At 67.6% G+C, this 55,434-nt stretch carries 53 protein-coding genes, 1 tRNA gene and 1 pseudogene (1 of these 55 only partly in view); 31 read left to right on the top strand and 24 right to left on the bottom strand.

The window, feature by feature from the left end; translation table 11 throughout:
* From ACS5NL_RS19260 to ACS5NL_RS19230, 7 genes and pseudogenes are all read right to left on the bottom strand, one after another.
* A protein-coding gene (locus ACS5NL_RS19260) for an MMPL family transporter (RefSeq protein ID WP_439355593.1) crosses the window boundary here: on the bottom strand, positions 1-1,865 show its 5' portion. 499 nt of this gene lie to the left of the window's left edge; the window shows 1,865 of its 2,364 coding nt (coding positions 1-1,865); it begins with the start codon at positions 1,863-1,865; the stop codon falls past the left edge of the window.
* A 58-nt stretch (positions 1,866-1,923) separates the two neighbouring features.
* Positions 1,924-2,490, bottom strand: a complete 567-nt coding sequence (locus ACS5NL_RS19255) for a LolA-related protein (protein ID WP_439355592.1) — start codon at positions 2,488-2,490, stop codon at positions 1,924-1,926.
* Entirely contained in the window at positions 2,490-3,410 is a 921-nt protein-coding gene (locus tag ACS5NL_RS19250; protein WP_439355591.1) for a lysophospholipid acyltransferase family protein, read from the bottom strand. The genes ACS5NL_RS19255 and ACS5NL_RS19250 overlap by 1 nt, the downstream gene beginning before the upstream one ends.
* Positions 3,407-5,051 (bottom strand): annotated as a pseudogene (locus ACS5NL_RS19245) (AMP-binding protein). Before ACS5NL_RS19245 ends, ACS5NL_RS19250 begins: the two are co-directional and overlap by 4 nt.
* A complete protein-coding gene (locus ACS5NL_RS19240) occupies positions 5,048-5,329 on the bottom strand; it encodes a phosphopantetheine-binding protein (RefSeq protein ID WP_439355590.1) in 282 nt (93 codons plus the stop codon). The pseudogene ACS5NL_RS19245 and the gene ACS5NL_RS19240 overlap by 4 nt, the downstream one beginning before the upstream one ends.
* Before the next feature lie 16 nt (positions 5,330-5,345).
* Positions 5,346-6,605: a beta-ketoacyl-[acyl-carrier-protein] synthase family protein gene (locus ACS5NL_RS19235; RefSeq protein WP_439355589.1), complete on the bottom strand. Its 1,260-nt coding sequence runs from the start codon at positions 6,603-6,605 to the stop codon at positions 5,346-5,348.
* Entirely contained in the window at positions 6,602-6,847 is a 246-nt protein-coding gene (locus tag ACS5NL_RS19230) for an acyl carrier protein (protein WP_439355588.1), read from the bottom strand. The genes ACS5NL_RS19235 and ACS5NL_RS19230 overlap by 4 nt, the downstream gene beginning before the upstream one ends.
* A gap of 170 nt (positions 6,848-7,017) precedes the next feature.
* On the opposite strand from ACS5NL_RS19230, the gene ACS5NL_RS19225 reads away from it, so the two are divergent.
* Positions 7,018-7,746, top strand: coding sequence for a phosphatase PAP2 family protein (locus tag ACS5NL_RS19225; protein WP_439355587.1), 729 nt, complete (start codon positions 7,018-7,020; stop codon positions 7,744-7,746).
* A 93-nt stretch (positions 7,747-7,839) separates the two neighbouring features.
* Here the strand turns inward: ACS5NL_RS19225 and ACS5NL_RS19220 are convergent, their stop codons facing one another.
* From ACS5NL_RS19220 to ACS5NL_RS19210, 3 genes are all read right to left on the bottom strand, one after another.
* Positions 7,840-8,535: a DUF599 domain-containing protein gene (locus tag ACS5NL_RS19220; protein WP_439355586.1), complete on the bottom strand. Its 696-nt coding sequence runs from the start codon at positions 8,533-8,535 to the stop codon at positions 7,840-7,842.
* A 37-nt stretch (positions 8,536-8,572) separates the two neighbouring features.
* The gene (locus tag ACS5NL_RS19215; RefSeq protein WP_439355585.1) at positions 8,573-9,127 is read right to left on the bottom strand and encodes a flavodoxin family protein; all 555 of its coding nucleotides are present in this window, start codon (positions 9,125-9,127) and stop codon (positions 8,573-8,575) included.
* 77 nt (positions 9,128-9,204) lie between these two features.
* On the bottom strand, positions 9,205-9,906 hold the full coding sequence (locus tag ACS5NL_RS19210; protein ID WP_439355584.1) for a pirin family protein: 702 nt from the start codon (positions 9,904-9,906) through the stop codon (positions 9,205-9,207).
* 150 nt (positions 9,907-10,056) lie between these two features.
* On the opposite strand from ACS5NL_RS19210, the gene ACS5NL_RS19205 reads away from it, so the two are divergent.
* The 3 genes from ACS5NL_RS19205 (at position 10,057) to gluQRS (ending at position 13,104) form a co-directional block, all read left to right on the top strand.
* On the top strand, positions 10,057-11,004 hold the full coding sequence (locus ACS5NL_RS19205; protein WP_439355583.1) for a LysR family transcriptional regulator: 948 nt from the start codon (positions 10,057-10,059) through the stop codon (positions 11,002-11,004).
* Positions 11,005-11,072: 68 nt separating this feature from the next.
* Complete coding sequence (locus ACS5NL_RS19200) at positions 11,073-12,206, top strand: NAD(P)/FAD-dependent oxidoreductase (RefSeq protein ID WP_439355582.1); 1,134 nt, start codon at positions 11,073-11,075, stop codon at positions 12,204-12,206.
* A 7-nt stretch (positions 12,207-12,213) separates the two neighbouring features.
* The gene (gene gluQRS, locus ACS5NL_RS19195; protein ID WP_439355581.1) at positions 12,214-13,104 is read left to right on the top strand and encodes a tRNA glutamyl-Q(34) synthetase GluQRS; all 891 of its coding nucleotides are present in this window, start codon (positions 12,214-12,216) and stop codon (positions 13,102-13,104) included.
* Positions 13,105-13,111: 7 nt separating this feature from the next.
* On the opposite strand, the gene ACS5NL_RS19190 is transcribed toward gluQRS, so the two are convergent.
* Complete coding sequence (locus ACS5NL_RS19190) at positions 13,112-14,263, bottom strand: ABC transporter substrate-binding protein (protein ID WP_439355580.1); 1,152 nt, start codon at positions 14,261-14,263, stop codon at positions 13,112-13,114.
* Positions 14,264-14,441: 178 nt separating this feature from the next.
* On the opposite strand from ACS5NL_RS19190, the gene trmB reads away from it, so the two are divergent.
* Positions 14,442-15,185 carry a tRNA (guanosine(46)-N7)-methyltransferase TrmB gene (trmB, locus tag ACS5NL_RS19185; RefSeq protein WP_439355579.1) on the top strand — a complete coding sequence of 248 codons (744 nt, stop codon included), beginning with the start codon at positions 14,442-14,444 and terminating at the stop codon, positions 15,183-15,185.
* Between the two features lie 14 nt (positions 15,186-15,199).
* The gene (locus tag ACS5NL_RS19180; protein WP_439355578.1) at positions 15,200-15,682 is read left to right on the top strand and encodes a hypothetical protein; all 483 of its coding nucleotides are present in this window, start codon (positions 15,200-15,202) and stop codon (positions 15,680-15,682) included.
* A gap of 23 nt (positions 15,683-15,705) precedes the next feature.
* Here ACS5NL_RS19180 and ACS5NL_RS19175 read toward each other — a convergent pair whose 3' ends face one another.
* A complete protein-coding gene (locus ACS5NL_RS19175) occupies positions 15,706-15,960 on the bottom strand; it encodes a hypothetical protein (RefSeq protein ID WP_439355577.1) in 255 nt (84 codons plus the stop codon).
* An 81-nt stretch (positions 15,961-16,041) separates the two neighbouring features.
* Here ACS5NL_RS19175 and ACS5NL_RS19170 point away from each other — a divergent pair, with 81 nt between their 5' ends.
* Positions 16,042-16,974 carry a pseudouridine synthase gene (locus ACS5NL_RS19170; protein ID WP_439355576.1) on the top strand — a complete coding sequence of 311 codons (933 nt, stop codon included), beginning with the start codon at positions 16,042-16,044 and terminating at the stop codon, positions 16,972-16,974.
* Here the strand turns inward: ACS5NL_RS19170 and ACS5NL_RS19165 are convergent, their stop codons facing one another.
* From ACS5NL_RS19165 to ACS5NL_RS19150, 4 genes are all read right to left on the bottom strand, one after another.
* Positions 16,975-18,123 carry a transglutaminase-like domain-containing protein gene (locus ACS5NL_RS19165; protein WP_439355575.1) on the bottom strand — a complete coding sequence of 383 codons (1,149 nt, stop codon included), beginning with the start codon at positions 18,121-18,123 and terminating at the stop codon, positions 16,975-16,977.
* A gap of 94 nt (positions 18,124-18,217) precedes the next feature.
* Positions 18,218-18,781: a TlpA family protein disulfide reductase gene (locus tag ACS5NL_RS19160; protein WP_439355574.1), complete on the bottom strand. Its 564-nt coding sequence runs from the start codon at positions 18,779-18,781 to the stop codon at positions 18,218-18,220.
* The gene (alaS, locus tag ACS5NL_RS19155; protein WP_439355573.1) at positions 18,778-21,426 is read right to left on the bottom strand and encodes an alanine--tRNA ligase; all 2,649 of its coding nucleotides are present in this window, start codon (positions 21,424-21,426) and stop codon (positions 18,778-18,780) included. The genes ACS5NL_RS19160 and alaS overlap by 4 nt, the downstream gene beginning before the upstream one ends.
* An 89-nt stretch (positions 21,427-21,515) precedes the next feature.
* Entirely contained in the window at positions 21,516-22,445 is a 930-nt protein-coding gene (locus ACS5NL_RS19150; RefSeq protein ID WP_439355572.1) for a LysR substrate-binding domain-containing protein, read from the bottom strand.
* Between the two features lie 230 nt (positions 22,446-22,675).
* On the opposite strand from ACS5NL_RS19150, the gene ACS5NL_RS19145 reads away from it, so the two are divergent.
* From ACS5NL_RS19145 to ACS5NL_RS19125, 5 genes are all read left to right on the top strand, one after another.
* Positions 22,676-23,824: an ABC transporter substrate-binding protein gene (locus tag ACS5NL_RS19145; RefSeq protein WP_439355571.1), complete on the top strand. Its 1,149-nt coding sequence runs from the start codon at positions 22,676-22,678 to the stop codon at positions 23,822-23,824.
* A 183-nt stretch (positions 23,825-24,007) separates the two neighbouring features.
* Entirely contained in the window at positions 24,008-25,033 is a 1,026-nt protein-coding gene (locus ACS5NL_RS19140) for an ABC transporter ATP-binding protein (RefSeq protein ID WP_439355570.1), read from the top strand.
* A gap of 10 nt (positions 25,034-25,043) precedes the next feature.
* Positions 25,044-25,946 carry an ABC transporter permease gene (locus ACS5NL_RS19135; protein WP_439355569.1) on the top strand — a complete coding sequence of 301 codons (903 nt, stop codon included), beginning with the start codon at positions 25,044-25,046 and terminating at the stop codon, positions 25,944-25,946.
* A complete protein-coding gene (locus ACS5NL_RS19130; RefSeq protein WP_439355568.1) occupies positions 25,936-26,733 on the top strand; it encodes an ABC transporter permease in 798 nt (265 codons plus the stop codon). The genes ACS5NL_RS19135 and ACS5NL_RS19130 overlap by 11 nt, the downstream gene beginning before the upstream one ends.
* A gap of 48 nt (positions 26,734-26,781) precedes the next feature.
* Complete coding sequence (locus ACS5NL_RS19125; RefSeq protein WP_439355567.1) at positions 26,782-28,221, top strand: gamma-aminobutyraldehyde dehydrogenase; 1,440 nt, start codon at positions 26,782-26,784, stop codon at positions 28,219-28,221.
* A gap of 108 nt (positions 28,222-28,329) precedes the next feature.
* Here the strand turns inward: ACS5NL_RS19125 and ACS5NL_RS19120 are convergent, their stop codons facing one another.
* Positions 28,330-29,733 (bottom strand): aminotransferase-like domain-containing protein, encoded by a 1,404-nt coding sequence (locus ACS5NL_RS19120; RefSeq protein WP_439355566.1) that lies wholly within the window; start codon positions 29,731-29,733, stop codon positions 28,330-28,332.
* A gap of 144 nt (positions 29,734-29,877) precedes the next feature.
* On the opposite strand from ACS5NL_RS19120, the gene gabT reads away from it, so the two are divergent.
* The 16 genes from gabT (at position 29,878) to ACS5NL_RS19040 (ending at position 46,642) form a co-directional block, all read left to right on the top strand.
* On the top strand, positions 29,878-31,173 hold the full coding sequence (gabT, locus tag ACS5NL_RS19115; RefSeq protein ID WP_439355565.1) for a 4-aminobutyrate--2-oxoglutarate transaminase: 1,296 nt from the start codon (positions 29,878-29,880) through the stop codon (positions 31,171-31,173).
* Positions 31,170-32,330: a CaiB/BaiF CoA transferase family protein gene (locus ACS5NL_RS19110; RefSeq protein ID WP_439355564.1), complete on the top strand. Its 1,161-nt coding sequence runs from the start codon at positions 31,170-31,172 to the stop codon at positions 32,328-32,330. Before gabT ends, ACS5NL_RS19110 begins: the two co-directional genes overlap by 4 nt.
* 40 nt (positions 32,331-32,370) lie before the next feature.
* Positions 32,371-33,453: an ABC transporter ATP-binding protein gene (locus ACS5NL_RS19105; RefSeq protein ID WP_439355563.1), complete on the top strand. Its 1,083-nt coding sequence runs from the start codon at positions 32,371-32,373 to the stop codon at positions 33,451-33,453.
* Between the two features lie 47 nt (positions 33,454-33,500).
* Positions 33,501-34,526 (top strand): ABC transporter substrate-binding protein, encoded by a 1,026-nt coding sequence (locus ACS5NL_RS19100; protein WP_439355562.1) that lies wholly within the window; start codon positions 33,501-33,503, stop codon positions 34,524-34,526.
* Positions 34,526-35,767 (top strand): ABC transporter permease, encoded by a 1,242-nt coding sequence (locus tag ACS5NL_RS19095; protein ID WP_439355669.1) that lies wholly within the window; start codon positions 34,526-34,528, stop codon positions 35,765-35,767. The genes ACS5NL_RS19100 and ACS5NL_RS19095 overlap by 1 nt, the downstream gene beginning before the upstream one ends.
* Positions 35,768-35,780: 13 nt before the next feature.
* Positions 35,781-36,599: an ABC transporter permease gene (locus ACS5NL_RS19090; RefSeq protein WP_439355561.1), complete on the top strand. Its 819-nt coding sequence runs from the start codon at positions 35,781-35,783 to the stop codon at positions 36,597-36,599.
* Positions 36,600-36,624: 25 nt separating this feature from the next.
* The gene (locus tag ACS5NL_RS19085; protein ID WP_439355560.1) at positions 36,625-37,230 is read left to right on the top strand and encodes a GNAT family N-acetyltransferase; all 606 of its coding nucleotides are present in this window, start codon (positions 36,625-36,627) and stop codon (positions 37,228-37,230) included.
* A 4-nt stretch (positions 37,231-37,234) separates the two neighbouring features.
* Entirely contained in the window at positions 37,235-38,194 is a 960-nt protein-coding gene (speB, locus tag ACS5NL_RS19080) for an agmatinase (protein ID WP_439355559.1), read from the top strand.
* A 16-nt stretch (positions 38,195-38,210) separates the two neighbouring features.
* Positions 38,211-38,495, top strand: coding sequence for a cupin domain-containing protein (locus tag ACS5NL_RS19075; protein WP_439355558.1), 285 nt, complete (start codon positions 38,211-38,213; stop codon positions 38,493-38,495).
* A gap of 94 nt (positions 38,496-38,589) precedes the next feature.
* Complete coding sequence (locus tag ACS5NL_RS19070; RefSeq protein ID WP_439355557.1) at positions 38,590-39,666, top strand: ABC transporter substrate-binding protein; 1,077 nt, start codon at positions 38,590-38,592, stop codon at positions 39,664-39,666.
* A 104-nt stretch (positions 39,667-39,770) separates the two neighbouring features.
* On the top strand, positions 39,771-41,249 hold the full coding sequence (locus ACS5NL_RS19065) for an NAD-dependent succinate-semialdehyde dehydrogenase (protein ID WP_439355556.1): 1,479 nt from the start codon (positions 39,771-39,773) through the stop codon (positions 41,247-41,249).
* A gap of 13 nt (positions 41,250-41,262) precedes the next feature.
* Positions 41,263-41,336: transfer RNA gene (locus ACS5NL_RS19060), tRNA-Gly, on the top strand.
* Between the two features lie 118 nt (positions 41,337-41,454).
* Positions 41,455-42,738: an HlyD family secretion protein gene (locus ACS5NL_RS19055; protein ID WP_439355555.1), complete on the top strand. Its 1,284-nt coding sequence runs from the start codon at positions 41,455-41,457 to the stop codon at positions 42,736-42,738.
* Positions 42,735-44,942, top strand: coding sequence for a peptidase domain-containing ABC transporter (locus ACS5NL_RS19050; protein ID WP_439355554.1), 2,208 nt, complete (start codon positions 42,735-42,737; stop codon positions 44,940-44,942). The genes ACS5NL_RS19055 and ACS5NL_RS19050 overlap by 4 nt, the downstream gene beginning before the upstream one ends.
* A 7-nt stretch (positions 44,943-44,949) precedes the next feature.
* Complete coding sequence (locus tag ACS5NL_RS19045) at positions 44,950-46,395, top strand: TolC family protein (RefSeq protein ID WP_439355553.1); 1,446 nt, start codon at positions 44,950-44,952, stop codon at positions 46,393-46,395.
* Between the two features lie 73 nt (positions 46,396-46,468).
* Positions 46,469-46,642: a hypothetical protein gene (locus ACS5NL_RS19040; RefSeq protein ID WP_439355552.1), complete on the top strand. Its 174-nt coding sequence runs from the start codon at positions 46,469-46,471 to the stop codon at positions 46,640-46,642.
* Between the two features lie 201 nt (positions 46,643-46,843).
* Here the strand turns inward: ACS5NL_RS19040 and ACS5NL_RS19035 are convergent, their stop codons facing one another.
* Both ACS5NL_RS19035 and ACS5NL_RS19030 read right to left on the bottom strand, forming a co-directional pair.
* A complete protein-coding gene (locus ACS5NL_RS19035) occupies positions 46,844-47,482 on the bottom strand; it encodes a 3-oxoacid CoA-transferase subunit B (protein ID WP_439355551.1) in 639 nt (212 codons plus the stop codon).
* A gap of 10 nt (positions 47,483-47,492) precedes the next feature.
* Complete coding sequence (locus ACS5NL_RS19030) at positions 47,493-48,194, bottom strand: CoA transferase subunit A (RefSeq protein WP_439355550.1); 702 nt, start codon at positions 48,192-48,194, stop codon at positions 47,493-47,495.
* A gap of 89 nt (positions 48,195-48,283) precedes the next feature.
* Between ACS5NL_RS19030 and ACS5NL_RS19025 the strand changes: the two genes are divergently transcribed.
* Positions 48,284-48,874 (top strand): LuxR C-terminal-related transcriptional regulator, encoded by a 591-nt coding sequence (locus ACS5NL_RS19025; RefSeq protein ID WP_439355549.1) that lies wholly within the window; start codon positions 48,284-48,286, stop codon positions 48,872-48,874.
* A 70-nt stretch (positions 48,875-48,944) separates the two neighbouring features.
* Here the strand turns inward: ACS5NL_RS19025 and ACS5NL_RS19020 are convergent, their stop codons facing one another.
* Together ACS5NL_RS19020 and pcaC are read right to left on the bottom strand one after the other, a co-directional pair.
* Positions 48,945-49,883 (bottom strand): Bug family tripartite tricarboxylate transporter substrate binding protein, encoded by a 939-nt coding sequence (locus ACS5NL_RS19020; RefSeq protein ID WP_439355668.1) that lies wholly within the window; start codon positions 49,881-49,883, stop codon positions 48,945-48,947.
* Between the two features lie 131 nt (positions 49,884-50,014).
* Positions 50,015-50,392: a 4-carboxymuconolactone decarboxylase gene (gene pcaC / locus ACS5NL_RS19015; protein WP_439355548.1), complete on the bottom strand. Its 378-nt coding sequence runs from the start codon at positions 50,390-50,392 to the stop codon at positions 50,015-50,017.
* Positions 50,393-50,472: 80 nt separating this feature from the next.
* Here pcaC and ACS5NL_RS19010 point away from each other — a divergent pair, with 80 nt between their 5' ends.
* A complete protein-coding gene (locus ACS5NL_RS19010) occupies positions 50,473-51,060 on the top strand; it encodes a peroxidase-related enzyme (protein ID WP_439355547.1) in 588 nt (195 codons plus the stop codon).
* A gap of 6 nt (positions 51,061-51,066) precedes the next feature.
* Here ACS5NL_RS19010 and ACS5NL_RS19005 read toward each other — a convergent pair whose 3' ends face one another.
* From ACS5NL_RS19005 to ACS5NL_RS18995, 3 genes are all read right to left on the bottom strand, one after another.
* Positions 51,067-51,516, bottom strand: coding sequence for an acyl-CoA thioesterase (locus ACS5NL_RS19005; RefSeq protein ID WP_439355546.1), 450 nt, complete (start codon positions 51,514-51,516; stop codon positions 51,067-51,069).
* A 91-nt stretch (positions 51,517-51,607) separates the two neighbouring features.
* Positions 51,608-52,558, bottom strand: a complete 951-nt coding sequence (locus ACS5NL_RS19000) for a DMT family transporter (RefSeq protein ID WP_439355545.1) — start codon at positions 52,556-52,558, stop codon at positions 51,608-51,610.
* Complete coding sequence (locus ACS5NL_RS18995; RefSeq protein ID WP_439355544.1) at positions 52,551-53,333, bottom strand: SDR family oxidoreductase; 783 nt, start codon at positions 53,331-53,333, stop codon at positions 52,551-52,553. Before ACS5NL_RS18995 ends, ACS5NL_RS19000 begins: the two co-directional genes overlap by 8 nt.
* Before the next feature lie 149 nt (positions 53,334-53,482).
* Between ACS5NL_RS18995 and ACS5NL_RS18990 the strand changes: the two genes are divergently transcribed.
* Positions 53,483-55,165, top strand: a complete 1,683-nt coding sequence (locus tag ACS5NL_RS18990) for an electron transfer flavoprotein-ubiquinone oxidoreductase (RefSeq protein WP_439355543.1) — start codon at positions 53,483-53,485, stop codon at positions 55,163-55,165.
* The last annotated feature ends 269 nt before the right edge of the window (positions 55,166-55,434 follow it).

Genomic DNA, 55,434 nt, shown 5'->3' with positions numbered 1-55,434 from the left:
AGCGCACCGCTGCCCGCCAGCGCCTGTTCGAGTTGCGGCGCCGGAATCGAGGCCTCGTGCGCATCGGCCGCCGGGCGCAGCGGCAGCATGACCGTCCAGCCGCCGTCCTTGCCATGCAACAGCATCGAGTCGACCGCCAGCGCCAGCGCGCTGCCTTCGAGGTCGCTGCGGCGCATCACGCCCGCGCTGCGCGCGGCCTGCACATCGGCGATGAAGGGTTCGAGCTTGGCGGCCGACAGCGGTGCGTCGACCAGTGCCTTCTGCAGCCGGGCACGCAATTCGTCGGCCGCGGGCAGGCTGTCCAGCCGCTGCTGCTGCTGCTTCGCACTCGGCAGGAAGCGGGCCGGCGAGTCGTAGCCACCAATCACGCCCTGCTCCACCAGCGCATCCAGGCGCGCGCCAGCGCGTTCGGCCGCCTGCAGCGCACCTTCGGCGTCGGGCGCGGTGACCGTGACCAGATAGCGCGCATCGGGCGCGGCCAGGTCCGAGCGCATGCGCATGTCGGCGGCAGCCTCGGCCGGCGTGACCGACGACAGCGCCGACAGGTTGGCGTCCCACAGGCCGTCGCGCTCCTTCCAGAGATAGGCCGACACCGCCACCGCGACCGCCACCGCGGCCCAGCGGGCGCGGTGCGCCTGTCCGAGCAGCGCCACGAAACCCTTCACCCAGCGACCGTGCTCGGGCACCTTCAGGCCGGGGCCGGTCAGCGACGGCAGCACGAAGCGCGTGACCATGGCCGCCGTCACCACACCGGTGAGCGCGTACAGGCCCAGCTGCGCCAGGCCCGGGAAGCCGGAGAACAGCAGCGCGCCGAAGCCGATGGCGGTGGTCATCACGCCCAGGCGGATCGTGGGCCAGAACACCCGGCGCCACTGGTCCACCCCCTGGTGGCCCGCCTGCACGAAATAGTAGATCGCATAGTCGACCGCCTCCCCGATCAGCGCGGAGCCGAAACCGACCGTGACCCCGAACACCGTGCCGTGCACCAGACTGACCATCACGATGCCGGCCAGCGTGCCGCTGAGCACCGGGATCAGGCCGAGCGCCAGCAGCTTGAACGACCGGTAGATCCAGAACAGCACCAGCCAGATCGCGATCGAGCTGATCATCGACAGCCGCTTGGCTTCGCGCGCGATCGTCTCGCGCGACTGCACCGCGAACTGGCCGGGGCCGGAGAGTTCCATGGTCACGGCCGTGTGGCCGCTGGCCTTGGTCGCCTGCGAGAACGCCGCATGCACCTTGTCGATCGCCAGGGCCTGGCCGTCGGTGTCGGAGCCGAGCACCCGGGTCTGCAGCAGCAGCATGGCGCGCTCGCCGTCGCGCGAGGCCCAGACGCCACCGCGCACCTGCGGCTGCACGCCCGGGTTGAGCTGGCCGATGATGGCCATCACCTCGCCGGTCGGGTCGCGCGCCAGAAACGGCTTGAGCAGCATGCCGGCCGGCGACGACAGCAGGTCGATGGTGTCGGTCACGGCGGAACGCAGCCCGTCTTCGGTGAAACGCTCCGGGTTCACGGCCGGGCTGAGCGCATAGCGGTGCGCCAGCAGCCGGTCGCGCTCGCCTTCCAGACCACCAGCTTCCCCGTTCTGCACCGAAAGAAAATCGCCGTCGGCCGCGAGCTGCTTGCGCATCTCGCGCGAGACGGCGGCACGCTGCGCCACATCACCACCGCCCACCGACACCATCAGCAGGCGCGACACGGTGCCGTCCTGCAGCTGGCCCACCAGCGCACGCTGCTCGGCGCTCGGGTGGGTCGGCAGGAAGAACGACATGTCGGCGGTGAACCGGCTGTGGCGGACCACAGCCAGGCCGGCCAGCATCAGCGCCAGCCAGATCAGGAAGACACGGACAGCGGACGATCTCATTCAAAAACCTCCGTCCGGCGGACTGCGGTGCGAGCCCCTTCGGGCAGCCGTGCGTGGCTCATTGAACTTCGATCGGCTCGATGGTGATCTCCGAGCGGTCGCCGTCGACCTGCAGGTACTCGATGCGGCGCACCTGGCTCTTGCTGCCGCTGACCGTGATGCGCTTGAGCAGGCCGGAAATGGTCGGATCGCTGGGCACCAGGGTCAGCACCCAGCGCGCGGCCTCGCCTTCGAGCTTGAGCGAATAGTCCTGCTCCAGCACCTTGCGGTTGCCCGCCAGCGTGCTGCGGATGCTCTCGACAAAAGCCTGCGCCTCGGGGCGGTTGGCCAGGTTGATGGTGAACTTGCGCTTGTCGCGCTCCAGGCTGAGCATGTCCTTGTCCAGCACCATGGTCTCGGGCTTGGGCAGCAGGGTGCGTTTTTCCAGCCGGTCGGGCGGGCTGTAGATCATCTCGCCGCTGGCCTGCAGCGGCTTGTCCAGCAGCGCCACGTGGCGCGTCTCGACGAACTTCGCCCGGCCGCCCTTCTGTGCCGCCAGGTCGGTCATCAGCTGATCGATGTCGTAGGCGGCCAGCGCACTGGTCATCCATCCCAGACCCAGCAGGGCCAGCACAAAGCGTCGCATCATTTTTTCTGCCAGAAATCGAAGAAGTTGAACCAGTTGTACGGAGCTTGGTGGCACAGGGCGGCCAGGCTGTCGGCATAAGTCTGCACCGCCTGCCGGATCGCGGCGTCGCGGCCGCCGCGTTCGACCTGGGAAAAATCGGTCAGCGGCACGAAATGCAGTTCGTAGCGGTTGCCGCCGAGATACAGCCCCGCCATCAGGTAGACCGGGCGCCGCAGCATCGCCGCCATGCGCCACGGCCCCAGAGGGAAAGACGCCGGTGTGCCCAGGAAGTTCACCTCGATGGTCGCGTCGTCGCTGAGCGAGCGGTCGGCCAGCATGCCCACCAGATAGCCCTCGTCGAGCTTGTCGCGGGCCTCCAGCATGGACTCCATCTGGCCGAGCGAAATGATATCTTGCATCGCCTTGGGGTTGATGGCCGCCAGCGTCGCGTTGAGTTTGCGGGCGTTCTGCTCGTACATCATCATCGCGACCTTCAGCCCGGCCTTGCCCCGGCCCATCGCGCGCAGCACCTCGAAACTGCCCAGGTGGGCACCCATGAGCAGTGCCCCGGGTTGCGTCCTGGCCGCCTCGATCATCTGTTCGCCACCGTGCACCTCGATGTCGAACACATCGAAGCGGTCGTTGAGCAGGTAGATGCGGTCGTGGATGGTGCTGGCGAAACTCAGCACATGCCGGTAGCCGTCGCGCCAGCCGGCCCAGCGGCCCAGCACCCGGTGCAGGTAGTCGCGGCTGGCACGCCGCGCGGCCGGTGCGAACAGCACGAAATAGGCGGCGATGCCGTGCAGCACGATGCGCCCGACCTGGCGGCCGAAGGACAGCGAGATCCAGACCATGAGGCGCAGGATCGCGAGGTTGCTGCGCTCCTGACGCCGCATCCACTCGGGCTGGGCGTCGGGCGTTGGACGTTCGGTGCTCATGGGGAAGGAGGCAGCAGGCTGCCGGTGGCGACTTCGCGCTCGCCGCATTGCACCGAGAAGGCCAGGCCACCACGCGCGCCGTCGCGCAGCGAGAACCGCAGTTCGTCGTGCGGGCCGCAGGGGCTGAGAAACTTGGCCTGCGTCACCTGCCAGCCGCTGGCGGGCGCGCCGGACCACTCGACCGCCAGCTGCATCACCCGGTCCAGCAGCACGACACCCGGCACGATCGGATGGCCCGGAAAATGGCCGGCGAACGCCGGATGTTCTGCCGGTACGCGCCAGTCGCGCTCAAACGTCGCCATGCACGCCTCCGTCGATGACGTGCTGGCGGTACAACTCTTGTAGCGTCGCGCGCATCAGCTTGCCGGTGCTGTTGCGCGGCAAGGCATCGACAAACACCAGCGGGCGCGGCAGGAACACGCGGTCGATGCGCTGGCGCAGCGCCGACAGCAGCTCTTTCGAGGCCACGCCCGGCGCCACCACGAAGGCCGTCAGCCGCGTGATGCCGTCGCTGTCGTCGTCGGCACCATCGGGCAGGAAGAATGCGCCATCGCGCACGCCGTCGATGGCGCAGAGCTGGTGGTTGAGGTAAGCCAGCGAGCTGCGCTTGCCGGCAATGTTCACCAGATCGGCGTGGCGCCCGTGCAGCAGGAAGCGGCCGCCGTCCTGCAGTTCGATGATGTCCGACAGCGCCACGCGGCCTTCGACATGGCCTTCGCTGGCGTAGGTCGTGTCGTTCTCCTGGCTCAGGACCACGCCCGGCAGCAGTTGCCAGGCCGGGCCGTCGGTGGTGCGCCGGCAGGCCAGCTGGCCCGACTCGGTCGAGCCGTAGATCTCGTGCACCGGCGCGCCGCCGTGCTGTTCGACACGCGCGGCCAGCTCGGCGCCCAGCGGCGCCGTCGCCGACAGGCAGATGTCCAGCGCCGGCCAGTCCAGCCCGGAGCCCAGCAGCGCCGACAGGTGGTACGGCGTCGTCACCAGCATGCGCGGGCGCGGCACCGCGGCCAGCGCTTCGACCACATCCTGCGGATAGAAGGGCTTGCCGCTCCAGAAGCTGCAGCCGCCATGCAGTGCGAGCAGGAAAGTCGATTCGAAGCCGTAGCTGTGCTGCACCGGCACCGTGCCGACCAGCACATGCGGCTGGCGGTCCAGCCCCAGCCCCGCGGCTTCCGCGCGGCCGTTCTGCACCAGCCGGCCCCAGGTCTTGGCCTGCGCCTGCGGCAGGCCGGTCGAGCCGGAAGTGAACAGGATCGCGACCACGCGCTGCTCGTCGATCTCCGGCACCGCATCGACCGACGGGCGGGCCAGCGTGGACAGGTCGGGGAACGCGTGGCTGGGCAGGCCAGCCACATCCAGCGCGCTGTCGACCACGGCAAAACAGCCCGGGTGGTCGATCGCCAGGCGCTGCAGCGTCTCGGCCGATTGCGACGAGGGCTGCAGGCTGACCTTGCCGGTCAGCAGGCAGGCCGCGAACAGCACCGCAAAGTGGTAGCGGTCCTCACACAGGTTGAGCACGTCGCCACCGGCCGGCAGCGTCGCGGCCAGCGCATGGGCATCGGCGAGGAATTCGCGCACCCGCACCGGGCCGGTGGGGCGCCAGGCCAGGACGTCGTCGAGTCCGTGGCCGCTGATCAGCTTCATTTGGTGCGCTGGCTGGCGATGTGCTCCGACAGCGAACGCAGGGAGGCGAAGATCTTGACGTTGTTTTCGTTGTCCGACTTCAGCTGGAAGCCATAGTGCTTGGAGATCACGAGAGAGATCTCCAGCATGTCGATCGAGTCCAGGCCCAGGCCTTCGCCGTACAGCGGATCGTCGGCCCGAATCTCTTCGGGTTTGACGTCGAGGTTCAGGGCTTCGACGATCAGCGCGGCGACCTCGCCCATCAGGGTATCGAGGGAAGTTTGCGGTGCTTGGGACATGGTCGGTCTCTCGGAATCAGTGGGTGGGTGCAGCACGGAACGCCAGCACGGCGTTGCTGCCCCCGAAGGCGAACGAATTGGACACGGCGGCCTTGAGCGGCACGCCGTCACGGCCTTCGAACACATGGTCGACACCCGCGCAGGCCGGGTCGAGCCGGCCCTGCAGGTGCGCGGTCGGCGGAATCGCCTGTTCGCGCAGGGCCAGCACGGTGGCCAGCGCCTCGATCGCGCCGGCAGCACCCAGCAGGTGGCCGTGCATGGACTTGGTCGCGCTCACGGCCAGGCCGGCGGCCTGGTCGCCGAACACCTGACGCAGGGCCGACACTTCGACCGGGTCGCCTTCGACCGTCGCGGTGCCATGGGCATTCACATAACCGACCTCGGCCGTGTCCATGCGCGCATCGGCCAGCGCCGCGCGCAGAGCGCGGGCCTGGCCATCGGCCTCGGGCCGCACCAGGTGGCTGCGGTCGCAGCTGGCGCCATAACCGACGATCTCGGCGTGGATGCGGGCGCCGCGCGCCACCGCGTGGTCCCAGTCTTCCAGCACCATGGCCGCTCCGCCCTCGCCCAGCACCAGACCCGCGCGGTCGGCGGAAAACGGGCGGCAGGCCATGTAGGCGGTCTCGGTGTTGCCGGGCGCGACCAGCCTCATCGCTTCCCAGGCCTTGGCCACGCCATAGGCCTGCGTGGCGTCGGAGCCGCCGGTGATCGCCACCGTGGCCTCGCCGTCGCGCACACGGCGGAAGGCTTCGCCGATCGCGACCGTGGAAGAAGCACAGGCCACGGTGTGGCTCATGCTGATGCCGCCCAGACCCAGCTGGATCGACAGATGGGCATTGACCGCGTTGTTCATGCCGAAGATCACCGACAGCGGCGACAGGCGCTCCCGGCCGTTCTGCCACATGTCGCGGTAACCCTTCTCGAACGCCAGGATGCCGCCCAGCGCGGTGCCCCAGATGCAGGCCCAGTCGTTGCGCAGCGCGGGGTCGGCGGCCTGTCGTTCCAGCCCGGCGTCCAGCCAGGCGTCGAACGCGGCCGACACGCCCAGGTGGGCGAAACGCTCCATCATGCCGGCCAGGGGCTTGCCCAGCGCGGCATTGGCATCGAATTCGTGGCAGTTGACGAAGGGCATCGCCAGCGGACGCGGCTTGTCTTCGGTCTGCAGAAAGCGCACCGCCGAACGGCCGGCCAGCAGATGACCGAAGAAGGCGTCAACACCGCCTCCGTACGGGCTCACGATGCCGAGGCCCGTGATGGCGACCCGGCGGCTGCTCATGAGCGCGCGGCTTTGGCGGCCTGCAGCGAATCGATCAGCGCGACCATGTCGCCCACGGTCTTGGGCACGGTGACGTTGGAGCCGATCGAGATGCCCAGCCGGTCTTCGGCCTCGAACATCAGCTCGGCCAGCATCAGGGAGTCGACCCCCAGATCGGCCAGCACGGCCTCATGCACCACCTGTGCCGGATCGGCACCGAGGCGCTCCTGGAGAAATTGGCGGATCAGTTCGGTCGATTGCATGGCATACATTTCATGGCTGGCAGCTTGCCGGACCCTGGCACCGAAAAAACGGAGCCTCCCGATGGACCCAAGGCCTGCACGAAGCCCGGCGCAGACCGCCGAACGTCACTTTTTGAAAGCTTTTGATTGTACAACCCGCACCTCGGGGAACCCGGTTCCCGACCCGCACCATGAGCCCTGCGCCGAGCAATCCGTCCACCGGGCAGGGTAGCCTCGCTCCCGGGCTGCGGACCCCTCCCGGCGCGGGCGCCCCGGCCGCGAACTGGAGGAGCCGGGTCTGGCAGCGCATCCTGTACCGGACGCTGCTCAAGACGGTGGGCACCAGCCTGTTCATGTTCGTGTTCTTCCGGGCCTACTTCGCCCTGCTGGAGAACCCGCGCGGCACGCCGACGGTCATGCCCGAGATCTGGCTGGACCACTGGGTGGCGTTCACGCCGGCGGCCTTTCCGATCTACCTGTCGCTCTGGGTCTATGTGTCGCTGGCGCCCGGGCTGATGGGCAACCTGCGGGCACTGATCTGGTTCGGCGTCTGGGTGGGTGCCATGTGCCTGGTGGGTCTGGGCATCTTCTGGTGGTGGCCGACCCAGACCCCCACCTTCGCCATCGACTGGGCACAACACCCGGGCCTGTCGCTGATCAAGGGCGTGGACGCGGCGGGCAACGCCTTCCCGTCGCTGCACGTGGCCTCGGCGGTGTTCAGTGCCTGCTGGCTGCACCGGGTCCTGCGCCAGATGCAGTCGCCGCGCGTGACGCTGTGGCTGTCCGCGGCCCTGTGCGTGGGCATCGCCTGGTCGACCATGGCCACGCGCCAGCATGTGGCGCTGGATGTGCTCAGCGGCGCGGTGCTCGGCCTGGTGTTCGCCGCGGCCTCCCTCTGGCACATCCGCCGCACCGACTGAGCGCGGGGGCTCAATCGGTCCGGCGCCGGGCCGCCCCAAGCCGGACCCGCCCCTCGGAGGGCAGCGACCCGCGCAGCGGCGGAGCGCGGGGGCTCAATCCCGCAGGACGCGCAGCACGTCGGAGTGGAATTCGCGGCCGTAGAGGATGGCGACCACCACCACCGTGCCGGCCACCATCACCAGCGGCGAGATGAACCAGGCCAGCGCGGCAAACGAGAAGTAGTAGGCGCGCAGCCCGTCGTTGAAGGTTTCGGCCGCGGCGCCGACCATGGCGGCCGCGCGGTCGGCGTACTGCACCGGGTCGAACTTGCCCGAGCGGAACTCGTCGGGTGGTGGCATCGCGCCGATCACCAGTGCCACGAATGTGTACTGCCGCATGCACCACGAGAAGCGGAAGAACGAGTACACGAAGATGCTCACCAGCACCAGGATCTTGAACTCGAAGACGATCAGGGGCGTGGCCTGCGCGAACGGGATCTCGCTCATCAGCTCGGTCGCCTTGTCGGTCGTGCCCAGCAGCGCAAAGAGACCACCGATGATCAGGATCGAGGTCGACGAAAAGAACGCCGGCGTGTTGGACAGCGTCTGCGTGATCAGGCCGTCGAGCATGCGCGGATCGCGCATCGCGGCCTGCTTCATCCAGTAGCTGCGGTAGCGGTTGGTGGTCACCAGCAGCGAGGAGCGGCGCTGCCCCAGCACCTTGGCGAACCAGGCGTAGCCGATCCAGAGCGAAAAAAAGCAGACCAGCGCCAGCCAGTCTGCCCAGGGGAGGATCGAGAAGATCTTCATGGACCGGATGTTAAACATCCGGCCCGGAGAATCCCGTTCAGCCCTTGAATTTCGCCGCCAGGGAGGCCACGCGCTCGCCGAACTTCTGTGCCGTGTCGATGTCGCCTTGCGGGATCTTGTCGGCACCGGCGTCCGAAGGCGCCTGCACCAGCAGACCCACCGAGCCGCCGAGGTTGTTCACGTCGTTGCGGGTGGAGGCCAGCGCGTTGGCGGGCGGGAAGCCCAGGCTGATCCACAGGCCGCCGTGCTGCGAGGCCAGCGTGTTCAGGTAGGCCAGGGTCTGGCCCTTGTCGCCGTTGAGGCTGGCGCTGCACGAGAAACCGGCGAAGAACTTGTCCTGCCAGGCGCGGGTGAACCAGGCCTTGGACGAGGCGTCGGCGAACTTCTTGAACTGCCAGCTCGGGCCGCCCATGTAGGTCGGCGTGCCGAAGATGATCGCGTCGGCCGCGCCCAGGGCAGCCCAGTCGGCTTCCGACAGGTTGCCATCCGCATCGATGGGCAGCAGGTCGGCGCCAGCGCCTTGCGCAACCACCTGGGCGATGCGCTGGGTGTGACCGTAACCCGAGTGATAGACCACAACTACTTTTGCCATTTTTCGGACTCCTGAGTGAAAGCGCAGAGCGCGCGGGGTTGTGAAGAGAAAAAGAAGGAGAGAGGAAGCCGGCGCCGTCAGGCTGCCAGATCGAACACCAGCACCTCGGCGTCCTGGCCGTGCTCCAGTGCAATGAGGCTCTCGTCGGCCAGCAGCGCGGCGTCGCCGCCATTCAGGCGCTGGCCGTTGACGTCGAGCGCGCCGCGAACCAGGTGCACATAAGCCTTGCGCGCAGGGTCGATCGCCAGCTCGGCGCGCTGCTCGCCATCGAACAGTCCGGCGTGCAGCGTGGCATCGGCGTGGATGGTGACTGACCCTTGCGCACCGTCGGGGGAGGCCACCAGGCGCAGGCGCCCGGTCTTCTCCGCCGCATCGAACGCCTTCTGCTCATAGCCGGGCTCGATGCCCTGCCGGGACGGCTCGATCCAGATCTGCAGGAAGTGCGTCACGCTGTCCGGCGCATGGTTGAACTCGCTGTGCCGCACACCGGTGCCGGCGCTCATGCGCTGCACCTCGCCCGGCGGGATGCCCTGGACGTTGCCCATGCTGTCCTTGTGCGCCAGGTTGCCCTGCAGCACGTAGCTGATGATTTCCATGTCGCGGTGACCGTGGGTGCCGAAACCGGTGCCCGGGGCAATCCGGTCTTCGTTGATCACGCGCAGGTTGCCCCAGCCCATCCATGCCGGATCGAAATAGCCCGCGAACGAGAACGAGTGGTGGCTCTTGAGCCAGCCGTGGTCGGCATAACCACGGTCCTGGGAGCGTCGGATCTGCAGCATGGTGAGGTCTCCTGTGTTGGGCCAACTCTTGGCTGGCATGGACATCATTGTGGGCAGCCCTGCCCGGCAGCGGGCCGCACCGGATTGATGGCTTCATTCAATCCATTTGAATGAAAATACCGCCATAACCCCTTCCCAAACGGTGACACCATGGCCTCTTCCACCCCCCGCTCGGCGCTTTCCCCGGAAAACCTGGGGCTGCTGGAGGCCGTGGCCCGCCTGGGCAGCATGGCGGCGGCGGCGCGCGAACTGGGCATGGTGCCCAGCGCCCTGACCTACCGTGTCCGCCAGATCGAAGACGCGCTGGACGTGCTGCTGTTCGACCGCAGCGCACGCCGCGCCCAGCTCACCCCTGCTGGCGCCGAGTTGCTGCGCGCGGGCCAGTACCTGCTGGACGAACTGGACGCCGTGGCGCAGCGCGTCAAGCGCGTGGCCACCGGCTGGGAACCTCAGCTGACGATCGCGACCGATGCGGTGATGGCGCGCGGCACACTGTTCGAGCTCTGCGAAGCCTTTTACGCCACCGGTGCGCCGACGCGGCTGAAGATCCGCGCCGAAACGCTCTCGGGCACGATGGAGGCGCTGCAGGGTGGCCTGGCCGACCTGGCCCTGGGCGTGTCGGCCGAGATGAGTCTGCCCGACATCCAGATCGCGCCGCTGGGCCAGTTGCGCTTCGTGTTCGCGGTGGCGCCGCACCACCCGCTCGCGGCGATCGAACACAGCATCAGCGACGACGAAATCCGGCCGCACCGCGCGGTGGCGGTGGCCGACAGCACGCAGCGCGGCGCCGGCCAGTCGTTCAACATCCTGCCGGGGCAGGACGTGCTGACCGTGCCGACCATGTTGCACAAGCTCGAAGCGCAGCTGCGCGGCCTGGGCTGCGGTTTTCTGCCGCTGCCGCTGGCGCAGCCCTACATTTCCGCCGGCCATCTGGTGGTCAAGTCGGTTCAGCGGCCCAACCACGTGTTCCGCGTCGGCTACGCCTGGCGGCGGGCCCGCAGCGGCGCCGACACCGGGCAGGCCATGCGCTGGTGGCTCGACCAGTTGCAGCACCAGACGACCCGCGACGCACTGCTGGAAAACCATCACGTGGGTTGAGCCGGCGCAAGCCGGAAATCGCATCCCGACTGCTACAGTGCATCCATCCCAACCCAACGCGCCACACCATGAACAACAAGAAGGCTCCCCGCAAACGAACCACCGCCGCCGCGCCTGCGCCCGCAGCCGGCAAGGCACCCGCCGCGCCCCTGCACTTTGCGGTCGTGGGCGCGGGTCTGGCGGGTGTGGCCTGCGCGCGCACCCTGCTGCAGGCCGGGCACCGCGTCACGGTGTTCGAGAAGAGCCGCGGTTTTGGCGGCCGCATGTCGACGCGCCGCACCGAGTTCGGCGGCTTCGACCACGGCGCGCAGTACTTCACCGTGCGCGACAGCCGCTTCGCGCGGGCCTTGCTCACCGCGCAGGCGGTCGTGCGCCCCTGGAGTGTGAGCACGGTGCGTGTGCTCGACGAATTCGGACATGTGCTGGCCAGCGCGCCCCCTCCGACCGAGCCGCACTTTGTCGCGGTGCCGGGCATGAGCGGCCTGGTGCACCACTGGGCGCAGCCGCTGGCGCACCCTGAGCAGCACGGCAACTTGCCGGCGCGAACCCTCACCGAAACCCGTGTGCACCACATTGAGCGCGATGCGCTGCATCCCGAGCAATGGCAGCTGCGCGTCGAAGACGCCAGCGGCGGCCAGCAGGTGCTGGGCGGCTTTGACCGGGTGCTGCTGGCGATTCCGCACCTGCAGGCACACGACCTGCTGCTGGCCTCGGGCCTGGCGCCGCAGATGCGCAAGGCGCTGACCGCGGTACAGGTGGCGCCTTGCTGGACCCTGATGGTGGCCTACCCCAATGCGATGCAGCCGGGGATGTCGACCCTGGGCCCGCAGTGGAACGCCGCCCGCAGCACCCACCACCGCATCAGCTGGCTGGCGCGCGAGAACAGCAAGCCCGGACGCGAACGCATCGAGCGCTGGACCGTGCAGGCCAGCCCGGCCTGGTCGTACAAGCATCTCGAAGACGATGCCGAGCGGGTCAAGGCCAAGCTGCTCAAGGGTTTCGCCGAGATCACCGGGATCCGCGTCACGGCGCCCCACGCCGTGGTGCACCGCTGGCGCTTTGCGCAGACCCAGGTGCCGCTGGGTCAGTCCCACCTGTTCGATCCGGCGCTGGGCATCGGCCTGTGCGGCGACTGGTGCCTGGGCCATCGCGTCGAGGACGCTTTCGTGTCGGGTCTGGATCTGGCACTGGCCGTGATCTGACGTTTTCGTGGCTTCCGGCTACCGCGGCCGCTTCGCACCCTCGCCCACCGGCCCGCTGCACGCCGGTTCGCTGGTCGCTGCGCTGGCCAGCTGGCTCGATGCCCGTGCGCAGGACGGTCGATGGCTGGTGCGCATCGAAGACGTGGACACGCCGCGCTGCGTGCCCGGCGCCGACCGCTTCATCCTGCAGCAACTGGCCGCCTGTGGTCTGGTGTCCGATGAACCCGTGTCGTGGCAATCGACACGCAGCGATTTCTACCAGGCAGCGCTGGACCGGCTGATCGCCTGCGGACTGGCTTACCCCTGCGGCTGCTCCCGCAAGGACATCGAAGCCGCCCTGCAGGCCTCAGGCCTCGCCCGAGAGCGCCACCACGCCGCGGTCTACCCGGGCACCTGCCGGCCTGAGCGCGGCGGCCTGGCCGGGCGCGCGCCGCGTGCGTGGCGCCTGCGTGTGGCACCCGGTGTACAGCAATGGACCGACCGGCGCCTCGGGCCGCAGCAGCAGAACGTGGAAACCGAGGTCGGGGATTTCGTGCTGCGCCGTGCCGACGGGCTCTGGGCCTACCAGCTGGCCGTGGTGGTGGACGACGCCGCGCAGGGCATCACCCACGTCGTGCGCGGCGAAGATCTGGCCGACAACACGCCGCGCCAGATCCGCCTGCAGCTTGCCCTCGAGCTGCCGGCACCGCTCTACCTGCACACGCCTCTGGTGCTGGGCGACAACGGCGAGAAACTGAGCAAGCAGAACGGCGCACAAGCGCTGGATCTCTCCGATCCGCTGGCGGCGCTCCAGGCTGCTGCCCAGGCGCTGGGCCTGCCAAAGGCCGCTGGAAACCTCCCGGACGCGCTGGCAAGCTGGACCAGGGCCTGGCCCTGGCGCTTGGCAGAGCGCCTCTGAGGAATGTTCAGGTCCGGACCTTGCCGTCTCCGCTGAGCATCGACAGCTCGACGAATTGCGAGGCCACATGGTCCTTCGCGCTCAGAGTGACCGAGAACCCGCCCATCGACATCTCCCCGATCGACTCCAGCCCGGCGATCAGGCCATCGCGGCCCGCGCGGCTGCCAGAGCGCTTCAGACCCTCAGCCAACAGCCGGGCAGCCAGGTAGCCCTCCATGCTGGAGAAGTTGACCTGCACCTTGTTGCCTCCCTGGGCGATGGCGTCCCGGAACTCCCGGGTCAGGGCCTTGGCCGAGTTGTAGGGGCTGGGAACCACCTGCGACACTACGACACCCGCGCCATCCTTGCCCAGCTCGTCGGCCAGCGCCTGGGTGCCGACGAACGACACGTTGTAGAAACTGCCGCCGAAGCCCGCTTTGCGCGCAGCGCGGATGTAGGCCGCGCACGACTTGTACGCACTGATCTGCACCACCGCCTGCGGATTGGCGGAGCCGATGGTGGCGACCGCGGCGGCCACGTCGACCGAATTGCGCTCGACCGTGGCCAGCGCCACGGGCTTGAGGCCGCGACTGGCCAGGGCCAGCAGGGTGCCGTCCAGCCCGGCCTTGCCGTAGGCGTCGTTCTGGTAGAACACCGCGACCCGCGTCAGACCGAGGTTGTGCAGGTTCTTGACGATCAGTTCGGTCTCATCGTTGTAGGAGGCCCGCAGGTGGAAGGCCATGCGGTTGAACGGCTGACGCAGGGACATCGCGCCGGTGAACGGGGCGATGAAGGGCACTTCGGCCTTGGTGGCCAGCGGCAGGGCCGCCAGGCTGGTGGGTGTGCCGATGTAGCCGAACAGCGCGAACACGTCGCGGTCCAGCAGCTTCTGTGTGTTTTCGGCGCAGCGGTCGGGCTCGTAGCCGTCGTCCAGCGTCTCGATCTCGATGCGTTTTCCCGCGCCCTGGGCGTTGTACTGGTCGAAGAACAGCTTGGCCCCCGCGTTGAACTGGATGCCCAGTTGGGCGGCGGCCCCGGTGAAGGCGGCGGACTGGCCCAGCACGATGCGGCTGGACGACTGGGCCCGAAGCGAAGGCACGGCGAGCGCCGCGACACTGGACAGGCCGCAGGCGAACGCGCGGCGGCTCAGGCCACCAGCGGAGACTTTTTGGTTTGTCATGGATTCCCAACGAAACTGCAAGGCATCCTACCCACCGCGGAGCCGTTTGCCACCATCGTTCAACCGATCCGCGCGGCCGTCCATCGCGCGATCGCTGTCGAAGCAGTCTTTTTCAGTACCCCCTCCCTCCTACAATCACGGGCCTCGGGCGCTTCCGGTCCTGAGCCCTGCTTTCGCCATGTCCGACGCCACTTCCCCCACCCCGCATTCCGACTCCAGCCCGGCCGACGCGCCCAAGCCCTTCATGCGGGTGGTCAAGAGCTATGTGCTGCGCGCCGGACGCACCGGCCCCGGCCAACAACGCGCCTACGAGCAGTTCGGCCTCCGTTTCCTGCTCAACTACGACGCCGGCGAGACGCTGGACACCACCGCCGTGTTCGGTCGCAGCGCGCCGCTGATCTTGGAAATCGGTTTCGGCATGGGCGGCGCCACCGCCCACATCGCGCAGGTCCGCCCGGGCGACAACTTCCTGTGCTGCGAGGTCCATGAACCGGGCGTCGGTGCCCTGCTCAAGCTCTGCGGCGAACAGGGGATCGAGAACATCCGCATCTTCCGCCACGACGCGGTCGAGGTGCTGGACCACATGCTGCCCGAGCAGAGCCTGGACGGCGTGCACATCTTCTTCCCCGATCCCTGGCACAAGAGCCGCCACCACAAGCGCCGGCTGATCCAGGCGCCGTTCGTGAACCGGCTGGTGCGCCACCTCAAGCCCGGTGGCTACCTGCATCTGGCGACCGACTGGCAGCCCTATGCCGAGCAGATGCTCGCCGTGCTCTCGGCCGAACCCATGCTGGCCAACACGGCGCCGCCCGAGGGCAACGGCTATGTGCCCCAACCCGACTACCGACCGCTCACCAAGTTCGAGAACCGTGGCCTCAAGCTGGGTCACGGGGTCTGGGACCTCGTGTTTCGCCGCGTCTGAGCCCCACTCCCTCCATGCGCCCACCCGCCGAACCCAACTCACTGCGCTACGTGCTGGTACCGGACCGGCCCTTGCGCTTTCTGGCAGACGATGAGGCCCGTGCCGACGAATGGCACAGCCTGGAAATCCACAGCGACGGTTGCCATTTCCGCTGGATGGGCCTGAGCTCGCAGGCGTCCCGCCTGCTGCCCATCCATCTGGACCGGCGTGTCCATCTGCGGATCAAGGTGCTGTACGAGGTCCAGCCCAACCTGCTGTTGCGCAGCACGCTGTCGGTCAACGGCCACCGCATTGACCCCACGCAGGTGGTGACCTGTCCGGGCGGCCTAGAGTGGCAGGGCCACGTCGACCCGGAGGATTGGCCGGAAAGCGACACGGATGGCATGACCGTCACCATCGAAGTGCCGCAGACCTATTGCCCCAGTGAACTCGGCATGAGCGCCGACCTGCGGCACCTGGCACTAGGCATCGGCTGGATGCAGGTCGATCCCGCCTGAGCGGCACCGTCTCACCGAACGGGTCACTCGTCTTTCTTCTTCTCGTCGCTGCCAAGCACCGCATCGGCGCCAGCACCGACGATCTTGCCGCCGATGCGCACCGTGCCCACGGCCGCATCCACTGCCAGCCCGGCCACGCCGACCACGGCCGAAGCCGCGACATCGGCCACCGCCACCACCGCGCATCCGCCCAGCAGCGGCACGCACAGCAAGGCAGCGCTCCACAGGCGCCAGCGGCGCGTGGTTTTCGGGTGGACATTGGCGGCAGATCGGTGCATGGCGGCAGAGTACTGGTCAGAGGCGCCGAGAATACCCGCATTTCCCGCCACCCCGACCGCCCCCTTCCCCGCGCCTGCACCATGGCCCGCCCGCCGAAAAACCCCCTGATCCCTGCCCGGAACGGCGTCTCGCCCAGCTGCGTGGCGCTGCCGCTGCTGCCGGCCGGTGACCGGCGCTGGCCGACATTGCTCGACTTCCTGGATGAGCGCCTGCCTGCGGTCGGACGCGAGGGATGGGCGTTGCGTCTGGCGGCGGGCGATGTGCTCGATGAAAGCGGTCAACCGGTGCATGGCAGCGACACCTACCAGGGCGGCGCGCGGCTGTACTACTGGCGCGCACTGGATGCCGAGCCGGTGATTCCCTTCGAGGCCACCGTGCTGCACCAGGACGAACACCTGCTGGTGGCCGACAAGCCGCACTTCCTGCCGGTGACGCCGACTGGGCGCTTCGTGCAGCAGACTCTGCTGGTGCGCCTCAAGCAGTCGACCGGCATCGACACGCTCAGCCCGATCCACCGCATCGACCGCGAGACGGCGGGCCTGGTGGTGTTCAGCGTGCGGCCACGGGACCGCGGCGCCTACCAGGCGCTGTTCCGCGAACGCGCGGTGGACAAGGTCTATGAGGCGATCGCGCCGACCAGCGACGCCCTCCCCTGGCCACAACGGCGCCGCAGCCGCATCGAGGAAGACCCGGCGGCGTTCTACCGCATGGTGGAGACGGTCGGTGAACCGAACAGCGACACCACCATCGAGCCGGTCGAGCAGCGTGGCGCCTGGGCGCGCTACCGGCTGACACCGGTGACCGGCAAGCGCCACCAGCTGCGGGTGCACCTGAACGGGCTGGGCCTGCCGATCGCGGGCGACCAGTTCTATCCGGTGGTGCGGCGCGGGCCGGGCGAGGCCGAAGACTTCGCCGACCCGCTGCGCCTGCTGGCGCGTGCGATCGCCTTCACCGACCCGGTGACCGGCGAAGCCCGCCGGTTCGACAGCCGGCTGGACCTCGCCTGGCCCTGATCAGGCCTTGATCTCGCGCGCGGAGATCTGGTACTTGAAGGCGTCAGGCTCGTAGGAATCCAGGCGCTCGCCACCGGTCTCGGCGGCGGGGTACATGAAGAAGCCCAGCTCTGGCCCCTTGGCGCCGGGCAGCTTGAGGTCGTGTGCCATGTTCCAGGCCATCCAGTTGCCTTCCCAGCTGCCGAACAGCGCCTGGTTGACCGGCGCCACCAGCGGGTGCTGCGCGCTCTTGATCCACTCGGGCGCTTCGTGGCGCATTACCTTGGTCACGTCGGCCGGATCCATCGCGACCCAGCCCAGACCCGCCAGATGCACCTCGGCACGGCAGTGCTGCGCACCCTTGAGGCTGGCCGAGCCGGCGCCCAGCTGCTTGTAGCCGAAAGCCGATGGGGCCAGACGCACGCCGTACACGTCGCGCGCCGGCAGGCCGACCGAGCGGCACAGGCCGACGAACAGCGCATTGAGGTCGGCGCACTTGCCGCCGAGGTTGCCGGTTTCCAGCATGGCCTTGATGTCGCCGGGGCCGCAGCCGCGCGTCTTGGGCTCGCGGTAGGTGTTGGTCACGACCCAGTCGTAGATGGCCTGCGCCTTTTCGCGGTCGCTGCGCGCGCCCTTGATGGCCTTCTGCGCGGTCTCGCGCACGATGCCGTCGGTCGGCAGCAGCTTGGTCGGTTCGGTCCAGAACTTCAGCGTGGCGGCGTCTTCCGCGGCACCCTTGGCGGCCCAGTCGACCGCGCGGCTGCGGGTCTGCACCCGACTGGTCAGTTCGACGAACGGCGCCTTCTCACCCTCGTTGAACACCACGTGCAGCATGCGCGCGCCGTAACGGCCGTCTTCGACGAAGCTGCCCTTGCCATTGCTGGTGAAGTCGTGGGTCAGGCTTTTCTGCCAGGTACTGTCGACGGACGGCACCGGCAACCAGGCCTGGGTCAGGCCCTTGGCATCGGCGATGTCGACCCGGGTCGTGACGTCGAACGTCCGCCATTCGCCGGGTTGCGGGTTGAAGACCGTGGGAGCGGTCGCGGGCGCTGCCGCAGGTGCCGACTGCGCCAGGGCACGCGCGGTGTGGAACAGGGAGGAAGAAACGGCGCCAGTGGCGGCCACGGACGTGGCGGCGCGGCGCAGGAAGCTGCGGCGATCGGTGGTCATTCAGAGAACTCCGGAATGGGAAGACAGGCCGAACCACACACACAGGGTGCAGTGCAAAGCCGGGGAATAACGGTGGATTATCCCGCGCCGGCGCTCAGCGCAAGGCGAGGACTCTTTCGACCCAGCCCAGCGCCGTTGCGCTGGCCCAGTCGACCTCACCCTGCACGATCTGCCGAGGCTTGCCCTGGCGGTCGATCAGCACGGTGGTAGGAAAGGCGCGGACGCCCCAGGCGCGGGTGACGTCGCCGTTGGCGTCCAGGGCGACCGGCAGCTTGAGCCCGCTCGTTTCCAGAAAGCGCCGCACGGTCCGGCCAGCTTCCTGGAAGTTCAGCGCCAGCACCGCCACCTTGTCCTCGCCGAACCACTCGGGCAGAGCCTGCAGCGTCGGCAGTTCGGCCCGGCAAGGCGGGCACCAGGTGGCCCAGAAGTTGAGCACCAGCACCTTGCCCCGGAAATCGGACAGGCGCACCGGGTCGCTCTGCAGGCTCAGCGCATCCAGCGCGGGCACCGGCCGCTGGCGCGGCCAGTCGCTGATCTGGAAACCTTCGGACTTCGGCGCCGGCGCGTCGGCGGACCACGCTGGCAGCACCAGCCCGGCGCCCAGCGACGTGGCCAGCCACTGGCGGCGCGTCAGCCGGCGGGCCGGGGATGCAGTCACAGGCGTTCGGCGACCCAGCCCTGCACTGAGGCCAGGGCCTTGGGCAGACTGGCAGCGTCGGTGCCACCGGCCATGGCCATGTCGGGCTTGCCACCGCCCTTGCCGCCGACCTGCTGGGCGACGAAGTTCACCAGCTCGCCGGCCTTGACCTTGGCCATGCTGTCGGCCGTCACGCCCGCCGCGATCTGCACCTTGCCGCCGTCCACGGCGGCCAGCACGATGGCAGCGGTCTTGAGCTTGTCCTTGAGCTTGTCCATGGTGTCGCGCAGGGTCTTGGCGTCGGCGCCGTTGAGCACGGCGGCCAGCACCTTGATGCCCTTGATGTCCACGGCCTGGGCCATCAGCTCATCGCCCTGGCTGGAGGCCAGCTTGCCCTTGAGCGCCGCGACTTCCTTCTCCAGGGCCTTGACCTGTTCCAGCGTCTGGCCGATGCGGGCCGTCAGCTCGGCGGTCGGGGCCTTGAGGGCGCCGGCGGCCTGGTTGACCGTGTCTTCCAGCGACTGCAGGTAATGCAGTGCGTTGGCACCGGTCACGGCCTCGATGCGGCGCACCCCCGCGGCCACACCGCTTTCGCCCACCACCTTGAACAGGCCGATGTCGCCGGTCGCCTTGACGTGCGTCCCGCCGCACAGTTCCTTGCTGGAACCGATGCTCAGCACGCGCACGGTCTCGCCGTACTTCTCGCCGAACAGCATCATGGCGCCGGTCTTCTGGGCAGACTCGATGTCCATCACCTGTGCCTGCGCCGCGGCGTTGGCCAGCACCTCGGCATTGACCTTGGCTTCAATCTGGCGGATCTGCGCATCGGTCACGGGCGCGTTGTGCGCGAAGTCGAAACGGGTGCGCTCGGCGTTGACCAGCGAGCCCTTCTGCTGCACATGCGTGCCCAGCACTTCACGCAGGGCCTTGTGCATCAGGTGGGTGGCGCTGTGGTTGCGCACGGTGGCGGCGCGCACGTCCAGGTTCACGGAAGCTTTGACGCTGTCGCCCACGGCCAGCGTGCCCTGCTCCACCGCACCGTGGTGGCCGAACACGTCGGACTTGATCTTCTGCGTGTCGCCCACGGCGAAAGTGGCCACGCCGCTGGTGATGACGCCTTCGTCACCCACCTGGCCGCCGCTCTCGGCGTAGAACGGCGTGGTGTCCAGCACCACGACGCCCTGCTGGCCGGCCTTGAGTTCGGCCACGGCCGTGCCGTCCAGGTACAGCGCGACCACCTTGGCCGGGGCTTCGAGCTGCTCGTAGCCGACGAAGGTGTTGCCGGCGCCGGTGTACTCCAGCGCCTTGTCCATCTTGAACTTGCCGGCCGCGCGGCCCTTGGCCTTCTGCGCCTCCATGGCGGCGTGGAAGCCGGCTTCGTCCACCGTCAGGCCGCGCTCGCGGCAGACGTCGCCCGACAGGTCGAGAGGGAAACCGTAGGTGTCGTGCAGCTTGAAGGCCACGTCGCCTGGCAGCACCTTGGCGCCGTCGGCCAGGGCGGCGTCGAGGATTTCCATGCCGTTGGCCAGGGTCTCGTAGAAGCGCTCTTCTTCGGCCTTGAGCACCTCGGTGATGCGCTGGGCCTGCGAGGCCATGTTCGGGTAGGCCTCGCCCATCATCTTCACCAGATCGGGCACCAGCTTGTGGAAGAACGGCGTCTTCTGACCCAGCTTGTAGCCGTGGCGGATGGCGCGGCGGATGATGCGGCGCTGCACGTAGCCGCGGCCTTCGTTGCTGGGGATCACACCGTCGCTGATCAGGAACGAGGTGGCGCGGATGTGGTCGGCGATCACCTTGAGCGAGGGGTTGGCGAGGTCGGCGGTGCCGGTCTCGCGGCCGGCGGCCTTGATCAGCACGTCGAAGATGTCGATCTCGTAGTTGCTGTGCACGTGCTGCAGGATGGCGGCCAGGCGCTCCAGACCCATGCCGGTGTCCACGCAGGGCGCGGGCAGCGGCGTCACGGCGCCGGTCTCGTCCATGTTGAACTGCATGAACACGTTGTTCCAGATCTCGATGAAGCGGTCGCCGTCTTCGTCCGGGCTGCCCGGGGGGCCGCCGGCGATGTGGTCGCCGTGGTCGTAGAAGATTTCCGAGCAGGGGCCACACGGGCCAGTGTCGGCCATCATCCAGAAGTTGTCGCTCTTGTAGCGGCCACCCTTGTTGTCGCCGATGCGGATGATGCGCCCCTCTTGCTTGACGCGCTCGGGCGTCCAGCCGGCCTTCACGAAAATGTCTTCCCAGATGGCGTGGGCCTCGTCGTCTTCCTGGTAGACCGTGGCGTACAGCCTGTCGGCGGGCAGCTTGTACACCTGGGTCAGCAGTTCCCACGCCCAGTTCAGGCTTTCCTTCTTGAAGTAGTCGCCGAAGGACCAGTTGCCCAGCATCTCGAAGAAGGTGTGGTGGCGCGCGGTGTAGCCCACGTTTTCCAGGTCGTTGTGCTTGCCGCCGGCGCGCAGGCAGGCCTGCACCGAGGCCGCGCGCACATAGGGGCGCTTGTCGGTGCCCAGGAACACGTCCTTGAACTGGACCATGCCCGAGTTGGTGAACATGAGCGTGGGGTCGTTGCCCGGCACCAGCGGGCTGGACGCCACCACGGTGTGGCCCTTGGAGGCGAAGAAGTCCAGGAAGGTCTTGCGGATGTCGGCGACGGAGGCTGGGCGGGTCATGTCGGTGGCGCTTCGGGCTGGTTCAGTACAGCCTTGCATTATCGCCGCAGCCGGGGTCGCGCAGGCCGGCCAGTCCCGCTGGCCGGCCGCTAGCGGACCAGGCCGACGCCACCCGCGGCATGCCCTTCCAGCGTCGGACGCACCGCGGTCAGGAAGTTGCTCAGCGATTCCGGCAGCGTGGCGCCCCGCCGCCAGGCCAGCCCCACCTCCAGATGGGGCAGCGCAAAGGCCAGCGGGCGGGCTTCGATGCGGTCGCCTTCCAGGGACCAGGGCCGGTACAGCATGTCCGGCAGCACCGAACAACCCGCACCGGTCGCGACCAGGCTGCGCACCGCCTCCACCGACGAGGTCCGGATCAGCACCGTGGGGTCCACACCGCCGGCGTTCCACAGCGCCGTGGTGGCATCGCCCAGCTCGTCCACCTGCAGCAGGATCAGCGATTGCTGGGCCAGTTCGGTGGATTCGATCTTTTCTTCGCCGGCCAGCCGGTGGTTGACCGGGAACCAGGCGCGCCAGCCCGAACGCAGGATGGTTTCGGTTTCCAGCGCCTGCCGGTTCTGCAGTTGGGACACCACGATCAGCGCCACGTCGAGTTCGCCGCTGATCAGCAGGTGCTCCAGGTAGTCGCGCCGGTCCTCGGTGATCTGCACCTGGATGCGCGGAAACACGCGGCGAAAGCGGTCCAGCAGGAACGGCAGGTAGTAGCCCACCATGAGGCTGGTCACGCCGATGTTGAGGCTGCCGGTGACGGTGTGCGGCCGGGAAGCCAGCGCGTCGCGGGCGTTGCGCATGGCCACGTCGATCTGGTGGGCGTGGCGCAGGAACTGGTGACCGGCGTGGGTCAGCGACATGCCGCGGGCGCGGCGCTCGAACAGCAAGGTCCCCAGGTCGGCCTCGATCTGGGCAATGGCCGCCGAGACCACCGACTGCGAGACCCCCAGCTCGTGGATGGCGGCGGAAATCGACCCGGATTCGGCCACCGCGATGAAATACCGAATGCTCTTGAACGAGGTGCTCATCGCGTCATTTCGCCATTTCAGGCACTCTTTTGGGCCAGATAAAGGGAAAACCCTGAAACGCACCGCTTTGTGGCACAGGGTAATCCACTAAAACAGTGCCAAAAAACCGGAGGTTTCTGTTTTTCCGATGGATTGTATTGTCTGCCCGGGATGGTTCGGCACCGGGTCCGTCCCTAAGATGACTTTCAGGCACGCACCGGCGCGCCCCAACCCCCTGTCAGGAGTTCACCATGTCCCGAACCCACACACTACTTTTCGGTTTGCTGGCGGCCGCCACCACCGCCAGCCTCGCCGCTCCGCCCAAGGCCGTTGGCAAGGGTGAGGGACAGCTCAACATCATTGCCTGGGCCGGCTACATCGAACGCGGCGAAACCGACAAGGCCTACGACTGGACCACCGGCTTCGAAAAGGCCACCGGCTGCAAGGTCAACGTCAAGACCGCCGCCACCTCCGACGAGATGGTGTCGCTGATGAAAGCGGGTGGCCACGACATCGTGACCGCCTCGGGCGACGCCAGCGGACGCCTGATCGCCTCCAAGCTGGTGCAGGAAGTGAACGTGGGCCTGGTGCCCAGCTACAAGAACATCGACCCGCGCCTGCAGAAGGCCGCCTGGCACACCGTGGACGGCAAGCACTACGGTGTGCCCTACCAGTCGGGCCCCAACGTGCTGATGTACAACACCGACGTCTTCAAGAAGGCGCCCGACTCCTGGTCGGTGGTGTTCGAAGAACAGAAGCTGCCCGACGGAAAGTCCAACAAGGGCCGCGTGCAGGCCTACGACGGCGCCATCTACATCGCCGATGCCGCGCTGTACCTGATGTCCAAGAAGCCCGAGCTGGGCATCAAGGATCCCTACGAGCTCAATCAAAAGCAGTACGACGCCGTGCTGGAGCTGCTGCGCGCCCAGAAGAAGCTGACCCACCGCTACTGGCACGACGCCACGGTGCAGATGAACGACTTCAAGAGCGAGGGCGTGGTCGCCTCGGGCTCCTGGGGCTTCATGGTGAATTCGCTCAAGGGCGAGAAGAAGCCGATTGCCTCCGTGGTGCCCAAGGAAGGTGCCACCGGCTGGGCCGACACCACCATGCTGCACGTGAACGCCAAGAACGTGAACTGCGCCTACCAGTGGATGGAGCACCAGCTGAGCGACAAGCTGCAGGCCCCGCTGGCCGAATGGTTCGGTACCGTGCCGGTGACGCCGGCCGCCTGCAAGGCCAAGGCGCCTGGCGGCAGCGACTTCTGCAAGGTCAACGGCTTTGACGACCTGGCCAAGATCAAGTTCTGGAAGACCCCGCAGGCCAAGTGCACCACCCAGGGCACCTGCGTGCCTTATGCCAAGTGGGCGATGGACTACATCGCGATCATGGGCGGAAGGTAGAAGGAGTCACCCCCCGCTCCGCTTCGCGTCACCCCCCTCTCTCGCCTGCGGCGGGAGGGGGGCGGCACTGGCCGTCCGGCGAAGCCGGCCCGGCGGTGCCCTGGGCTGGAGGAGCCGTCGCGCACCGTGCTCCGACGCCATGGACCACTGAACTGAAACGCATCCCTGATTGAAGATTTCTGCATGACCGACGCCATCTGTTTCACCGACGTTTCCAGGCACTACGGCGACGTGAAGGCGCTGGATGGTGTCAGCTTTACCGTGCAGGAAGGCGAGTTCTTTTCCATGCTTGGGCCGTCGGGCTCCGGCAAGACCACCTCGCTGCGGCTGATGGCCGGCTTTGAACAGCCGAGCAGCGGCAGCCTGACCCTGATGGGCCGCGAAGCCTCGGGCACACCACCCTACGAGCGCGACGTGAACACCGTGTTCCAGGACTACGCGCTGTTCCCGCACATGAACGTGCTGGACAACGTGGCCTACGGCCTGATGGTGCGCAAGGTGCCCCGGGCCGAGCGCCACGCCCAGGCCCGCGAGGCCCTGGCCATGGTCGCCCTGCCCGACCACGCCGAACGCACACCGGCCCAGCTCTCCGGCGGCCAGCGCCAGCGCGTGGCGCTCGCGCGGGCCCTGGTCAACCGGCCGCGCATCCTGCTGCTGGACGAACCGCTGGGCGCACTCGACCTGAAGCTGCGCGAGCAGATGCAGGTCGAGCTCAAGGTGCTGCACCGCAAGCTGGGCATCACCTTCGTCTACGTGACGCACGACCAGGGCGAAGCGCTCTCCATGTCGGACCGCATCGCCGTGTTCAACCGCGGCAGGATCGAACAGATCGCCAGCCCGCGTGAGCTCTACCACCGGCCGCGCACGCGCTTCGTGGCGGACTTCGTCGGCAGCGCCAACGTGATCGACACCGCGCTGGCGCAAACCCTCACCGGCCGGCCGCAGGCGTTTGCCGTGCGGCAGGAACACATCGCCATGCACCCGGCGGGCAGCCCCCCTGTCGAGGGCCGGCTGCAGGTCGAGGGCGAGGTGCTGGCGATCCAGTTCCTGGGCGCCAGCCAGCGGCTGGAGGTGCAGGTGGGTGGGCAGGTGATCACCGCCCTGCACGCAGAAGGCGAGGCCGCCTCGGCGCTGGCCGCGCAGACGCAGGCGGGCCAGCGGGTCGCGCTCAGCTGGTCGCCGGCGCACATGGTGATGCTGGACGCCTGAGGCCACCGCCATGCGCAGCCTCTCCAACTTCTTCTACCGGCGGCGCACGCTCACGCTGCTGCTGTTGCTCACGCCACCGCTGCTCTGGTTCGGCGCGGTGTACCTGGGCTCGCTGCTGGCGCTGCTGAGCCAGAGCGTCTTCGTGTTCGACGACATGAGCATGGCGGTGGTGCCCGAGCTCACCACCGACAACTTCGCCAACCTGCTGGACCCGGCCAATCTGGACATCGTGCTGCGCACGCTGGGCATGGCCGTCGCCGTGACGCTGGCCACCGTGCTCATCGGCTTCCCCATGGCCTGGTACATGGCTCACCACGCCGGCCCGGCCGAGAAGGGCTTTTTCTACGTCGGCGTGATGTTGCCCATGTGGGCCAGCTACATCGTCAAGGCCTACGCCTGGACCGTGCTGCTGGCGCAGGGCGGCGTCATCTACTGGGTGATCAATGCGCTCGGCCTGCAAGGCGTTCTGCAGGCGGTGCGGGCGATCCCGGTGATCGGCGGCGACACCCTGGCCACCTCCAACCTCGGGCGCTTCGTGGTGTTCACCTACATCTGGCTGCCCTTCATGGTGCTGCCCATCCAGGCCGCCATCGAACGTGTGCCGGCCAACCTGCTGCTGGCCTCGGGCGACCTCGGCGCCCGCCCGTTCCAGACCTTCCGCAGCGTGCTGTGGCCGCTCGCCTTCCCGGGTGTGGTGGCGGGTTCCATCTTCACCTTTTCGCTCACGCTGGGCGACTACATCATTCCCCAGCTGGTCGGCCCCTCGGGCCTGTACATCGGCAACATGGTTTACACCATGCAGGGGACCATCGGCAACATTCCGATGGCGGCGGCCTTCACCTGCGTGCCCATCGTGCTGATCACCCTCTACCTCGCCATGGCGCGCCGACTGGGAGCCTTCAATGCGCTCTAAGCCCACCGCGCTGCGCCTCGCCGCCTACGCGGGCCTGGCCTTCCTGCACCTGCCCTTGCTGTTCATCGCGCTCTACGCCTTCAACAGCGCCGACAGCAACTACAGCTTCCCCATGGAAGGGTTGACCCTGCGCTGGTTCGCCCGCGCGCTCGAACGCACCGACATCCACGCGGCGATCTATCTCTCGCTCGCGGTGGCGGCGATGGCCACGGTCATCGCGATGGTGCTGGGCACGCTCACCGCGGCGGCGCTGAACCGCGACCGCTTCTTCGGCAAGGACGCGTTCACCACCATGCTGATCCTGCCGATCGCCCTGCCCGGCATCGTGACCGGCATCGCCCTGCTCACGGCCTTCAAGCTCATGGAGGTCAATCCGGGCTTCTGGACCATCGTGGTCGGCCACGCCACCTTCTGCGTCGTCATCGTGCACAACAACGTGGTGGCCCGTCTGCGGCGCCTGCCCGACCGCCTGTGGGAGGCGTCGATGGACCTGGGCGCCGACACCCTGACCACGCTGCGCCACATCATCCTGCCGCAGCTCGGCACCGCCCTGCTGGCCGGCGGCATCCTCGCCTTCGCGCTGTCGGTGGACGAGCTGATCGTGACCACCTTCACCGCCGGCACCGACAAGACCCTGCCGATCTGGCTCATGGGCCAGCTGGGGCGGCCGCGCGAAGCGGCCATCACCAACGTGGTGGCGCTGGCCATCATGGTCATCACCATGCCGCTGATCCTGCTGGCCTGGCGCCTCACCCGCGACGGCGACGCCAGCCCGAACGCCCGCTGAACACATCCTCCCGTCTGCTCTGTTTCAACCCCACCTCTGGAGCCCGACATGGCCGCCACCCGCTTCACCACCCAGCTCCTGATCAATGGCCACAGCGTCGCCGGCGAAGGCCGCGCCGAGCCCATCCTCAACCCCTGCACGGGCGAACAGCTGTGCGAGGTGCGCGAGGCCAGCGCCGACCAGCTGCGCCTGGCGGTGGACGCGGCCAGCGCCGCCTTCCCCGCCTGGGCCGCGCTCACGCCGCGCGACCGCAGCGCCTTCCTGTTCCGGATCGCCGACGCCATCGAAGCCCATGGCGACGAGCTCGCCATGCTCGAATCGCTGAACTGCGGCAAGCCGCTGGCGGCCGCGCGCAATGACGAGATCCCCGCCATCGCCGACGTCTACCGCTTCTTCGGCGGCGCGATCCGCAACCTGTCGGGCCCGCTGGCGGGCGAATACCTGGCGGGCCACACCAGCATGATCCGGCGCGATCCGCTGGGCGTGGTGGCTTCGATCGCGCCCTGGAACTACCCGCTCATGATGGCCGCCTGGAAGCTCGGCCCGGCCATCGCCATGGGCAACACCGTGGTGCTCAAGCCCTCGGAAAACACGCCGCTGACCACGCTGCGCTTCGGCGAGCTGCTGGCCGGCATCCTGCCGCCGGGCGTGGTCAACATCGTCTGCGGCCGCGGCGACACCGTGGGCGCGCCGCTGATCCGCGACCCGCGCATCCGCGTGGCCTCGCTCACCGGCGACGTCTCCACCGGCAGCAAGATCATGGAAGCTGCAGCGCGTGGCATCAAACGCACCCACCTCGAACTCGGCGGCAAGGCGCCGGTGATCGTGCTCGACGACGCCGACCTCGGCAGCGTGGTCGAGGGCCTGCGCACCTTCGGCTACTACAACGCCGGCCAGGACTGCACCGCCGCCTGCCGCGTCTACGCCACGGAAGGCATCTACGAGAAGCTGGTGGCCGACCTGAGCAGCGCCGTCTCGTCCATCAAGGTGGGCAGCCAGCAGGAGCCCGGCGTCGAGATGGGCCCGCTGATCTCGGCCCGCCAGCGCGACCGCGTCGCCAGCTTCGTGGACCGCGCGGCGCAGCTGGCCCACACCGAGGTCACGGCCGGCGGCGGCACGGCGGGCAACAAGGGCTTCTTCTACAAGCCCACGGTCATCGCCGGCGCGCTGCAGGAAGACGAGATCGTGCGCAGCGAGGTGTTCGGCCCGGTGGTGTCCATCACCCGCGTGAAAGACGCGGAACAGGCCGTGGCCTGGGCCAACGACTCCGAGTACGGCCTGTCCAGCTCGGTCTGGTCGAGCAACGTGGGCACCGCCATGAACATCGCCTCGCGCCTGCAGTACGGCTGCACCTGGGTCAACACCCACTTCATGCTGGTGTCGGAAATGCCGCACGGCGGCATGAAGCACTCAGGCTACGGCAAGGACATGTCGGTCTACGCGCTGGAGGACTACAGCTGCGCGCGGCACATCATGGTCAAGCATTAAGGATGCACCCCCTGCGCCGCTTCGCGGCTTCCCCCTCTCTCGCCTTCGGCGGGAGGGGGACGGCACCAGAGGCCCGGCAAAGCCGGTTCCTCGGTGCCCCTGGCGCTCTCAGCCCTTGCTCTGCGTCTTCAAAAACGCCAGCACCTGCGGCTCTTCGGTGAAGGCCACGTTGAAGCGGAACCAGGGGCTGGGCTGCAGCTCGGGGTCGAACAGGTGGCCGGGACCGAGCAGGATGTCCTGCTCCGCCGCCTGGTAGGCCAGCTCGGTGGCGTTGGGAATGTCCGGGTGTCGCGCCCAGAGGAACATGCCTGCCTTGGGCTCGCAGAACAGTTCGAAACCCAGGTTCTCCAGTGCCTGCGCCACGCGCTGGTGCGATTGCGCCAGCCGCTCGCGCAGGCCGCGCAGGTGCTTGCGCCAGCGCCCGTCGACCAGGGCACCATAGGCCAGCCGCTCGCTGAACTCCGAGGAGGTCAGGCCCGAGATCATCTTGAGCTGGGCGAAATCCTCCAGCAGGTCGGGCGGCGCCGCCATGAAGCCGACGCGGATGTTGGGCGAGATGGTCTTGGAAAAACTGCTGATGTAGACCACGCGCTGTAGCTGATCCAGGCTGGCCAGCGAAGGGCGCGGCTCGGGGTCGAGATCGGCGTAGATGTCGTTCTCGACCACGGTGAACTGGTGCTGCTCGGCCAGCAGCACGACGCGGTGCAGGTGCGCCAGGTTGGCGACCGAGCCGGTCGGGCTCTGCAGCCGCGGCTGGGTGAAGAACACCTTGGGCTTGTGCTGCTGCACCAGGGCTTCGAGCGCCGCCAGGTCGTAGCCGTCGGGCGTGCGTGGCACGCCAACCAGTTTCGCGCCCAGGAAACGCAGCGAGAACAGCATGTTGGGGTAGCCCGGGTCATCGACCAGCACCGCGTCGCCCGGCCGCACCAGACGCCGCGCCACCAGGTCCATCGCCTGGCTGGAGCCCTGGGTCAGCAGCACCTGGTCGGCGCTGACGGCGATTTCCTGCTCGGCCAGCAGGTCCCGCACCAGCTGGCGCAGCGGCGCAAAACCCTTGGGTTCGCCATAGCCGCCCAGATCGACGTTCTCGCCCGCCAGCGTGCGCAGGCTGCGCCGCAGGCCTTCCTCGAACAGCCAGTCGCCCGGCAGCCAGCCGCAGCCCGGCTTCATGCGCAGCGCCCGCGCCTCGAACACCCGGCGCAGGTACCACATGGAGTCGAAGTTGTAGTTGGCGGTTTCCGACGGCGCCGCCCCGGGCGCCTGGGCCGCGACGCCCTCGCGCTTGCGCACGAAGAAGCCCGAATGCGGGCGCGAGACGAAATAGCCCAGCGCCACCAGGCGGTCGTAGGCGTCGACCACGGTGTAGACGCTCACGCCGTGGGCATGGGCGAACTGGCGGATCGACGGCGCCTTGGCGCCGGGGCGCAGGTTGCCGCTCTGGATCAGCTCGCGGAATCCCTCGACGATCTGCACCACCAGCGGGGTGGTGCTCTTGGGGTTGAGGGTGAACATCGGCAGGGATTAGGGTAAATGTGTACTGGTCCGACGGGCTGCACAGTGCTTCGCTGTGCGACCGGTGTCTGTATATGTTAGCCCCCGCTCCCGGGCCCTACAGTCCGCGCCAGCCTGAAACTTCTTCATGATCGGAGCCACTGCATGCAACGCGAACCTCATTTCACCAACGCCGCCCTGATGGCCCGTCGCCGCGCCGCCCTGCCCAACGGGCTGGGCCAGGGCTTCGAGATCTTTGCCGACCGCGCCGAAGGCGCCGAAGTCTGGGACGTGGAAGGCCGCCGCTACATCGACTTCGCCGGTGGCATCGCGGTGCTCAACACCGGTCACCGCCACCCGGCGCTGGTCAAGGCCGTGGCCGACCAGCTCGAGCGCTTCACCCACACCTGCTTCCAGGTGCTGGCCTATGAGTCCTACGTGGAACTGGCCGAGAAGCTCAACGCCATGGCGCCCGGCAACTTCGCCAAGAAGAGCTTCTTCCTGACCACCGGCGCCGAAGCGGTGGAAAACGCGGTCAAGGTCGCCCGCGCCTACACCAAGCGCTCGGCCGTCATCGCCTTTGGCGGCGGCTTCCACGGCCGCACCATGATGGGCATGGCGCTGACCGGCAAGGTCGCGCCCTACAAGGCCGGCTTCGGCCCCTTCCCGGCCGAGGTGTTCCACGCCAAGTTCCCGAACCCGCTGCACGGCGTGAGCGAAGACGACGCCATCGCCTCGATCGACGCACTGTTCAAGTACGACGTGGAAGCCGCGCGCGTGGCCGCCATCATCCTGGAACCCGTGCAAGGTGAAGGCGGCTTCTACGCCGCCTCGCCCGCCTTCGCCCAGCGCCTGCGCGCCCTGTGCGACCAGCACGGCATCCTGCTGATCGCCGACGAAGTGCAGACCGGCGCCGGCCGCACCGGCACCTGGCTGGCCTGCGAACAGTGGGGCGTGGCGCCCGACGTGATCACCATGGCCAAGTCGCTGGCGGGCGGCATGCCGCTGTCGGCCGTGATCGGCAAGGCCGAAATCATGGACGCCGCAGCCGTGGGCGGCCTGGGCGGCACCTACGCCGGCAACCCGCTGGCCTGCGCGTCCGCGCTGGCGGTGATCGACACCTTCGAGAAGGAAAACCTGCTCGAACGCAGCCGCGCCGTGGGTGAGCGTCTGACCAGCCGCTTCAAGGCCCTGCAGGCGCAGAACAACTGCATCGCCGATGTGCGCGGCCTGGGCGCCATGGTGGCGATCGAGCTGTGCAAGAACGGCGACCCGCACCAGCCCGACGCCGACCTGACCAAGCGCATGGTGTCCGAGGCGCAAAAGCGTGGCCTGATCCTGCTGAGCTGCGGTGTGTACGCCAACGTGATCCGTGTGCTGGTGCCGCTGGTGGCCAGCGACGCCCTGCTCGACGAAGGTCTGGACATCATGGCCGCGTCCCTGGCCGCTGCGGCTCAATGAGCCCCCAGCCCCCCCGCCCGCTCGCGGGCGTGCGTGTGCTCGATCTGTCGCGCGTGCTGGCCGGCCCCTGGGCCGGTCAGATGCTGGCCGACTACGGCGCCGAGGTGCTCAAGGTCGAGCGCCCGGGCGCCGGTGACGACACCCGCGCCTGGGGTCCACCGTGGTGGGGCGAAGGCGATCAGAAGGTCGCCGCCTATTTTGTCTGCGCCAACCGCGGCAAGCGTTCGGTGGCCATCGACATCGCCACCACCGAAGGCATCCAGGCCGTGCGCGAACTGGCGCGCGAGGCCGACATCCTGATCGAGAACTACAAGGTCGGCCAGCTGGCCAAGTACGGTCTCGACGCCGCCAGCCTGCAGGCCATCAACCCGCGCCTGATCTATTGCTCGATCACCGGCTACGGCCAGAACGGTCCGCTGGCCCACAAGGCCGGCTACGACTTCGCGATCCAGGCCGAAGGCGGCCTGATGAGCATCACCGGCAACAAGGGCGAAGAACCGCAGAAGGTCGGCGTCGCCGTGACCGACCTGATGACCGGTGTCTACGCAACCACCGCCATCCTCGCCGCACTGCATGAGCGCGCGCGCACCGGCAAGGGGCGTGTGATCGATGCGGCGCTGTTCGACGTGCAGGTCGCGATGCTCGCCAACCAGGCCAGCAACCAGCTGATCGGCCACAAGACGCCCACGCGCATGGGCAATGCGCACCCGAACATCGTGCCCTACCAGGTGTTCCCCACGCGCGACGGTCACATGGTGCTGGCGGTGGGCAACGACGGCCAGTTCGCGAAGTTCTGCGACGCCGCCGGACAGCCCGCGGTCTCGCGCGATGCGCGCTTCTCGACCAATCCCTCTCGCGTCGAGCACCGCGCCACGCTGGTGCCGCTGATCACCGGCTGGACGATGCAGAAAGACACGGCCGAATGGGTGCAGCAGCTCGATCAGGCGGGCGTGCCCTGCGCGCCGATCCTTGACATTGCTCAAGTCATGGATCATCCGCATGTCGCGGCGCGCGGTTTGACGCTACAACCGCGGGACGCGCAAACGCCGCCGATGGTCGCCAACCCCATGCTGTTCGACGGCCAGCGCCCGGTGGCCGATCTGCCACCGCCGGTGCTGGACGCACACCAGGCACGTTGGTTGCATACGTCCACATGATTCGCCCCACAACGACAACTCTTCAGACAGACCTGCGTTCATGACCTCCAGCTCCGCACTCGTCACCTTCACCGGTGTGCAGAAAACCTACGACGGCCACACCCTGGTGGTGCGCGACCTCAACCTCGAGATCCAGAAGGGGGAGTTCCTCTCGCTGCTGGGCCCCTCGGGATCGGGCAAGACCACCACGCTGATGATGCTCGCGGGCTTCGAGTCACCGACCTCGGGCGAGATCGCGCTCAATGGTGTGCCGATCACGCGCACGCCGCCGCACAAGCGCAACTTCGGCATGGTGTTCCAGAACTACGCACTGTTCCCGCACATGACGGTGGCCGACAACATCGCCTACCCGCTGACGGTGCGCAAGCTCGACCGCAACGACATCGACACCAAGGTCAAGCGTGCGCTCGACATGGTGCAGATGGGTCACATGGGCCAGCGTTATCCCTCGCAGATGTCGGGTGGCCAGCAGCAGCGCGTCGCCCTGGCGCGTGCGCTGGTGTTCGACCCGCAGCTGGTGCTGATGGACGAGCCCCTGGGTGCGCTGGACAAGCAGCTGCGCGAGCACATGCAGATCGAGCTGAAGGCGCTGCACCGCAGCCTGGGCGTGACCTTCGTCTACGTGACGCACGACCAGTCGGAAGCGCTGACCATGTCCGACCGCGTGGCGGTGTTCAACGAAGGCGTGATCCAGCAGATCGACCAGGTCGACCGCCTGTATGAAACCCCCGCCAACCGCTTCGTCGCCGGCTTCGTCGGCGACAACTCGGTGCTCGATGCGCGCGTGATCCACAACGACGGCGAGACCTGCGAAGTGCAGCTCGCCGACGGCACGCACCTGCATGGCGTCAACGTCAACCACGCCCAGGTCGGCGATGCCGTGCAGTGCAGCGTGCGCCCCGAGCGCATCGCTGTGGTCGACGAAAACCACGCCGGCGGCAACCGCGTGGCCGCCACCATCACCGACGTGATCTATTTCGGCGACCACCTGCGCCTGCGCTGCCTGGTGCCCGAACAACCCGAGATGAGCGTCAAGGTGCCGTTGCAGCACCTGGGCCACATGCAGGCCGGCCAGACGGTGCACCTGCACCTGCCGGCCAAGCACCTGCGCGTGTACCGCTGAGTTCCGTTTTCCCCACCCCTGTTCCTCAACCCATGGAGACCCTCCAGATGAAACTGAAACCCGTGCTGATTGCCGTGGCTGCCCTCGTGGCCTTGCCCGCCATGGCCCAGAACCTGACCGTGGTCAACTTCGGCGGCGCCAACGGTGCTGCGCAGAAGAAGGCTTACTTCGAGCCCTTCGAGAAGGCCGGCGGCAAGATCACCGCTGTCGAGTACAACGGCGAGCAGGCCAAGATCAAGGCCATGGTCGAGACCAAGAAGGTCACCTGGGACGTGGTCGAAGTGGAAAGCCCGGACATCAACCGCGGCTGCGACGAAGGTCTGTTCGAGAAGCTGGACTGGGCCAAGGTCGGCAACAAGGCCGACTTCCAGAAGGCTGCCGTGCACGAATGCGGCGTGGGCACCTTCGTGTGGTCCACCGTGATGGCCTACAACGGCGACAAGCTCAAGGACGCTCCGGTGACCTGGGCCGACTTCTGGGACACCAAGAAATTCCCGGGCAAGCGCGGCATGCGCAAGGGCGCCCGCTACAACCTCGAGTTCGCCCTGATGGCCGACGGCGTCAAGCCGGCCGACGTCTACAAGGTGCTGGCCACCAAGGAAGGCGCCGAGCGCGCGTTCAAGAAGATGACCGAACTCAAGCCGAACATCCAGTGGTGGGAAGCCGGCGCGCAGCCGCCCCAGTTCCTGGTCGCCGGTGACGTGACCATGACCACCGCCTACAACGGCCGCATCGACGCCGCCCAGCGCGAAGGCAAGAACCTCAAGATCACCTGGACCGGTGGCATCTATGACCTGGACTACTGGGTGATCCCGAAGGGCACGCCCAACAAGGACGCCGCGGTGAAGTTCATCGCCGCCGCCAGCACGCCCGAAGCGCAGGCCGAATACGCCAAGAACATCAGCTACGGCCCGACCAACAACAAGGCACTGTCCAAGCTGGACGCCAAGGTGCTGGGTCTGCTGCCGACGTCCGCCGCCAACAGCAAGGACGCACTGCAGTTCGGCATCGGCTTCTGGGCCGACCAGGGTGAAGCCCTGGAGAAGCGCTTCTCGGCCTGGGCAGCGCAATGATGATGGCCGGCGGAACCCTGGACCTGGCCACGCAGCTGCGTCGCGCCGAACGTCGGCGCAAACAGCGCGCGGTGGCGCTCACGCTGCCGTTGCTGGCCTTCCTGGTCGTGTTTTTCCTGGTTCCGCTGGCGTCATTGCTGGTGCGGGCGGTTGAGAACCCCGAAGTCGCCGACGTCCTGCCCCACACCGGGCAGGCGCTGGCCGGCTGGGACCGCAACAGCCCGCCCCCCTCCGCCGCGTTTGCGGCGGTGATGACCGACATTTCGGGCATCAAGGAGACCGCGCAGGCCGGCGTGCTGGCGCGGCGCCTCAACAGCGAAGTGCCCGGCGGGCGCTCGCTGATCATGGGCACCTACCGTGCCCTGCAATCGGAAGAGATGTCCAAGGACCTGACGTCCGAGCAGGCCCGCACCAAGCTCATCGAGACCGATGCGCGCTGGGAAGAGCTGCCCTACTGGCAGGCCATCGCGAAAAACAGTTCGCGCTGGACCCCCGACTACCTGCTGGCCGCGGTCGACCTGCGGCGCACACCACAGGGCGAGATCATCAAGGTTCCCGCCGACGAAGCCGCATTCAGCGACATCCTGGGCCGCACCTTCCAGATGAGCGCGGTCGTCACGTTCTTCTGCCTGCTGCTGGCCTACCCGCTGGCCTACTGGCTTTCGACGCTGTCCGAGCGCAAGGCCAACATGCTGCTGATCCTGGTGCTGCTGCCGTTCTGGACCTCGGTGCTGGTGCGCATCGCCGCCTGGATCGTGCTGCTGCAGAACAACGGCCTGATCAACCGCTTCTTCATCTGGCTGGGCATCACCGACACGCCGATCCCGCTGCTGTTCAACCGCGTAGGCGTGATCATCGCGATGGTGCACATCCTGCTGCCGTTCGCCATCCTGCCGCTGTACAGCGTCATGAAGTCGGTGCCGCCGAACTACCTGCGCGCCGCCATCTCGCTGGGCAGCGCACCGTTCGCAGCCTTCGTGCGCGTCTACCTGCCGCAGACCTACCCGGGCGTCGCCGCCGGTGGCCTGCTGGTCTTCATCACCTCGATCGGCTACTACGTGACGCCGGCCCTGCTGGGCGGCGCGGGCGACCAGATGCTGAGCTACTACGTCGCGCAGTACACCAACGTCGAAGTCAACTGGGGCATGGCCTGTGCGCTCGGCGGCGTGCTGCTGACAGCGACCCTGGTGCTGTACGCGATCTACCGCAAGGTCTCGAAGTCTGAACTGAGTCTCGGCTGATCAGGAAATGAAGATGTTCAAACTGCCCGACTTTCCCGCTTACTACACGCTGCTCGACAAGCTCGGCTGGTTCGCCCTGCGCGGCGGCGGCGTGGCCGTGCTGGCCTTTCTGCTGCTGCCGGTGGTGGTGATCATTCCGCTGTCGTTCAGCGACTCGTCCTTCCTCGCCTACCCCATCGAGGGCTGGTCGCTGAAGTGGTACCGCGAGATGTTCGCCTCCAGCGACTGGTCGCGCGCCACCCGCAACAGCTTCATCGTCGCGCCGCTGGCCACGCTGCTGGCCACGACCCTGGGCACGCTGGCGGCCATGGGCCTGGCCCACACCAAGTTCATGGGCAAGAGCTTCATCACCGGCCTGCTGATCGCGCCGATGGTGGTGCCCATCGTGGTGGTCGGTGTCTCGACCTACCTGTACTTCGCGCGCTGGGGCCTGAACGACTCCTACCTGGGCCTGATCCTGGTGCACGCCGCGCTGGGTGCGCCGTTCGTCGTGACCACCGTGCTGGCCACGTTGCAGAGCTTCAACCAGAACCTGGTCAAGGCCAGCCTGAGCCTGGGCGCCAGCCCGCTGGAGACCTTCTTCCGCGTGACGCTGCCGGTCATCGCACCGGGCGTGATCTCGGGCGCGCTGTTCGCCTTCGCCACCTCGTTCGACGAAGTGGTCGTGACCCTGTTCCTCGCCGGCCCCGAGCAGGTGACGCTGCCGCGCCAGATGTTCACTGGCATCCGCGAAAACATCTCGCCCACCATTGCCGCCGTCGCCACGCTGCTGATCCTGTTCACCACCGCGCTGATGCTGACGCTGGAGTGGCTGCGCGGTCGCCGCAAGTAAACACGATTCAGACGACGACTCCCACATGCCCTTCACCACCGACACCACACTCACCGGCCAGCACGCCAAGCTGGTGCCCCTGCGCTCCGAGCACCACGACGATCTGGTCGAGGCGGTGCGTGACGGTGAGCTCTGGAAGCTCTGGTACACCGCCATCCCCACGCCCGAGGGCATGGCCGCCGAGATCCAGCGCCGCCTGGGCTTGCAGAAGACCGGCAGCATGTTGCCCTTCGCCGTGCTGGACCCCAGCGGCAAGGCCGTGGGCATGACGACCTACATGAACATCGACGCCGGCAACCGCCGCGTCGAGATCGGCTCCACCTGGTACCGCAGCGCGGTGCAGCGCAGCCCGATCAACACACAATGCAAGCGCCTGCTGCTGGCCCACGCTTTCGAGGTACTGGACTGCATCGCGGTCGAGTTCCGCACCCACTGGTTCAACCAGCAAAGCCGAAAAGGCATCGAACGCCTGGGCGCCAAACTCGACGGCGTGCTGCGCAGCCACCAGATCAACCCGCACCCCGGCGCCAAAGGCGCGCTGCGCGACACCTGTGTCTACAGCATCGTGGCGCACGAATGGCCCAGCGTGAAGGCGCATCTGGACTTCCAGCTGACACGCCCCCGTGCCTGAACCCATGAGTGAACCCACCGCGTTCCACCAGCCGCTGGGCGGCAATGAGATGCCGCGCTTTGGCGGCATCGCCAGCATGATGCGGCTGCCGGTGGCCACCTCGGCCGTGGGCCTGAACGCCGGCTTCATCGGCGTGCCGCTGGACATCGGCACCAGCCACCGCCCGGGGGCGCGCTTCGGCCCGCGCCAGATCCGCGCCGAGTCCTGCCTGATCCGCCCCTACAACATGGCGACCGGTGCCGCGCCGTTTGACGCGCTGCAGGTGGCCGACCTGGGCGACGTGCCGATCAACACCTACCACCTGCTGAAGTCGGTCGACATCATCGAGCAGCACTACAAGCCCATCATCGACGCCGGCTGCATTCCGCTCACGCTGGGCGGTGACCACACCATCGCCCTGCCCATCCTGCGCGCCATGAAGGCCAAACACGGCCCGGTGGCGCTGATCCATGTGGACGCCCACGCCGACGTCAACCCCGACATGTTCGGCGAGCGCATCGCCCACGGCACGCCGTTCCGCCGCGCGGTGGAAGAAGGCCTGCTGATCGGCGACAAGGTCTGGCAGATCGGCCTGCGCGGCAGCGGCTATTCGGCCGAAGACTTCGACTGGCCGCGCCAGCAGGGCTTCACCATCGTGCCGGCGCACGAGGTCTGGTGGCAGTCGCTCGCGCCGCTGATGGCCGACATCCGCGCGAAGATCGGTCCGGACACACCCACATACCTCAGCTTCGACATCGACGGCATCGACCCGGCCTACGCCGGTGGCACCGGCACACCCGAGATCGGCGGCCTGAACGTGCCGCAGGCGCTGGAAATCGTGCGCGGTTGTCGCGGCCTGAACCTGGTCGGCTGCGACCTGGTCGAGGTCTCGCCCGCCTACGACACCAGCGGCAACACCGCGCTGCTGGGCGCCAACCTGCTGTTTGAAATGCTGTGCGTGTTGCCCGGCGTGGCCTACCGCTGAACCCGAGGAATCCCCCATGAGCCGCCCGCAAGCCGTCCCCACGGTCCAGATCTCCAACGACCGCGTGATCGTCACCGAATGGCGTTTTGCCCCGGGCGCCGAGACCGGCTGGCACCGCCACGCACACGACTACGTGGTCGTGCCCATGACCGGCGGCGAGCTGCTGCTGGAAACGCCCGACGGCAACCGCACGGCCCCGCTGACGCCGGGCCAGTCGTACACCCGCAATGTGGGCGTGGAGCACAACGTCATCAATCCCACCGGGCACGAAGTGGTGTTCGTTGAGATCGAGATGCGTTGAGGCCGCACTGTCACACTTGCGCACCGCCTCTCCGACACGGTCTCTTTCCCCAGGCCCCAAGCCCCCAACGCGCGCCCCGGCGCGAATCACCAACATGCCATTCGCCCGCCTCTTCCTGTTGAGCATCGCACTGCCCGTGGTGGCCTCGGCCCAGACGGCGCCGCTGGTGGTCGCCAATTTCGGTGGTGCCAACGGCAAGGCCCAGGAAGTCGCGTTCCTCAAGCCCTTCGCCCGCGAGTCGAACACGGCCGCCCAGGGCGTGGAGTACGACGGTGACCTCGGCGCGGTGCGCAAGATGGTGCAGGCGAAGAAGCCCACCTGGGACGTGGTCGAGGTGGAGTCGTCGGAGCTGACCGTGGGCTGCAAGGAAGGTCTGTTCGAGCCCTTCGACAAGGCCCAGGTCAAGAACGCGTCGATGCTCATGCCCGGCAGCGTGCAGGCCTGCGGCGTCGGCGCCTTTGTGTGGTCGACCGTGATGGCCTACAACAGCGAGAAGCTGAAGACCGCGCCCACCAGCTGGGCCGATTTCTGGGACGTCAAGAAATTCCCCGGCAAGCGCGGCATGCGCAAGGGCGCCCGCTACAACCTCGAATTCGCGCTGATGGCCGACGGCGTGCACCGCCGCGATGTCTACGCCACGCTGGCCACCGAGGCCGGCCTGCAGCGCGCGCTCAACAAGCTGCAGCAGCTCAAGCCCCACATCGTCTGGTGGGAGTCCGGCTCGCAGCCGCCCAAGGCGCTGGCCAGCGGCGAGTGGGTGATGAGCACCGCCTACAACGGCCGCATCTCGGCCGCCGTGACCGACGGCGCCGGTGGCCTGACCATCGCCTGGAACGACGCCATCTACGACCTCGACTACTGGGCCATCGTCAAGGGCTCGCCACGCGCCGACCAGGCGCGTGCCTTCGTGAACTTCGCGACCTCGGACCAGGCACAGCTGGCCTTCTCGCGCGAGATCACCTACGGGCCGACCAACTACAACGCGATCCTCGCCTACGACACCGGCCGCAAGCGCGTGCCCGACGACAAGCACCTGATCGACCTGTCGATGGCGCCCAGCGACCTGCCCTCGGCCCCTGGCAACCTGCGCCGCTCGCTGGCCTTCAGCCCGTCGTACTGGGTGGCCAACGGTGCGCCGATCGAGAAGAAGCTGGCCGATCTGCTCAAGTAGAACCCGTTCGATTTCCCGCCCGGCCGGTGGTGTTTCAATACCTCCCGGTCGCAATTGTTTAACAAGTTAAATAAAATCCTCCCATCGCATCCAAGGAGACCCGCATGGACATGAAGACTTCCCCCCTGGCCCTGCTCAAGGACCCGACCCTGCTCAAGACCGACGGCCTGATCAACGGCGAATGGGTCCAGGGCGCCAGCCGCTTTGACGTGCTCGACCCGGCCACCGGCCTGAAGCTCGCCGACGTCGCCAACCTCGGCCCGGCCGACGCCGAGAAGGCCATCGCCGCGGCCAACGCCGCCTGGGGCCCCTGGAAGAACAAGACCGCCAAGGAGCGCAGCATCATCCTGCGCAAGTGGTTCGACCTGCTGATGGCCAACCAGGACGACCTGGGCCGCCTGATGACCGCCGAACAGGGCAAGCCGCTGGCCGAAGCCAAGGGCGAAGTCGCCTACGGCGCCAGCTTCGTCGAGTGGTTTGCCGAAGAAGCCAAGCGCGTCAACGGCGAGACCCTGCCGCAGTTCGACAACAACCGCCGCCTGATGATCCTCAAGCAGCCGATCGGCGTCTGCGCGGCCATCACGCCCTGGAACTTCCCGCTGGCCATGATCACGCGCAAGGTCGCGCCCGCGCTGGCCGCCGGCTGCCCGGTGGTCATCAAGCCCGCCGAGCTGACCCCGCTGACCGCCCTGGCCGCCGCCGAGCTGGCCATCCGCGCCGGCATCCCGGCCGGTGTGCTCAACATCGTCACCGCCGACGACCAGAACTCGATCGCCGTGGGCAAGGCGATCTGCGCGTCGGACGTGGTGCGCCACATCAGCTTCACCGGCTCGACCGAAGTCGGCCGCATCCTGATGGCGCAGAGCGCGCCGACGATCAAGAAGATGTCGCTGGAACTCGGCGGCAACGCGCCCTTCATCGTGTTCGACGACGCCGACCTCGACTCCGCCGTCGAAGGCGCCTTCGCCAGCAAGTACCGCAACGCCGGCCAGACCTGCGTCTGCTCCAACCGCCTGTATGTGCAGGAAGGCGTGTACGACGCCTTCGTCGAGAAGTTCGCCGCCAAGGTCAAGACCGCCAAGGTCGGCAACGGCTTCGACGACGGTGTGAACCAGGGCCCGCTGATCGAGGAAGCCGCGCTGCAGAAGGTCGAGCGCCACGTGGCCGACGCGCAGGCCAAGGGTGGCCGCGTGCTGGTCGGCGGCAAGCGCCTGGAAGGCCAGTTCTTCGAACCCACCGTGGTGGCCGACGCCACGGCCGACATGCTGTGCGCCCGCGAAGAGACCTTCGGCCCCTTCGCGCCGGTGTTCAAGTTCAAGACCGAGCAGGAAGCCATCGACGCCGCGAACAACACCGAGTTCGGCCTGGCCAGCTACTTCTACAGCCGCGACATCGGCCGCATCACCCGCGTGAGCGAAGCGCTGGAGTACGGCATGGTCGGCGTGAACGTCGGCATCCTGGCGACCGAGCACGTCCCCTTCGGCGGCGTCAAGCAGTCCGGCCTGGGCCGCGAAGGCTCGCACTACGGCATGGACGACTACGTCGAAGTCAAGTACGTCTGCGTGGGCGACGTGCTCAAGTAAACTACGGCGCTCTGCGGGTGTAGTTCAATGGCAGAACGGCAGCTTCCCAAGCTTCATACGAGGGTTCGATTCCCTTCACCCGCTCCAGATTGCCAAGGGCCCTTCGGGGCCCTTTTGTCTGGCTGGCCGGCCGGGGATTGCCGATACACTGTGTCGAACTTTTGTATCAGTGTGTGACCGACACACGACCGGACCCCACCCCGCGATGACCCCCCCTTCCCCGCCTTCCCAGCGGCTGTTCAGGGACGAGGCCCTGGCCGCGCAGCGCACCCAGTTGCTGGGCCAGATCGTCCTGACCCCCCGCATTTCGATGCTCTGGCTGAGCCTGGTTGCCGCGGCGCTGGCGCTGGCCGTGATCCTCTTCCTCGCCTTTGGCAGCCACACCCGCCGCGTCACGGTCACCGGGCAGCTGATGCCGGCCGGCGGCCTGATCCGGGTGCACACGCCGCAGGCCGGCGTGGTGCTCGAAAAGCGGGTCGCCGACGGCCAGGTGGTGAAGAAGGGCGACATCCTCTATGTGCTCACCAGCGACCGCCAGGGCGACGGCGCGCGCGAGCTGCAGGCCGACATCGCGCGCCAGGTCGGCGCCCGCAAAGGCTCGCTCGAACAGGAAATCGAACGCTCGCGCAAGGTGCAGGACGACGAACTCGCCAACCTGCAGCGCCGCGCCGACACGCTGCGCGGCGAGTCCGCGGCGATCGCCGCCCAGATCGAACAGCAGAAGACCCGGCTGTCCATCGCCGAAGACACCCGCAAGCGCTACCAGAGCCTGGCCGACCAGGACTACATCGCGCGCGAAGAGCTGGTGCAGAAAGACATCGACCTGACCGAACAGCGCTCGCGCCTGCGCGGGCTGGAGCGCGACGCGCTGGGCGTGCAGCGCGAACTCGGGCAGGTGCAGCAGGACATCACCGCCACCCGCCTGCGCAACGCCAATCAGGTGGCCCAGCTCGAACGCGACGTGTCGGCCACCGACCAGCAGCTGACCGAGGTCGAGGCCCGTCGCCGCGTCGTGATCACCGCCCCCGAATCCGGCCGCGCCACCCTGGTGGTGTCCGAGGTCGGCCAGACCGTGGACGTGAACCAGGCCCTGCTCACGCTGGTGCCCACCACGGGCGAACTGCAGGCGCGGCTCTATGCGCCCAGCAGCAGCATCGGCTTCGTGCGCCCCGGTGATCAAGTGCTGTTGCGCTATCAGGCCTTCCCGTACCAGAAGTTCGGTCAACAGGAAGGCACCGTGGACACCGTCTCGACCTCGGCCGTGAACCCGAGCGAACTCGCCGGCCTGCCCGCCACCGGTCTGGCCGCGGGCGAGCCGGTGTTCGCGATCCAGGTCAGGCTCAAGGCCAGCACCATCGCTGCCAACGGCGAGCTGCGCCCGCTGCAGGCCGGCATGCAGCTGGACGCCGACATCCTGCAGGAACGCCGCAAACTCTATGAGTGGATGCTCGAACCCCTGTTCAGCGTGACCCGCCGCACCGCACCATGAGCACCAGCCCCTCCACCAACCCCGCGGGCTGGACCGACCGCCTGTCTTTCGGCCTGGGCCGCACCCTGCCCGTGATCCTGCAGACCGAGGCCGCCGAATGCGGCCTGGCCTGCCTGGCGATGGTGCTCAACCACCACGGCTCGGCGACCGACCTGGCCGCCCTGCGCGCCCGCCACACGGTGTCGCTGACCGGCGTCACCCTCGCCACGTTGACCGACATCGCCCAGCGCGAGCAACTGGGCACCCGCGGCCTGCGGCTCGAACTGGACGAGTTGCCGCAACTGCGCCTGCCCGCCATCCTGCACTGGGACCTCAACCACTTCGTGGTGCTCAAGTCGGTGGCCGCCGGTCATGTGGTGGTGCACGACCCGGCCTTCGGCGAACGCCGTCTGAGCCTGGAGGAAACCTCGCGCCATTTCACCGGCGTGGCGCTGGAGGTCTGGCCCAACCCGGGCTTTGCGCCCAAGGAAGAAAAAACCCGCGTGCGGCTGACCCAGCTGATCGGCCAGGTCTCGGGTTTCTGGCCCTCGCTCACGCAGGTGCTGCTGCTGTCGCTGGCGCTGGAGGTGTTCGGTCTGGTCTCGCCGCTGTTCATGCAGTGGGTGCTCGACCATGTCGTGGTCGCGCGCGACACCCAGCTGCTGACCACGCTGGCGCTGGGCTTCGGCCTGCTGATGCTGATCCAGCAGGCGGTGGGGCTGCTGCGCTCCTGGCTGCTGATGGTGATCAACACCTCGGTGGGCCTGCAGTGGAAGGCCAATGTGTTCGCGCACATGACGCGGCTGCCGCTGTCGTACTTCCAGAACCGGCACCTGGGCGACGTGGTCTCGCGCGCCGGATCGGTCGACGAAATCCAGCGCACGCTCACGGCCGCGTTTGTCGAGGCGCTGTTCGACGGCCTGCTGGTGATCCTGACCCTGGTGCTGATGTTCGTCTACAGCCCGACGCTGGCGCTGGTGTCGCTGATCGCGGTCGCGCTGTACCTGGCCATGCGGCTGCTCTGGTACCGCCCGCTCTACGCGGCCTCGGAGGAGACGCTGGTGCGCGACGCCTCGCAGTCGACGCACTTCCTCGAAACCATCCGCGGCATGCGCGCGATCCAGCTGTTCGGCCGGCAGAACCAGCGCCAGGGCGCCTGGCAGACGCTGATGGTCAACGCGACCAACGCACACCTGAAGGTGCAGAAGCTGCAGATCTTCTACCGGCTGCTGCGCGGCCTGCTCAGCGGCGGCTTCATGGTGCTGATCGTCTGGCTGGGCGCGCGCCAGATCCTGGCGACCGAACTCACGGTCGGCATGCTGATGGCCTTCCTCGCCTACCGCGGCCAGTTCGACACCCGCGTCACGGCACTGATCGACAAGGCCATCGACCTGAAGATGCTGCGCCTGCACGCCGAGCGGCTGGCCGATCTGGTGCTCACGCCCGCGATGCCACAAGCCCAGAGGCTGAGCGCGCGCGACCTGACCGCGGCGGCGGACCAGGGACAAGGCCCCGCATTGAAGCTCGACGCGCTGCGCTACCGCTACGCCGACCTGGCGCCCTGGGTGCTCGACGGCCTGTCGCTGGACATCCGCCCGGGCGAGGTGGTCGCGATCACCGGCCGCTCCGGCTGCGGCAAGACCACGCTGATCAACCTGCTGCTGGGCACCTATGCACCGCTGGAAGGCCAGATCCGGGCCGACGGCGTGCCGCTGTCGCAGATCGGCATCGAACGCTGGCGCCAGGGCGTGGCCACCGTGATGCAGGACGACAGCCTGTTCGCCGGTTCGATCGCCGACAACATCGGCTTCTTCGACGCCCAGCCCGATTTCCCGTGGATGGTCGAATGCGCCAGCATGGCCGCGCTGCACGGCGACATCGAAGCCATGCCCATGGGATACCAGACCCTGATCGGTGACATGGGCACCGTGCTCTCGGGCGGCCAGAAGCAGCGCCTGCTGCTGGCCCGTGCACTCTACAAGCGCCCGCGCCTGCTGATCCTCGACGAAGCCACCAGCCACCTCGACCTCGAATCCGAAGCCCAGGTGAACCAGGCCATCGGTGCCTTGCCGGTCACGCGCATCGTGATCGCCCACCGCCCCGAAACCCTGCGCTCGGCGCAGCGGGTGGTCGAGATGCAGGGCGGCCGGGTCGCCTTCGACGGCACGCCCGAGGGCTATTTCGCCCGGGTGGCCGAGCGCTCGCAGCAGGCCCGGCATGGGTGAGTACCGCATGACGCGCCCCGCCCTTTCCCTGACCCGCACCGCCCTGGCCCTCTCGCTCGCGGCGCTGGCCGCGACCGCGCAGGCGCAGCCGGGCGAAAAGCCGCTGCGCCTCACGCCGATGCTGGCGCAACCGCCGGTGGTGGTGCCGGAAGCGCCCGAGCCCGCCGCCCACTGGGCCGCACAGGCCGAGCGCTGGCAGCCCGGCGGCGATGCCTGCGGCGCCACGCAGAATCCGCCCTGGGAGCGGCTGACGCTCGGCGACGCGCTGGCGCTGACGCTGTGCAAGAGCCCGAGCCTGAGGCAGGCGATCGCCGACGTGGCGGCCCAGTCGGCCAATGTCGAACTTGGCGAGGTCGCGTTCTGGCCCAGCTGGAGCGCCAACCTCGAATACAGCAGCGCGCGCAATTTCAACTCCACGGGCAGCTCTGGCCGAACCCTCGGAGCGTCGGTCGGTCTGTCCTGGGCACTGTTCGACTTCGGCCAGCGCAGTGCCGGCCTGCGGGAGGCCCGCTTCGGACTGGCCGCCGCGATGGCGACACAAGGCAACGCCCTGCTCGAATCGGTGCGGGAAGTGACGCGCCTGTATGGCGAAGCGGTGGTTGCCTCCGCAGCCCTGGACGCCGCCATCGAGGCCGAAGCCACCGCCACCCAGACGGCCGCCGCTGCGCAGGCCCGCCACGAAGCGCAGGTCGGCAGCCAGATCGACCGCCTGCAGGCCCAGACCGCGCTGGCCCAGGCCACGCTGGAGCGGGTGCGAGCCCAGAGCGGCTGGGAGAGTTCGCGCGGAAAGATCGCGCTGGCGCTCGGCGGTGATGTGGAGCAACCATTGCGGCTGGCCGAATGGACGGCCTGGACACGCCCCGGCAAGGAGCTGCCGGACCTGTCCCAGCTGCGCCGCGAAGCGCGCAGCCAGCACCCGAAACTGCGGGCCGCACAGGCCCAGGTGGATGCGTTGCAGGCGCGGCTGGAAACCCTGCAGGCGCAGGCCCGTGGCTCGGTCACCGTCAGTGCCAGTGGCGGCAGCTCGCGCAACTGGGGGGCGGCCGGCAACGGCAACATCCCGACCGCCAACGCCGCGGTGATCGCGTCGATTCCGCTGTTCAACGGCCGGGAGTCGTCGGCACAGCAGGCCCAGGTGATGGCGCAGAAGAGCGCGAAAGAAGCCGAACTGGAGAGCACGCGCCGCGATGTGGACAGCCAGCTCTGGCAGGCCCACCAGGCGCTGCTGACCAGCCGCCAGAGCCTGCTCGCCAGCGAACGGCTGCTGGTCTCGGCCAGCGGCACCTACCGCGTGGCGCAGGGCCGGTACAAGGCGGGCGTGGGCTCGGTGCTGGAGCTGCTGAATGCCCAGTCGGCCCTGGCGGACGCACGGCGCCAGCGGGTGGCCTCCCTGGTCGACCAGCTCTCCGCCCGCACCCAGCTGGGTCTCGCGGCCGGGCGCGCGGGTCTCTGAACGCCTGGACCCCTGAGACCCGAAAACAAAAAAAGCACCCGAGGGTGCTTTTTCTGTTTGACCTGTCGTCCGGATGCCGGATCAGGGAACCTGCGCCGGGGGCGGCGTCGTGGTGCCGCAGGTCGGCTTTGGCTCACAGGTCGTCGTGGTGGTGCAGGTCGGCTTCGGCTCACAAGTGGTGGTCGTGGTGGTGCAAGTCGGCTTCGGCTCACAGGTCGTGGTCGTGGTCGTGCAGCTGGAGCGGTAGCCCCACCAGCACCAGAACCAGCCGCCAGCCACATCACCCATTTCTTGGTTGTTCAGAACACGCACGTGATACTCCTTTTGGTGTTAACTCAAGCACAATCAACAACTTTAGTATACGTGTTGCTTCGTGAAAAAGTAAACACTTTGATACACACCGCTCGTCGGAACGACTACCAAAGACCTGTGACCCAGGGCCACCCCATCACACCAGCGGCACGCCCGTCTTGCTCTGGATGAACTCGCGCGTCACGCCGTCGGCCAGCTCCACCAGCTTCAGGCCTTCGGGCGTCACGTCCATCACGCCCAGGTCGGTGATGATGCGGTCGACCACGCCCTTGCCGGTCAGCGGCAGGGTGCACTGGGGCAGGATCTTCAGGTCTTCGGTGCCGTCCTTCTTCTTGGCCACGTGCTCCATCAGCACGATCACGCGCTTGACGCCGGCCACCAGGTCCATGGCGCCGCCCATGCCCTTGACCATCTTGCCGGGGATCATCCAGTTGGCCAGGTCACCCTCGGCCGTCACCTGCATGGCGCCCAGGATGGACAGGTTGATCTTGCCGCCGCGGATCATCGCGAAGCTCTCGTGGCTGCCGAAGATGGCCGAGCCCTTCATGGTGGTCACGGTCTGTTTGCCGGCGTTGATCAGGTCGGCATCCACCTCGTCTTCGTAGGGGAAGGGGCCGATGCCCAGCATGCCGTTCTCGCTCTGCAGCCACACCTCGACGTGGTCGGGCACGTGGTTGGCCACCAGCGTCGGGATGCCGATGCCGAGGTTCACATAGAAACCGTCCTGCAGTTCTTTCGCCGCACGCGCGGCCATCTGGTCTTGGGTCCAAGGCATGTCGTGCTCCTTACTTGCGGTCGCGGGTGGTGCGCTTCTCGATGCGCTTTTCCGGGGTGGGGTTGTGCACGATGCGGTGCACGTAGATGCCGGGCAGGTGCACGTCGTCGGGCGCGATCTCGCCAGTGGGGACGATGCGCTCGACCTCGACGATGCAGATCTTGCCGGCCATGGCGGCGGCCGGGTTGAAGTTGCGCGCCGTCAGGTTGAAGCGCAGGTTGCCCGACTTGTCGGCCACGTCGGCCTTGACCAGCGCCACCTCGGGGAACAGCGCGTGCTCCATCACGTAGGTCTCGCCGCCGAACTCGCGCAGCTCCTTGCCTTCGGCCACCAGGGTGCCGACGCCGGTCTTGGTGAAGAAGGCCGGGATGCCGGCGCCGCCGGCGCGCAGCTTCTCGGCCAGCGTGCCCTGGGGCGTGAATTCGAGTTCGAGTTCACCGGCCAGGTACTGGCGCTCGAACTCCTTGTTCTCGCCCACGTAGGACGAGATCATCTTCTTGATCTGGCGCGTCTGCAGCAGCTTGCCCAGACCGAAGTCGTCCACGCCGGCGTTGTTGGAGATGGCGGTCAGGTTCTTGACGCCCGAATCGCGCAGGGCGTCGATCAGGGCCTCAGGGATGCCGCAGAGGCCGAAGCCGCCGACCGCGATCAGCTGGCCGTCGGCCACCACGCCCTGGAGGGCTTCGGCCGCGCTGGGATAGATCTTGTTCACGTGAAAAGACTCCAGTGGTTGAACAAACAGGGATCGAGAAAATCGAGTGGCTGGACGATACTACGTATCTGCATACGTAGTTCGACCTAATGGCTAACCCGAACAGCACTCCGCCGAACGCCGCCCCCGAGGACATCGGCTACCGTCTCGCCTTCGACCTGGCACCCGTGGGTCTGGCCATCTCGCGCCAGCGCACCATGGTGGACTGCAACCAGGCACTGTGCGAAATGTTCGGCGCTGCGCGCGAGCAATTGGTGGGCCAGAGTTTCCGCATCCTCTACCCCAGCGCCGACGAGTACGAGCGCACCGGCGCGCGCATCGTGCCCATCCTGGGACGCGGCGGCACCTACGCGGACGAACGCATCATGCAGCGGCTGGACGGACGTTTCAAGGGCGAGACCTTCTGGTGCCACGTGACCGGGCGCGGGCTGGACCCGTCCGACCCGCATGCCGCAGGCATCTGGAGTTTCGAGGACCTGAGCGCGCGCCGGACGGTGGGCGCCGCGCTGACGCCGCGCGAACGCGAGGTGGCCGCCTGTCTGATGGACGGCCTGACCAGCAAGGAGATCGGCAAGCGGCTGGGCATCAGCCACCGCACGGTGGAGATCCACCGGGCGCGGCTGATGCGCAAGTACCAGGCGCACAGCACGCCCGATCTGGTGCACCGATTGCTCGGCTAACCCCCGCCGCGTTCTGGAACAGAGCACCTCGCTCCGGAAAGTTGGGTGCCATTCCATTCAAGTCAGCGTTTCACTGGGGTTGGTAGCCCGAGTCCTTGATGATCTTGGCCCAGACCTTCGAATAGGCACGTTCGCGGGCGGCCAGCTGCTCGCCGGTCATGTAGCCCACGCTCAGACCCATGGCGGTCAGCTTGTCTTTCACCTCGGGCACGGCAATCGCCTTCTGGATCGCGGCGCCCAGCTTGTCCAGCATCGCCTTGGGCGTGCCGGCCGGGGCGAACACGCCGTAGTACGGCACCTCTTCAAAACCGGCGAGGCCGAGTTCGGCGAAGGTCGGCACTTCGGGCATCGCCGCCTGGCGCTGGGTGCCCATGACGGCGACCACGCGCAGCTTGCCGGCCTTGTGGTTTTCGATGAAGTCGGGGATCGAGGCCACGCCGGCGGCGATCTGGTTGCCCAGCATGTCGGCCATCATGGGCGCGCTGCCCCGGTACGGTGCGGCCACCAGGTCCAGTCCGTTCTTCCTGGCGATCTCCTGCACCAGGAATTGAGGCACCGAGGCCGGCGCCGGAATGCCGACCGAACCCTTGCCCGCGCCCTGCTGGCGCACCCAGTCCAGATAGGCCTTGTAGCCCTGCACCGGCGTGCCACCCGACACCGCGATGGCATTCACGAAGGTGGCGAAGCCCGCCACCGGCACGAAGTCCTTGGCCGAGTCGTAACCCGGGCTCTTTACCACCATCGGCAGGATGGTGATGGTGTGGTCGTGGCTGAGGAACAGGGTGTGGCCGTCGGGCGCCGCCGCCTTGAGGGCCTGCGCCGCCAGCTGGCCGCCGGCACCGGGCTTGTTGTCCACCACCACCGGGTTGCCCAGGTCGGCCTGCAGCCGCTCGGCCAGGATGCGGGCAATGGCATCGGTGCCGCCGCCCGGCGGAAAACCGACCAGCATTTTGGTGGTTGACGTCTGTGCCTGTGCACTGAATGCCATGCAGCCGACGGCGGCCAGCATGAGTGCAGAGAACGAACGGCGCTGGATTGAACGGGCAGATTTGTGCATGTGATGCTCCAATTGATTAAACAATGTTCAAAATTTTGAATAAGGTAATTTTTATCAAACCAGTTTTGACTCGATGAACAACTTCAGGGGCTGGTCGGCGAGACGACCTCGGCAGCCGTCCGGAAGCCCTCGACGGCCGTGGGAATGCCGCAGTAGATGGCCGCGTGCAGCAGCACTTCCTGGATTTCCTCGGCCGTGGCGCCGTTGTTCAGGGCACCGCCCACATGGCCCTTGAGCTCGTGCTGCTTGCCCAGCGCGGTCAGCATGGCGACCGTGATCAGGCTGCGGGTCTTGCGGTCCAGGCCTTCGCGCTGCCAGACATCGCCCCAGGCGGCGCGGGAGATGTGGTCCTGGATCGGCTGGGTGAAAGCCGTGGTGCCGGCCAGGGCACGGTCGACGAAGTCGTCGCCCATGACTTCGCGGCGGGTCTTCAGGCCTTGGTGGTATTGCTCGTCTTGCATGATTTGTTCCCCAGGTGTCAGAGTCGGATCCAGAGGCGAGGATAAGCTGGCCGATGCCCAGAACCCGACCGGAGACACCGATGAGCGAACGCTACCCCCTGCCCGACCTGAACACCCTGCCCGACGACCTCAAGGCCAAGATTCTGGAGGTCCAGGAGAAAGCAGGCTTCGTGCCCAACGTTTTCCTGGCGCTGGCGCGCCGACCGGCCGAGTGGCGTGCGTTCTTCGCCTACCACGACGCCCTGATGACCCCCGAAACGGTGGGCCGCACCTCGGGCCTGAGCAAGGGCGAGCGCGAAATGATCGTCACCACCACCAGCGCGGCCAACCACTGCCTGTACTGCGTGGTGGCGCACGGCGCGATCCTGCGCATCTACGAGAAGAAACCGCTGGTGGCCGATCAGGTGGCCGTGAACCACCGCAAGGCCGACATCCCGCCACGCCAGCGCGCCATGCTCGACTTCGCGATGAAGGTCTGCCTGGCCTCGCACGAGATCGACGATGCCGACTTCGAAGCCCTCGCCGCCCACGGCTTCAACGACGAAGATGCGTGGGACATTGCCGCCATCACCGCCTTCTTCGGCCTGTCCAACCGCATGGCCAGTTTCAGCGGGATGCTGCCCAACCCCGAGTTCTATCTGATGGGGCGGGTGCCGAAACAGAAATGAGCTGAATCAGCGTCCCAGCCGCGGCGGGTGCCCGGCGCCTTCGATCAGCGCCCGGGCCTGCTCGGACATCGGCACCGACTTCTGCTGCGGGAAATCGACCCAGACGATGGTGGCACCGCCGTTGGCGTAGACCGTCTTGGGGTCGTCGGTGCGCAGCATCTCGTGGAAGGTGTCGAACGAGGTCTTGCCCATCGTCCCCACGTAGGTGCGCACCAGCACATCGCCCGGAAACTCGAACTGCCGGATGAAGTTGCAGAAGGCGTTGACGATCACCGGTCCCTCGCCCTGCGGATCGGCCGGCAGACCCATGCCGAAGAACCAGTCCAGCCGCGCGATCTCCATGTAGCGGAAGTAGATCGTGTTGTTGACATGGCCCATGGCGTCCATGTCGCCCCAGCGGATGGGGACCACGATTTCGTGCACCAGGCGTTTCTCGGCAGGCAGTTCAAGTTTCATGGGCATTCCTCAGGTTTCGCCGCCGGGCCGCCCGAAGGCGAAACGCGCCCCTTGGAGGGCAGCGACCCGCGAAGCGGTGGAGCGTGGGGGTTCATCTGTGTGCGCGGATCGACGCCAGGATGCCGGCCACAAACAACACGCAGGCCAGCAACTGGGCCGTCGCCGGCCACTCCCCGTTCCAGGCGAAGGCATAGATCAGAGCAAACACGGTTTCGCTCACGACCAGCTGCCCCGCCAGACTGGTGCTCAGCCGCCGGCTGGCGACGTTCCACAGCACCGAGGCGATCCAGGCCGAACCGATCCCGGTGAAGGTGCAGACAAAAACGAAGATTCCAAGCCCCGGGTGCGACAGCAGTTCGTTCCAGGGCGTGCCCCAGCCCAGCCAGATCACGAGCCCGCCGAGACCGGCCGCCAGGCCCAGCCAGTTGGCCCATGCCATGGACTTGACGTCCGGGTGGCGACGGATCCAGCGGGCATTCAGCATGCCGAAGGCCAACCAGCTCAGCATGGCGCCGGTGGCCAGCAGCATGCCGCGCCAGAAATGGCCCGTGCCACCGGCGTCCACCTCGGCCGAGGTGACCTGGATCATCAGCGCCATGCCGGCCGCGGTCAGCACCAGGCCCGGCAGCAGGGCGGCCCAGCGCAGGTGCGCCGGTTTGCCCAGCAGCATCATCCACAGCGGCAAGGTGCCGATCACCAGTGCCGGCAGCGGCGCGCCGGCGTCGGCGATGCCGTAGACCAGCAGCAGGTAATAGCCGGTGTAGCCCAGCAGGCTCAGCCACACGGCGGCACGGGCCTGCGCCGCGTCGGGCCAGAGCGCCACCCGGGCACCCGGGAGCGCGCGCAGCGTCTGCCACAACAGCCAGACGAGCGAAAACAGGCCGCAGGCGATGAAGCGCCCGGCCGTGTAGTCCGCCGATGAAAAGCCGGGCGCCACCAGCGGCGCCACAAAGGTCGTTCCCCAGAACGCACCCGTACCCAGGCCGGCGGCGATGCCCGCCGCCATGCCGGACGGCAGACCCGCCGGGGAGCGTTCAGACACCGAAACCGTCATCCGCCGCGATCACCGCTCCGTTGACAAAGTGGCTCTCGTTGCTGGCCAGCATGACCAGGATCGCGTCGAGATCCGCGGGCTGCCCGACGCGTTTGCGCGGCAACATGTTGATCAGCTTCTGGCCCTGCTCGGTCTGCCAGTGCTGGTGGTTGATCTCGGTGTCGATGTAGCCGGGGCAGATCGCATTGACGTTGATGCCGAACTTGCCCCACTCGACCGCCATGGCCTTGGTCATCTGCACCACGGCGGCCTTGCTCATGCAGTACACGCCGATCTGCGGCAGCACCTTCAGGCCGGCCATCGACGCGATGTTGATGATGCGGCCACCGACGTAGGTGCCGGGCGCAGCGCCCTTGGCCCGGGCCAGCATGCGCTTGGCGACCTCTTGCGCGACGAAGAACGCACCCTTGGTGTTGGTGTTGAACACGAAGTCGTAGTCCTCTTCGGCCACGTCCTGCAGGCGCTGCGTGGTGCTCACCCCCGAGTTGTTGACCAGGATGTCGATCGGCCCGACCTCGGTCTCGGCGTGCGCGATCGCCGCCTTGATCGACGCCAGGTCGGTCACGTCCAGCGCGACCACATGGGCATCCCCCCCTTCGGCCTCGATGTGCGCGCGCAGCGCCATCAGGCGGTCGGTGCGGCGGCTGGCCAGCACCACGGCCGCGCCGGCCTTGGACAGGGTCTTGGCAAACTGCTCGCCCAGGCCGCCCGAAGCGCCGGTGATCAGGGCCACGCGGCCCGAAAGGTCAAGGCTGTAAGCCATCTAGAGATACTCCTCGAAAGACAGTGCACGGGTCGCCAAGGCGGCCCCAGTGGCGGGGATTGTGCGCCATCGGCCACTAGAATCCGTCACGACCACGACAGGCCACAGGGCATCGGTGCCCCGGCCACTCACAGAGGAAGACCCGACACATGAGCCCCGAAGAGATCCTGAGCACCTACGGCCCGCGCGAGGCGATGGAATACGACGTGGTCGTGGTGGGCGGCGGGCCGGCGGGCCTGTCCACCGCGATCCGCCTCAAGCAGCTGGCCGCCGAGAAAGGCTCGGAAGTCAACGTCTGCGTGCTGGAGAAAGGCTCCGAGCCCGGCGCCCACATCCTCTCGGGCGCCGTGATGGACCCGCACGCCATCACCGAACTGTTCCCCAACTGGAAAGAGATGGGCGCGCCGCTGAACCAGCCCGTCACGCACGACGACCTGCTGGTGCTGACCGAGACCGGCGCCACCCGCACGCCCGAATGGCTGATGCCGCGCAACTTCCACAACCACGGCTGCTACGTGATCAGCCTGGGCGCGGTGAGCAAGTGGCTGGCCGAGCAGGCCGAGGCCCTGGGCGTGGAGATCTTTCCCGGCTTCACCGCCGCCGAGGTGCTCTACCACGACAACGGCTCCGTCAAGGGCGTGGCCACCGGCAACCTGGGCGTGGGCAAGGACGGCGAGCCGACCGAGAACTTCCAGATCGGCATGGAACTGCACGCCAAGTACACCGTGTTCGCCGAAGGCGCCCGCGGCCACCTGGGCAAGCAGCTGATCGCCAAATACAAGCTGGACGACGGCAAGGACGCCCAGACCTTTGCCATCGGCATCAAGGAACTGTGGGAAGTGCCGGCCGAGAAGGCCAAACCCGGCATGGTGGTGCACACGGCCGGCTGGCCGCTGGGCGACGACGCCTTCGGCGGCGGCTTTCTCTACCACCTCGAAGGCAACAAGGTCACGCTCGGTTATGTGATCGGGCTGGACTATCAGAACCCCTGGCTCTCTCCGTTCGAAGAGATGCAGCGCTGGAAGACCCACCCCAGCATCAAGGCCCACATCGAAGGCGGCCGGCGCCTGAGCTACGGTGCCCGCGCCCTGAACAACGGCACGCCGCAGGCCTTGCCCAAGACGGTGTTCCCGGGCGGTGCGCTGGTCGGCTGCGACGCCGGCTTCCTCAACGCCGCCCGCATCAAGGGCAGCCACGCGGCGATCAAGAGCGGCATGCTGTGCGCCGAGGCGGCATTCGACGCCGTGGCCTCCGGCCGCCAGAGCGACGAACTCAACGCCTTCCCGGTGGCCTTCGCGCAGAGCTGGCTGTACGAGGAGCTCTGGACCTACCGCAACTTCAAGAACTGGTTCAAGAAGGGTGCGCTGGTGGGCAAGCTGATGACCGGCATCGAGCACTGGTTCCTGCCCAAGGTGGGCGTGAAGACCCCGCCCTGGACACTGCACAACACGACCAGGGACCACACCAAGCTGCGCCCCGCCAACGAGATGCCGCAGATCAGCTACCCCAAGCCCGATGGCGTGATCACCTTCGACCGGCTCTCCAGCGTGTTCGTGTCCAACACCAACCACGAAGAGAACCAGCCGGCGCACCTGACGCTCAAGGACCCGACGGTGCCGGTGAAGATCAACCTGGCGAAGTACGCCGGCCCCGAGAGCCGCTACTGCCCGGCCGGGGTGTACGAGTTCGTGAACAAGGACGGGGCCGACCAGCTGGTGATCAACGCGCAGAACTGCGTGCACTGCAAGACCTGCGACATCAAGGACCCGACCCAGAACATCGTCTGGGTCACGCCCGAAGGTGGCGGCGGACCCAACTATTCGGGCATGTAACCCGCACCGACACAACCAGGCCACCTTCGGGTGGCCTTTTTTCTGGGCCGGCGTTGTCATTCGGGCACACCCGCGACCACAAGCGGGCACGCAAGGCGCTCAGGGCTGGCGCACGCAGGGCGTTACAACTATTCTCCACGCGAGCCCTAGGGATGGTGTTCAAAACACGTTTAGCGCCAGCCGATAGCGGGCGGCTTGCCACGACATGAAACAGCGCGACTCGGAATCAGCGAATTCAACGCAGTTTCTGCGTTTGCACCGCCCGTTTT

The sequence above is a fragment of the Hydrogenophaga sedimenti genome (assembly GCF_051857515.1).
Classification (GTDB): domain Bacteria; phylum Pseudomonadota; class Gammaproteobacteria; order Burkholderiales; family Burkholderiaceae_C; genus Hydrogenophaga.
Note: the sequence above shows the minus strand (reverse complement) of the source record. Positions and strands in the feature narration are given on the sequence as shown.

Excerpts from the sequence above, each read along its gene's own strand:
- ACS5NL_RS19020 (WP_439355668.1), bottom strand. The coding sequence starts at position 49,883 with ATGCTGGCCGCCGTCGGCTGCATGGCATTCAGTGCACAGGCACAGACG.
- ACS5NL_RS19070 (WP_439355557.1), top strand. The coding sequence starts at position 38,590 with ATGCCATTCGCCCGCCTCTTCCTGTTGAGCATCGCACTGCCCGTGGTG.
- ACS5NL_RS19190 (WP_439355580.1), bottom strand. The coding sequence starts at position 14,263 with ATGACAAACCAAAAAGTCTCCGCTGGTGGCCTGAGCCGCCGCGCGTTC.
- ACS5NL_RS19100 (WP_439355562.1), top strand. The coding sequence starts at position 33,501 with ATGAAACTGAAACCCGTGCTGATTGCCGTGGCTGCCCTCGTGGCCTTG.
- trmB (WP_439355579.1), top strand. The coding sequence starts at position 14,442 with ATGTCCGACGCCACTTCCCCCACCCCGCATTCCGACTCCAGCCCGGCC.
- ACS5NL_RS19240 (WP_439355590.1), bottom strand. The coding sequence starts at position 5,329 with ATGTCCCAAGCACCGCAAACTTCCCTCGATACCCTGATGGGCGAGGTC.
- ACS5NL_RS19035 (WP_439355551.1), bottom strand. The coding sequence starts at position 47,482 with ATGCCTTGGACCCAAGACCAGATGGCCGCGCGTGCGGCGAAAGAACTG.
- ACS5NL_RS19010 (WP_439355547.1), top strand. The coding sequence starts at position 50,473 with ATGAGCGAACGCTACCCCCTGCCCGACCTGAACACCCTGCCCGACGAC.
- alaS (WP_439355573.1), bottom strand. The coding sequence starts at position 21,426 with ATGACCCGCCCAGCCTCCGTCGCCGACATCCGCAAGACCTTCCTGGAC.
- ACS5NL_RS19055 (WP_439355555.1), top strand. The coding sequence starts at position 41,455 with ATGACCCCCCCTTCCCCGCCTTCCCAGCGGCTGTTCAGGGACGAGGCC.
- ACS5NL_RS19165 (WP_439355575.1), bottom strand. The coding sequence starts at position 18,123 with ATGACCACCGATCGCCGCAGCTTCCTGCGCCGCGCCGCCACGTCCGTG.
- ACS5NL_RS19215 (WP_439355585.1), bottom strand. The coding sequence starts at position 9,127 with ATGGCAAAAGTAGTTGTGGTCTATCACTCGGGTTACGGTCACACCCAG.
- ACS5NL_RS19120 (WP_439355566.1), bottom strand. The coding sequence starts at position 29,733 with ATGTTCACCCTCAACCCCAAGAGCACCACCCCGCTGGTGGTGCAGATC.
- ACS5NL_RS19105 (WP_439355563.1), top strand. The coding sequence starts at position 32,371 with ATGACCTCCAGCTCCGCACTCGTCACCTTCACCGGTGTGCAGAAAACC.
- gabT (WP_439355565.1), top strand. The coding sequence starts at position 29,878 with ATGCAACGCGAACCTCATTTCACCAACGCCGCCCTGATGGCCCGTCGC.
- ACS5NL_RS19050 (WP_439355554.1), top strand. The coding sequence starts at position 42,735 with ATGAGCACCAGCCCCTCCACCAACCCCGCGGGCTGGACCGACCGCCTG.
- ACS5NL_RS18995 (WP_439355544.1), bottom strand. The coding sequence starts at position 53,333 with ATGGCTTACAGCCTTGACCTTTCGGGCCGCGTGGCCCTGATCACCGGC.
- ACS5NL_RS19250 (WP_439355591.1), bottom strand. The coding sequence starts at position 3,410 with ATGAGCACCGAACGTCCAACGCCCGACGCCCAGCCCGAGTGGATGCGG.
- ACS5NL_RS19255 (WP_439355592.1), bottom strand. The coding sequence starts at position 2,490 with ATGCGACGCTTTGTGCTGGCCCTGCTGGGTCTGGGATGGATGACCAGT.
- ACS5NL_RS19200 (WP_439355582.1), top strand. The coding sequence starts at position 11,073 with ATGAACAACAAGAAGGCTCCCCGCAAACGAACCACCGCCGCCGCGCCT.
- ACS5NL_RS19205 (WP_439355583.1), top strand. The coding sequence starts at position 10,057 with ATGGCCTCTTCCACCCCCCGCTCGGCGCTTTCCCCGGAAAACCTGGGG.
- ACS5NL_RS19065 (WP_439355556.1), top strand. The coding sequence starts at position 39,771 with ATGGACATGAAGACTTCCCCCCTGGCCCTGCTCAAGGACCCGACCCTG.
- ACS5NL_RS19140 (WP_439355570.1), top strand. The coding sequence starts at position 24,008 with ATGACCGACGCCATCTGTTTCACCGACGTTTCCAGGCACTACGGCGAC.
- ACS5NL_RS19175 (WP_439355577.1), bottom strand. The coding sequence starts at position 15,960 with ATGCACCGATCTGCCGCCAATGTCCACCCGAAAACCACGCGCCGCTGG.
- ACS5NL_RS19045 (WP_439355553.1), top strand. The coding sequence starts at position 44,950 with ATGACGCGCCCCGCCCTTTCCCTGACCCGCACCGCCCTGGCCCTCTCG.
- ACS5NL_RS18990 (WP_439355543.1), top strand. The coding sequence starts at position 53,483 with ATGAGCCCCGAAGAGATCCTGAGCACCTACGGCCCGCGCGAGGCGATG.
- ACS5NL_RS19230 (WP_439355588.1), bottom strand. The coding sequence starts at position 6,847 with ATGCAATCGACCGAACTGATCCGCCAATTTCTCCAGGAGCGCCTCGGT.
- ACS5NL_RS19145 (WP_439355571.1), top strand. The coding sequence starts at position 22,676 with ATGTCCCGAACCCACACACTACTTTTCGGTTTGCTGGCGGCCGCCACC.
- ACS5NL_RS19220 (WP_439355586.1), bottom strand. The coding sequence starts at position 8,535 with ATGAAGATCTTCTCGATCCTCCCCTGGGCAGACTGGCTGGCGCTGGTC.
- ACS5NL_RS19150 (WP_439355572.1), bottom strand. The coding sequence starts at position 22,445 with ATGAGCACCTCGTTCAAGAGCATTCGGTATTTCATCGCGGTGGCCGAA.
- ACS5NL_RS19075 (WP_439355558.1), top strand. The coding sequence starts at position 38,211 with ATGAGCCGCCCGCAAGCCGTCCCCACGGTCCAGATCTCCAACGACCGC.
- ACS5NL_RS19025 (WP_439355549.1), top strand. The coding sequence starts at position 48,284 with ATGGCTAACCCGAACAGCACTCCGCCGAACGCCGCCCCCGAGGACATC.
- ACS5NL_RS19180 (WP_439355578.1), top strand. The coding sequence starts at position 15,200 with ATGCGCCCACCCGCCGAACCCAACTCACTGCGCTACGTGCTGGTACCG.
- ACS5NL_RS19225 (WP_439355587.1), top strand. The coding sequence starts at position 7,018 with ATGAGCCCTGCGCCGAGCAATCCGTCCACCGGGCAGGGTAGCCTCGCT.
- ACS5NL_RS19085 (WP_439355560.1), top strand. The coding sequence starts at position 36,625 with ATGCCCTTCACCACCGACACCACACTCACCGGCCAGCACGCCAAGCTG.
- ACS5NL_RS19110 (WP_439355564.1), top strand. The coding sequence starts at position 31,170 with ATGAGCCCCCAGCCCCCCCGCCCGCTCGCGGGCGTGCGTGTGCTCGAT.
- speB (WP_439355559.1), top strand. The coding sequence starts at position 37,235 with ATGAGTGAACCCACCGCGTTCCACCAGCCGCTGGGCGGCAATGAGATG.
- pcaC (WP_439355548.1), bottom strand. The coding sequence starts at position 50,392 with ATGCAAGACGAGCAATACCACCAAGGCCTGAAGACCCGCCGCGAAGTC.
- ACS5NL_RS19125 (WP_439355567.1), top strand. The coding sequence starts at position 26,782 with ATGGCCGCCACCCGCTTCACCACCCAGCTCCTGATCAATGGCCACAGC.
- ACS5NL_RS19210 (WP_439355584.1), bottom strand. The coding sequence starts at position 9,906 with ATGCTGCAGATCCGACGCTCCCAGGACCGTGGTTATGCCGACCACGGC.
- ACS5NL_RS19235 (WP_439355589.1), bottom strand. The coding sequence starts at position 6,605 with ATGAGCAGCCGCCGGGTCGCCATCACGGGCCTCGGCATCGTGAGCCCG.
- ACS5NL_RS19135 (WP_439355569.1), top strand. The coding sequence starts at position 25,044 with ATGCGCAGCCTCTCCAACTTCTTCTACCGGCGGCGCACGCTCACGCTG.
- ACS5NL_RS19130 (WP_439355568.1), top strand. The coding sequence starts at position 25,936 with ATGCGCTCTAAGCCCACCGCGCTGCGCCTCGCCGCCTACGCGGGCCTG.
- ACS5NL_RS19090 (WP_439355561.1), top strand. The coding sequence starts at position 35,781 with ATGTTCAAACTGCCCGACTTTCCCGCTTACTACACGCTGCTCGACAAG.
- ACS5NL_RS19040 (WP_439355552.1), top strand. The coding sequence starts at position 46,469 with ATGCCGGATCAGGGAACCTGCGCCGGGGGCGGCGTCGTGGTGCCGCAG.
- ACS5NL_RS19005 (WP_439355546.1), bottom strand. The coding sequence starts at position 51,516 with ATGAAACTTGAACTGCCTGCCGAGAAACGCCTGGTGCACGAAATCGTG.
- ACS5NL_RS19170 (WP_439355576.1), top strand. The coding sequence starts at position 16,042 with ATGGCCCGCCCGCCGAAAAACCCCCTGATCCCTGCCCGGAACGGCGTC.
- ACS5NL_RS19095 (WP_439355669.1), top strand. The coding sequence starts at position 34,526 with ATGATGGCCGGCGGAACCCTGGACCTGGCCACGCAGCTGCGTCGCGCC.